At 58.5% G+C, this 57,181-nt stretch carries 54 protein-coding genes (2 of these 54 running past the window's edge); 15 read left to right on the top strand and 39 right to left on the bottom strand.

Annotated elements, in window-relative coordinates; genetic code table 11:
* From ppdK to mtaB, 16 genes are all read right to left on the bottom strand, one after another.
* Positions 1–890: the beginning of a pyruvate, phosphate dikinase gene (ppdK, locus tag ISF27_RS01535; RefSeq protein ID WP_194608467.1), read on the bottom strand. The gene continues 1,747 nt to the left of window position 1, outside the view; 890 of the gene's 2,637 nt are visible here — the first part of the coding sequence; it begins with the start codon at positions 888–890; the stop codon falls past the left edge of the window.
* 232 nt (positions 891–1,122) lie between these two features.
* Positions 1,123–1,521: a PaaI family thioesterase gene (locus ISF27_RS01530; RefSeq protein ID WP_194608465.1), complete on the bottom strand. Its 399-nt coding sequence runs from the start codon at positions 1,519–1,521 to the stop codon at positions 1,123–1,125.
* Positions 1,522–1,647: 126 nt separating this feature from the next.
* The gene (locus tag ISF27_RS01525; protein ID WP_194608464.1) at positions 1,648–3,036 is read right to left on the bottom strand and encodes a glycine--tRNA ligase; all 1,389 of its coding nucleotides are present in this window, start codon (positions 3,034–3,036) and stop codon (positions 1,648–1,650) included.
* A 134-nt stretch (positions 3,037–3,170) separates the two neighbouring features.
* The gene (locus ISF27_RS01520) at positions 3,171–4,205 is read right to left on the bottom strand and encodes an acyltransferase family protein (RefSeq protein WP_194608462.1); all 1,035 of its coding nucleotides are present in this window, start codon (positions 4,203–4,205) and stop codon (positions 3,171–3,173) included.
* Between the two features lie 11 nt (positions 4,206–4,216).
* Positions 4,217–4,879, bottom strand: coding sequence for a DNA repair protein RecO (gene recO / locus ISF27_RS01515; protein WP_194608460.1), 663 nt, complete (start codon positions 4,877–4,879; stop codon positions 4,217–4,219).
* Between the two features lie 7 nt (positions 4,880–4,886).
* Positions 4,887–5,795, bottom strand: a complete 909-nt coding sequence (era, locus tag ISF27_RS01510; protein ID WP_194608457.1) for a GTPase Era — start codon at positions 5,793–5,795, stop codon at positions 4,887–4,889.
* A gap of 20 nt (positions 5,796–5,815) precedes the next feature.
* Positions 5,816–8,734: an insulinase family protein gene (locus ISF27_RS01505; protein ID WP_194608454.1), complete on the bottom strand. Its 2,919-nt coding sequence runs from the start codon at positions 8,732–8,734 to the stop codon at positions 5,816–5,818.
* 37 nt (positions 8,735–8,771) lie between these two features.
* A complete protein-coding gene (locus ISF27_RS01500; protein WP_194608452.1) occupies positions 8,772–9,620 on the bottom strand; it encodes a YdcF family protein in 849 nt (282 codons plus the stop codon).
* A 1-nt stretch (position 9,621) separates the two neighbouring features.
* Positions 9,622–10,872 (bottom strand): peptidase U32 family protein, encoded by a 1,251-nt coding sequence (locus ISF27_RS01495; RefSeq protein ID WP_194608450.1) that lies wholly within the window; start codon positions 10,870–10,872, stop codon positions 9,622–9,624.
* Entirely contained in the window at positions 10,869–11,567 is a 699-nt protein-coding gene (locus tag ISF27_RS01490) for an O-methyltransferase (RefSeq protein WP_194608448.1), read from the bottom strand. The genes ISF27_RS01495 and ISF27_RS01490 overlap by 4 nt, the downstream gene beginning before the upstream one ends.
* Positions 11,564–11,956, bottom strand: coding sequence for an MltG/YceG/YrrL family protein (locus tag ISF27_RS01485; RefSeq protein ID WP_194608446.1), 393 nt, complete (start codon positions 11,954–11,956; stop codon positions 11,564–11,566). Before ISF27_RS01485 ends, ISF27_RS01490 begins: the two co-directional genes overlap by 4 nt.
* Before the next feature lie 25 nt (positions 11,957–11,981).
* Positions 11,982–13,589 carry a ribonuclease J gene (locus tag ISF27_RS01480; protein ID WP_407926049.1) on the bottom strand — a complete coding sequence of 536 codons (1,608 nt, stop codon included), beginning with the start codon at positions 13,587–13,589 and terminating at the stop codon, positions 11,982–11,984.
* Positions 13,590–13,681: 92 nt separating this feature from the next.
* Positions 13,682–13,972 carry a DUF1292 domain-containing protein gene (locus ISF27_RS01475; RefSeq protein ID WP_194608442.1) on the bottom strand — a complete coding sequence of 97 codons (291 nt, stop codon included), beginning with the start codon at positions 13,970–13,972 and terminating at the stop codon, positions 13,682–13,684.
* Complete coding sequence (gene ruvX, locus ISF27_RS01470; protein ID WP_194608440.1) at positions 13,965–14,417, bottom strand: Holliday junction resolvase RuvX; 453 nt, start codon at positions 14,415–14,417, stop codon at positions 13,965–13,967. The genes ISF27_RS01475 and ruvX overlap by 8 nt, the downstream gene beginning before the upstream one ends.
* An 80-nt stretch (positions 14,418–14,497) precedes the next feature.
* Positions 14,498–14,782: an IreB family regulatory phosphoprotein gene (locus tag ISF27_RS01465; RefSeq protein WP_194608438.1), complete on the bottom strand. Its 285-nt coding sequence runs from the start codon at positions 14,780–14,782 to the stop codon at positions 14,498–14,500.
* Between the two features lie 136 nt (positions 14,783–14,918).
* Positions 14,919–16,283, bottom strand: coding sequence for a tRNA (N(6)-L-threonylcarbamoyladenosine(37)-C(2))-methylthiotransferase MtaB (mtaB, locus tag ISF27_RS01460; RefSeq protein ID WP_194608436.1), 1,365 nt, complete (start codon positions 16,281–16,283; stop codon positions 14,919–14,921).
* A gap of 97 nt (positions 16,284–16,380) precedes the next feature.
* Between mtaB and ISF27_RS01455 the strand changes: the two genes are divergently transcribed.
* Positions 16,381–16,623, top strand: coding sequence for an HPr family phosphocarrier protein (locus ISF27_RS01455; protein WP_194608434.1), 243 nt, complete (start codon positions 16,381–16,383; stop codon positions 16,621–16,623).
* 131 nt (positions 16,624–16,754) lie between these two features.
* On the opposite strand, the gene thiI is transcribed toward ISF27_RS01455, so the two are convergent.
* Genes thiI through lepA form a run of 6 tightly spaced genes read right to left on the bottom strand, consistent with a single transcriptional unit; the run spans position 16,755 to position 24,018 of the window.
* The gene (thiI, locus tag ISF27_RS01450) at positions 16,755–17,933 is read right to left on the bottom strand and encodes a tRNA uracil 4-sulfurtransferase ThiI (protein ID WP_194608431.1); all 1,179 of its coding nucleotides are present in this window, start codon (positions 17,931–17,933) and stop codon (positions 16,755–16,757) included.
* Between the two features lie 17 nt (positions 17,934–17,950).
* Positions 17,951–19,105: a cysteine desulfurase family protein gene (locus ISF27_RS01445; protein ID WP_194608429.1), complete on the bottom strand. Its 1,155-nt coding sequence runs from the start codon at positions 19,103–19,105 to the stop codon at positions 17,951–17,953.
* Between the two features lie 9 nt (positions 19,106–19,114).
* On the bottom strand, positions 19,115–20,071 hold the full coding sequence (gene prmA, locus ISF27_RS01440; RefSeq protein WP_194608427.1) for a 50S ribosomal protein L11 methyltransferase: 957 nt from the start codon (positions 20,069–20,071) through the stop codon (positions 19,115–19,117).
* Positions 20,072–20,086: 15 nt separating this feature from the next.
* A complete protein-coding gene (locus ISF27_RS01435; RefSeq protein ID WP_194608425.1) occupies positions 20,087–20,848 on the bottom strand; it encodes a sulfite exporter TauE/SafE family protein in 762 nt (253 codons plus the stop codon).
* Between the two features lie 9 nt (positions 20,849–20,857).
* Positions 20,858–22,195 (bottom strand): radical SAM family heme chaperone HemW, encoded by a 1,338-nt coding sequence (gene hemW, locus ISF27_RS01430; RefSeq protein WP_194608423.1) that lies wholly within the window; start codon positions 22,193–22,195, stop codon positions 20,858–20,860.
* Positions 22,196–22,209: 14 nt separating this feature from the next.
* Positions 22,210–24,018 (bottom strand): translation elongation factor 4, encoded by a 1,809-nt coding sequence (gene lepA / locus ISF27_RS01425; protein ID WP_194608421.1) that lies wholly within the window; start codon positions 24,016–24,018, stop codon positions 22,210–22,212.
* 239 nt (positions 24,019–24,257) lie between these two features.
* On the opposite strand from lepA, the gene rpsT reads away from it, so the two are divergent.
* Complete coding sequence (gene rpsT / locus ISF27_RS01420) at positions 24,258–24,524, top strand: 30S ribosomal protein S20 (protein ID WP_194608419.1); 267 nt, start codon at positions 24,258–24,260, stop codon at positions 24,522–24,524.
* A gap of 204 nt (positions 24,525–24,728) precedes the next feature.
* Here rpsT and holA read toward each other — a convergent pair whose 3' ends face one another.
* The 5 genes from holA to ISF27_RS01395 all read right to left on the bottom strand — a co-directional run bounded on the left by holA (position 24,729) and on the right by ISF27_RS01395 (position 32,623).
* Positions 24,729–25,700, bottom strand: coding sequence for a DNA polymerase III subunit delta (gene holA, locus ISF27_RS01415; protein WP_194608417.1), 972 nt, complete (start codon positions 25,698–25,700; stop codon positions 24,729–24,731).
* A gap of 98 nt (positions 25,701–25,798) precedes the next feature.
* Positions 25,799–28,318, bottom strand: a complete 2,520-nt coding sequence (locus ISF27_RS01410) for a ComEC/Rec2 family competence protein (RefSeq protein WP_328701465.1) — start codon at positions 28,316–28,318, stop codon at positions 25,799–25,801.
* A gap of 812 nt (positions 28,319–29,130) precedes the next feature.
* Positions 29,131–30,231: a GerMN domain-containing protein gene (locus ISF27_RS01405; RefSeq protein ID WP_194608413.1), complete on the bottom strand. Its 1,101-nt coding sequence runs from the start codon at positions 30,229–30,231 to the stop codon at positions 29,131–29,133.
* Positions 30,231–31,709, bottom strand: coding sequence for a sensor histidine kinase (locus ISF27_RS01400; protein WP_194608411.1), 1,479 nt, complete (start codon positions 31,707–31,709; stop codon positions 30,231–30,233). Before ISF27_RS01400 ends, ISF27_RS01405 begins: the two co-directional genes overlap by 1 nt.
* A 47-nt stretch (positions 31,710–31,756) precedes the next feature.
* Positions 31,757–32,623: a DegV family protein gene (locus ISF27_RS01395; protein ID WP_194608410.1), complete on the bottom strand. Its 867-nt coding sequence runs from the start codon at positions 32,621–32,623 to the stop codon at positions 31,757–31,759.
* Positions 32,624–32,843: 220 nt separating this feature from the next.
* On the opposite strand from ISF27_RS01395, the gene ISF27_RS01390 reads away from it, so the two are divergent.
* Both ISF27_RS01390 and ISF27_RS01385 read left to right on the top strand, forming a co-directional pair.
* Positions 32,844–33,533, top strand: a complete 690-nt coding sequence (locus ISF27_RS01390) for a hypothetical protein (protein ID WP_194608409.1) — start codon at positions 32,844–32,846, stop codon at positions 33,531–33,533.
* Positions 33,534–33,542: 9 nt separating this feature from the next.
* A complete protein-coding gene (locus ISF27_RS01385; RefSeq protein ID WP_235985983.1) occupies positions 33,543–34,097 on the top strand; it encodes a CYTH domain-containing protein in 555 nt (184 codons plus the stop codon).
* A 124-nt stretch (positions 34,098–34,221) separates the two neighbouring features.
* Here ISF27_RS01385 and ISF27_RS01380 read toward each other — a convergent pair whose 3' ends face one another.
* Entirely contained in the window at positions 34,222–35,466 is a 1,245-nt protein-coding gene (locus ISF27_RS01380; protein ID WP_194608408.1) for a thioester domain-containing protein, read from the bottom strand.
* A 398-nt stretch (positions 35,467–35,864) separates the two neighbouring features.
* Between ISF27_RS01380 and ISF27_RS01375 the strand changes: the two genes are divergently transcribed.
* From ISF27_RS01375 to bsh, 3 genes are all read left to right on the top strand, one after another.
* Positions 35,865–36,875, top strand: coding sequence for an aldo/keto reductase (locus ISF27_RS01375; protein ID WP_194608407.1), 1,011 nt, complete (start codon positions 35,865–35,867; stop codon positions 36,873–36,875).
* 10 nt (positions 36,876–36,885) lie between these two features.
* A complete protein-coding gene (locus ISF27_RS01370) occupies positions 36,886–37,284 on the top strand; it encodes a PaaI family thioesterase (RefSeq protein WP_194608406.1) in 399 nt (132 codons plus the stop codon).
* Between the two features lie 113 nt (positions 37,285–37,397).
* A complete protein-coding gene (gene bsh / locus ISF27_RS01365) occupies positions 37,398–38,375 on the top strand; it encodes a choloylglycine hydrolase (RefSeq protein ID WP_194608405.1) in 978 nt (325 codons plus the stop codon).
* Between the two features lie 71 nt (positions 38,376–38,446).
* Here the strand turns inward: bsh and ISF27_RS01360 are convergent, their stop codons facing one another.
* Positions 38,447–39,019, bottom strand: coding sequence for a GNAT family N-acetyltransferase (locus ISF27_RS01360; RefSeq protein ID WP_194608404.1), 573 nt, complete (start codon positions 39,017–39,019; stop codon positions 38,447–38,449).
* Between the two features lie 502 nt (positions 39,020–39,521).
* Here ISF27_RS01360 and thiM point away from each other — a divergent pair.
* From thiM to ISF27_RS01335, 5 genes are all read left to right on the top strand, one after another.
* Positions 39,522–40,343: a hydroxyethylthiazole kinase gene (gene thiM / locus ISF27_RS01355; RefSeq protein ID WP_194608403.1), complete on the top strand. Its 822-nt coding sequence runs from the start codon at positions 39,522–39,524 to the stop codon at positions 40,341–40,343.
* Between the two features lie 108 nt (positions 40,344–40,451).
* Positions 40,452–41,102, top strand: a complete 651-nt coding sequence (gene thiE, locus ISF27_RS01350) for a thiamine phosphate synthase (RefSeq protein WP_194608402.1) — start codon at positions 40,452–40,454, stop codon at positions 41,100–41,102.
* 131 nt (positions 41,103–41,233) lie between these two features.
* On the top strand, positions 41,234–42,052 hold the full coding sequence (gene thiD, locus ISF27_RS01345) for a bifunctional hydroxymethylpyrimidine kinase/phosphomethylpyrimidine kinase (RefSeq protein WP_194608400.1): 819 nt from the start codon (positions 41,234–41,236) through the stop codon (positions 42,050–42,052).
* 1 nt (position 42,053) lies between these two features.
* On the top strand, positions 42,054–43,223 hold the full coding sequence (gene cytX / locus ISF27_RS01340; protein WP_194608398.1) for a putative hydroxymethylpyrimidine transporter CytX: 1,170 nt from the start codon (positions 42,054–42,056) through the stop codon (positions 43,221–43,223).
* Between the two features lie 248 nt (positions 43,224–43,471).
* Positions 43,472–44,404 carry a DUF1848 domain-containing protein gene (locus ISF27_RS01335; protein WP_194608396.1) on the top strand — a complete coding sequence of 311 codons (933 nt, stop codon included), beginning with the start codon at positions 43,472–43,474 and terminating at the stop codon, positions 44,402–44,404.
* 123 nt (positions 44,405–44,527) lie between these two features.
* Here the strand turns inward: ISF27_RS01335 and ISF27_RS01330 are convergent, their stop codons facing one another.
* The 4 genes from ISF27_RS01330 to ISF27_RS01315 form a co-directional block, all read right to left on the bottom strand.
* On the bottom strand, positions 44,528–45,610 hold the full coding sequence (locus ISF27_RS01330; RefSeq protein WP_194608394.1) for a LysR family transcriptional regulator: 1,083 nt from the start codon (positions 45,608–45,610) through the stop codon (positions 44,528–44,530).
* 524 nt (positions 45,611–46,134) lie between these two features.
* Positions 46,135–46,932, bottom strand: a complete 798-nt coding sequence (locus tag ISF27_RS01325) for an AIM24 family protein (protein WP_194608392.1) — start codon at positions 46,930–46,932, stop codon at positions 46,135–46,137.
* A 71-nt stretch (positions 46,933–47,003) separates the two neighbouring features.
* Positions 47,004–47,729 carry an Ltp family lipoprotein gene (locus ISF27_RS01320; protein ID WP_235985982.1) on the bottom strand — a complete coding sequence of 242 codons (726 nt, stop codon included), beginning with the start codon at positions 47,727–47,729 and terminating at the stop codon, positions 47,004–47,006.
* Positions 47,730–47,861: 132 nt separating this feature from the next.
* The gene (locus tag ISF27_RS01315; RefSeq protein ID WP_194608391.1) at positions 47,862–48,026 is read right to left on the bottom strand and encodes a hypothetical protein; all 165 of its coding nucleotides are present in this window, start codon (positions 48,024–48,026) and stop codon (positions 47,862–47,864) included.
* Positions 48,027–48,167: 141 nt separating this feature from the next.
* On the opposite strand from ISF27_RS01315, the gene ISF27_RS01310 reads away from it, so the two are divergent.
* Positions 48,168–48,887, top strand: a complete 720-nt coding sequence (locus ISF27_RS01310) for a Crp/Fnr family transcriptional regulator (RefSeq protein ID WP_235985981.1) — start codon at positions 48,168–48,170, stop codon at positions 48,885–48,887.
* Between the two features lie 71 nt (positions 48,888–48,958).
* On the opposite strand, the gene ISF27_RS01305 is transcribed toward ISF27_RS01310, so the two are convergent.
* Positions 48,959–49,699 (bottom strand): ATP-binding protein, encoded by a 741-nt coding sequence (locus ISF27_RS01305; protein ID WP_194608390.1) that lies wholly within the window; start codon positions 49,697–49,699, stop codon positions 48,959–48,961.
* 283 nt (positions 49,700–49,982) lie between these two features.
* Here ISF27_RS01305 and trxB point away from each other — a divergent pair, with 283 nt between their 5' ends.
* Positions 49,983–50,897, top strand: a complete 915-nt coding sequence (trxB, locus tag ISF27_RS01300) for a thioredoxin-disulfide reductase (RefSeq protein ID WP_194608389.1) — start codon at positions 49,983–49,985, stop codon at positions 50,895–50,897.
* A 129-nt stretch (positions 50,898–51,026) separates the two neighbouring features.
* On the opposite strand, the gene ISF27_RS01295 is transcribed toward trxB, so the two are convergent.
* The gene (locus ISF27_RS01295; protein ID WP_194608388.1) at positions 51,027–51,452 is read right to left on the bottom strand and encodes a hypothetical protein; all 426 of its coding nucleotides are present in this window, start codon (positions 51,450–51,452) and stop codon (positions 51,027–51,029) included.
* 310 nt (positions 51,453–51,762) lie between these two features.
* Here ISF27_RS01295 and ISF27_RS01290 point away from each other — a divergent pair, with 310 nt between their 5' ends.
* Positions 51,763–52,281, top strand: a complete 519-nt coding sequence (locus ISF27_RS01290; RefSeq protein ID WP_194608387.1) for a methylated-DNA--[protein]-cysteine S-methyltransferase — start codon at positions 51,763–51,765, stop codon at positions 52,279–52,281.
* A gap of 6 nt (positions 52,282–52,287) precedes the next feature.
* Here ISF27_RS01290 and ISF27_RS01285 read toward each other — a convergent pair whose 3' ends face one another.
* From ISF27_RS01285 to ISF27_RS01270, 4 genes are all read right to left on the bottom strand, one after another.
* Entirely contained in the window at positions 52,288–54,000 is a 1,713-nt protein-coding gene (locus ISF27_RS01285) for an alpha/beta hydrolase family esterase (RefSeq protein ID WP_194608386.1), read from the bottom strand.
* A 61-nt stretch (positions 54,001–54,061) separates the two neighbouring features.
* On the bottom strand, positions 54,062–55,294 hold the full coding sequence (locus tag ISF27_RS01280) for an MFS transporter (RefSeq protein WP_194608385.1): 1,233 nt from the start codon (positions 55,292–55,294) through the stop codon (positions 54,062–54,064).
* 64 nt (positions 55,295–55,358) lie between these two features.
* Positions 55,359–56,849 (bottom strand): carboxylesterase family protein, encoded by a 1,491-nt coding sequence (locus ISF27_RS01275; RefSeq protein ID WP_194608384.1) that lies wholly within the window; start codon positions 56,847–56,849, stop codon positions 55,359–55,361.
* 18 nt (positions 56,850–56,867) lie between these two features.
* On the bottom strand, positions 56,868–57,181 hold the 3' end of the coding sequence (locus tag ISF27_RS01270) for an SLC13 family permease (protein WP_194608382.1). It continues 988 nt past the right edge of the window; the window shows 314 of its 1,302 coding nt (coding positions 989–1,302); the start codon falls outside the window, past its right edge — the gene reads right to left on this strand; it ends in the stop codon at positions 56,868–56,870.

Here is a 57,181-nt window from a genome sequence, read left to right as displayed (position 1 = left end):
AGATCCTTCTCGAGCTGGCTGATCGGGCTCGGTGTGCGGACGCCGGCAACGACATCCTCGCCCTGGGCATCGATCAGGTACTCACCGAAGATTCCCTTCTCACCGGTCGCCGGGTTGCGGGTGAACGCAACGCCCGTGCCGGAGGTATTGCCCATGTTGCCGAATACCATGGTCTGTACATTGACCGCGGTGCCCCAGTCGCCCGGGATATCATTCATTCTTCTGTAGACGATGGCGCGCGGGTTGTCCCAGCTGCGGAATACGGCCCTCACGGCCTCGAACAGCTGTGTCTTCGCATCCTGCGGGAAATCCTCGTGCTGGTTGTCCTTGTAGATCTGCTTAAAGGTAGCGATCAGGGACTTCATGTCGTCGGTATCGAGGTCGATATCGTACTTCACGCCCTTCTTTGCCTTCAGGGCATCGATCTCCTTCTCGAAGAGGCTCTTCGGAACGCCCATGACAACGTCGGAGAACATCTGGATGAATCTTCTATAAGAATCGTAGGCAAATCTCGGGTTGTTCGTCTTCTTCGCAAAGCCCTCAACAGCGACATCGTTCAGCCCGAGGTTCAGGATCGTGTCCATCATGCCCGGCATGGAAACACGGGCGCCGGAACGGACCGATACAAGCAGCGGGTCGTTGACATCGCCGAACTTTTTGCCGTTAATGCCCTCAAGCCAGGTCAGATCCTCGAGAATCTGGTCTTCCATCTCCTGGGTGAGCGCGTTGTTGTTCTTGTGATATTCCGTGCAGGCCTCTGTCGTGATGGTGAAGCCCTGCGGGATCGGCAGGCCGAGATACGTCATCTCGGCAAGGTTGCAGCCCTTGCCGCCGAGAAGATTTCTCATGGAGGCTCTGCCTTCTTCGAACTTATAAACCCATTTTGCCATAAGTTTGTCTTTCCTCCTGTTTCCTGGCCGGTGCTTTCCAGCCGGCCTGTTAACTAGTTTCCCTGAACGCGCAGCCGGGAGATTCCTCCTATGACCGAACTTAAGCTGTCGTCCGGTAATTCCCGGGCGGCAGCTTAAGCGCGCTCCTGCGCAGAACTGAATCAATTATAACATAAAAAGCTTCTGAGTAAAGTAATTTTTCAGCAATATCCCGATAACCTGAGGTTCTGCATTAGTGATGATCGGAAATCTTGTACATAATATACGTTCCCTCGGTCAGAAGCTCCCGCTGGTCATCATAGATTTCCGCCTTCACCACGCAGGTGCGGTGCCTCCGGCTCACCGGCCACGCTTCCGCGTACACCCGGGTGCCGATCGGCGCCCCCTTGATAAAGGTGTAGCTTGCGTTGTAGGTCACATAGCTCCTGCCGTCCGAATCCGCCGCGATCCCCGCGGCAATATCGCTCATCATATAGAGGAAACCGCCGTGGGCGACGCCGTAAGGATTCGCCTGTTCCTCCGTGATCATCGCGGTAAAGCGGGTATAATCCCGGCGATCCTCCTCGAGATAGATCCCGTTCTTCCTGAGGAACGGATCCTCCCGGATATCATATTTCATGACCTTGTCCATCGCAAACCTCCAGAATATTGAACGCTGATTTGTATCCGTTAAACACATGCCAGGGATATCCCCTGCAGGCCGTCTGCGGCCTGTTTTGCGGGGAATCCCTGGCATGTGAATAGGCACAGCAGGTAATCAGAAGGAGAACTTATCCTCGAAATACGCCTTGAGCCCCTCGATCGGGATGCGCACCTGCTCCATGGTATCGCGGTCGCGGACAGTGACCGCGCCGTCATTTTCCGAATCAAAATCGTAGGTCACGCAGAACGGCGTGCCGATCTCATCCTGCCTGCGGTATCTCTTGCCGATCGCGCCGCGGTCATCGAAGTCACAGTGGTAGTACTTGCAGAGATCCGTATAAATTTTCTCCGCCTTCTCGTTCAGCTTCTTGGACAGCGGAAGGACGGCGATCTTCACCGGGGCAAGCGCCGGATGGAAATGCAGGACTGTTCTCTTGTCGCCGCCCTCGAGCTCCTCCTCGTCGTAAGCGGAGCAGAGGAAGGCGAGCGTCACGCGGTCTGCGCCCAGCGACGGCTCAATGACATACGGAATGTACTTTTTCTTCTTCTCATCATCAAAGTAAGTGAGATCCTGGCCGGAGACCTCCTGATGGCGGGAAAGGTCATAGTCGGTCCGGTCGGCAATCCCCCAGAGCTCGCCCCAGCCGAAGGGGAAGGTGAATTCGATATCGGTCGTCGCCTTGCTGTAGAAGGACAGCTCCTCCTTCGCGTGGTCGCGCAGGCGCAGCTGGTCATCCGGGATGCCCAGGCTGTTCAGCCAGTTGTGGCAGTAGCTTCTCCAGTAGTCGAACCACTCAAGGTCGGTATCCGGCTCACAGAAGAACTCCAGCTCCATCTGCTCAAACTCGCGGGTGCGGAAGGTGAAGTTCCCCGGGGTAATTTCATTGCGGAAGGATTTGCCGATCTGGGCAATGCCGAACGGGATCTTCTTGCGGGACGTTCTCTGCACGTTCTTGAAGTTGACAAAAATTCCCTGCGCGGTCTCCGGACGGAGGTAAACCACGTTCTTCGCGTCCTCGGTCACGCCCTGGAAGGTCTTGAACATCAGGTTGAACTGGCGGATATCTGTCCAGTCGCTCTTGCCGCAGCTCGGGCAGGGAACCTTATGCTCCTCGATGAAATCCATCATTTTCTCGTTGGACCAGCCGTCCACTGAACCGCCGATCTCGATCCCGTTCGCGGCGGCGTAGTCCTCGATCAGCTTATCCGCGCGGAAGCGCTCATGGCAGGCCTTGCAGTCCATCAGAGGATCGGAAAAGCTCTTGAGGTGGCCGGATGCTACCCAGGTCTGCGGATTCATCAGGATCGCGCAGTCAATGCCGACATTGTACGGGCTCTCCTGAACGAACTTCAGCCACCATGCCTTCTTGACATTGTTTTTCAGCTCCACCCCCAGCGGCCCGTAATCCCAGGTGTTGGCGAGCCCGCCGTAGATCTCGGATCCCGGGTACACAAAACCTCTCGACTTGGCAAGAGCCACGATTTTTTCCATTGTCTTTTCCATGTTTTTCCTCCGGATTTTCCTCGCGCCGCTGGCTGCGGCGCAGGACATGCTCAGCTGTATTGCCGCGCGGATGATCTCCGCGGCTAAAGATAAAGTATACCGGGTTTCCCGGAGGTTTGCAAGATAACGCAGGCTTATTTCCGGTTCCCATTAACCACGAGCCACACTCCCGGCAGATGCTTTTTCAGCCATCTCGCGGCAGCCCACACGATAGCGATAACCACCGCCGGCATGGCGAGATAGAACAGGAATCCCGCCACGGTGCTTCCGGGAAAGATCCGCCCTCCGACCTTATTGATCGCGCGGACAAGCACGAAATGGGTGGCGTAGATAAAAAAGGTGCACGCCATCCACGGGGATTTTCCGGCGATTTCGCCGGCATTAAGCGGAAGCAGAAGCCACACTGCCTGCGGCAGGAGCGCAAGATAAGCAACCAGGAACTGCACCCGCCCTGTCCTCAGGTTCAGCAGGCAGAGAATCAGGGAAAGGAACACCCCGAAAAGCCCGGCCAGGGCTCTCCTCGGGCTGTCCTCCCGCTCAACAGCCTCTTTTCCCCATACCGCCCAGAAGGCGCCGAGGGAATAGTAGATCAGCGCGTCCTGATTGACGATGGGGAGAGCCGGCCAGGCAAGGAAGACCCAGAGGAGGAACAGGCCATAGAGTACGGAGCTCCACCGCGAAAGAAGAAAGAACCGGATCACCGGCGCGAGAATCACCAGCAGGATCAGCTGGTACATGAACCAGAACACCGGATTATACGCGTAGCAGAATGCTGCCCGGATGAGCGTCCGCGCATCGGCGGGAACCGGCGCAAGACCCAGCAGGGAGGCCGCCGGGCCGAAGCCGGACGCGAGCAGGCGGGCGAAATACCAGAAAAGGTTCCAGAAAAGATAGGGGATGAGCAGGGAGCGGACGCGGCGGCGCCATTTGCCCGGAAGGCCCGCCCAGGTAAAATTCCGGAAAAAGAGGTACCCGGAGAGCATGAAGAATGCCGGGATATCCGCGCGGATGACCGCGAAGGTGAGCGTGTTCTCAAAGAAGTCCAGCGCCGGCGATACCCCGTGAGCGCCGGCGAACAGGTCCGCGTTACCGGAATGGTGCCAGATCACCAGGACGCAGCAGAGGAAATTCATCAGCGTGACCTTCCCCCGGAATTCTTTCTCCTCCATGCTTTCCCTCCCTAAGCCTCCCCGTCCATCATCCTGAGCACGTCCAGGGATTTGAAGCTCCTGTCCACAAAATGCCGGATCAGCCGGTCCACCGCCCCGGAGAATTCCTTCATCGTCGTCTCGGTGAGCAGAAAGGAAAACAATTTCGGCACCGGCGTGGAGAGGGTGAACTGCCAGGCGTAGACCGCCGACTCCCCGCATTTTTCCGGTGGCTCGGAGGTATATTCGCCGTTGATCCCCATGAGGCGGAGCTCATAAACCCGGCGGATGAGGGGTTTCGGCATTTTCCCCGCAAGAAGCGCCCGGAGGGCGGCGGCGATAAGATCCACCATCTCCCCCGAGTCCAGGTTCTCCCTCCCGTAATAATTGGCAAATTCAGCGAAATACGACGCGTAGCAGGCGTTCTCGATATCCCCGCCGATCCGGTCATAATATTCCCTGACCTCCGCGTCATAGAGCGTATAGGCGTCGCGCCCCTCCGCGAGGATGAACGTCCCGCAGACAAACGGGTTGCAGGCCGCCCGGAGGGCGCTGCGGCTCCGCTTGGCGCCCCGGGCGAAGGCGGTGATTTTCCCGCGCTCCTTCGTCAGGATCACGAGGCGCCGGTCATAGTCGCCCACATCCGCCGCGAGCAGGACAATGCCCGTGAGGCGGATCTCTTCCCTGAGTGTCATAACCTTCTCACTTCCGGTTCATTCCATAGCCGTAATCCCGGAGAAACAGCGGATTGTCGCGCCAGTCGGTGCGGACCTTGACGAACAGCTTGAGGTTTACCCGGCTGCCGCACATCTCCTCGATGTCCTTCCGCGCCTCGGTGCCGATTCTTTTCAGCATGGCGCCGCCCTTGCCGATGACAATCCCCTTGTGGGACGCCTTCTCGCAGACGATCGAGGCCTCGATGTCCCAGAGGCCGTTCTCGCGCTGCTTCATGGAATCGATCAGGACGGCAATCCCGTGGGGAACCTCCTGGCTGAGCAGCCGGAGAGCCTTCTCCCGGATGATCTCGGAGGCGATCTGCCGCATCGTCTCGTCGGTCACGGTCTCCTCGTCATAGTATGCCGGCCCTTCGGGCAGGTTCCGGAAAATGCTCTCGCGAAGCTTCTCCACCCCCGCTCCCTTGAGCGCTGACACCGCGCAGGCCTCCCGGAAATCCATGAGGCCGCGGAAGGCGTCAAAGACCGCCTCTTTCCGGTTCTTGTCCACCCGGTCGATCTTGTTGACGACGAGGATCACCGGCTTCTTCGACGCCCGGAGAAGCTCGGCGATGTGGCTGTCCCCGCCGCCGATATGCGGATCCGGCTCCACGAGCCAGAGGATGAGATCCACCTCGCCGAGGGCGCTCTCCGCCTCCTCGAGCATGAACTGGTCCAGCTTGTGGCGGGCTTTCAGGATGCCCGGCGTGTCGAGAAAGACGATCTGTCCCCGTTCATCCGTGTAGACCGTCTGGATCCGGTTTCTCGTCGTCTGCGGCTTTGCCGAGGTGATCGCGATCTTCTGGCCGATCAGATGGTTCATCAGCGTTGATTTTCCAACATTCGGCCGGCCGACCAGCGTCACGAAGCCGGAGCGGAACTCTTTTTTTTCTTCCAATGTTTTTCCTTTCTTGCCGGTCAGAACAGCGCCCGTACAGTGGTAAATGCGTCCCTGTTTTCCTCGACCGCCTTCGCCCCTCCGATGACGACAAAGTCACCGGTATCGAGGATCGCCTGGATATATGGGGCAAGCGCCCGGATATCTTCCGGCTCTGCCTTGAGGACCTCCGCCCTCTCCTTCCTGAGCATCGCGTCGGTAACCCCGCCGAAATACGCGCTGTCGCCTCTTGCGCCCTTGTACTGGGGAAGAAGCGGGGCGTCCATATCGCTGATCGTACCGATCACATATTTGGTCATGTCCCGCTCATCCGCGCTGAAGGATTCCAGGAAAGACACGACACCCTCGTAGACCCGGTTGGTCTCCATGAGCTTCGGATCCCGGTAGGAGACAAAGTATCCGCAGCCGCTCCGCGTGGTCCCGTGCATGACACCGTAGGCGCCGCCCTTCACCCGGACATTGATCCAGAGATAATCGTAGCCGAGGATCACCTTCAGGATTTTGAGCGCCCCGGTATAGGGGAGCCCCCTCCCCGCGAAGGAGCCGCAGCGGGCGACATAGTTGACCTTGGAGGAGGTGCGGAAGCCCTCCCGGATCGTCTTTTTCTCCCAGGCGAAGGGGTAGGTCTTCCCCCTCCCTTTCGGCAGTCCCGGAACCCAGGTTCTGAGCGCCTGGGTTACCGCGTCGAGCATCTCCCTGTCCGCGGTCGCACTGACGACCAGGTTGTCGGAGGTAAATACGGCCTCCGCCACGGCCTTGAGCTTCGCTGCCGCCTCATCCGCCCTCTCTTCAAAATGCGCGCAGAGATTCGCGAGGAAATCGCAGTAGGCGATCCCGTCGGTCATGTCCGTGAAGGCCTTATCCGGCGCGAACCCGGACGCCGCCCGGACATATGCCGCCGTGTGGGAGGAGCTGTTCAGGTAGAGCTTCTGCCGGGACAAGGTCTCCTCCGCGATCTCCCGAAGCCTTCCGGTGTCCGAGAGCTTTGAGCGGAGCAGGATCTCTGCGACGAGATCCATGCCGCGGCCAAGTTGCTCCGGAAGCACCCGGAGGGAGGTGATCATTTTCGCCTGGAACTTCAACGGATCCTTCACGTCCACATAGGGTGCGAGCAGCGTATTGATGCCGCCGGTAGTGAGGTCGGTTTCCTCTGAGAGCCCGCTCAGCGTGTAGTTCTCGGTCGCGATATAGCCGAGGACAGTCCGGAGAAGTGCTGCCCACGGAAGGTCCGCCGTCGGAATCCGGTTCAGGTCAAAGTAGAACCGGAGGTAAATGATCCCGTTGGTGTTAGTCTCATGCTCAAGGAGCGTTGTGCCCGCCGCCTTCCGCTCCGCGAGAAGCAGCGGCTCCGGGTTTTTCCGGATCTGCTCACGCCGAAGGAGCGGGATCTTCTCCAGATCCTCCTTCCGGTCCGGGGAATCCTGATATGCCTTGAGTTCCCTGCTCTTTCGGACGATCGCGTCCATCTCCTCCCGGGACAGGCTCTTTTGGAACTCGGCCATCTTCGCGGCCTGCTTCTCGTCCTCCCGGGCGGTCAGATTTTTCACCGGAACCGCCGTGACGACCGCGGCGAAGGGATTGTCCAGGAACTTTTCCCGCAGAATCCGCTCAAAATACCCGGTGTCCGCATTTTCCCGGAGGAACCGGAACGCGTCGTCAAAGCGCAGGTATTCGGACGGATCCCGGTCATAGAGCCAGGAATTAAAGCACTGGAGCCCGAGGAGGAGCCCTCTCGGGAACTGGCCGCTGTCCTGCTCGCGGAGGCGGAACTCAAAGGAATTGATCCCGGCGAGCAGCGTGCGCGCGCCGATGCCGTTGTCCGCGAGCTTTTCCAGGGTTTCCCGGATCACCCGGAGAAAATCCGCCTTCTGCTCCTTCTCCGCCCCCTTGGCGACGATGGAGAAATACGGCTGGAGAACCGAGGTCTCCACGCTGCCGGAGATGTCGCTGCCGATCCCCGCCGCCGTCAGGGCTTCCTTGAGCGGCGCCCCCGGCGATTCCAGGAGGACATACTCCAGGATGCTGGCGGCATAATACTCCTCCGGGCTGAGCGGCCCGCCGAACGACCAGCTCTCCGAGAGATAGGTCTTGTGATCCTCCTTCTCGTCGTCCGTGATGGAGTAGGCGGTTTCCACCTCGGCAGGGGCCGTGAACGGCTTCTGCGGCCGGATCGCCGAATCTACCTCCTCGCGGCTGTAATGGCAGAGGTATTCCCGATCGAGCCAGCTGAGCTGCTCCGCCATGTCCATTTTCCCGTAGAGATAGATGAAGCTGTTTGACGGATGATAGAACTTCCGGTGGAAATTCAGAAATTCCTCGTAGGTCAGGCTGGGGATCACCTTCGGATCCCCTCCGGATTCAAAGCCGTAGCAGGTGTCCGGGTAGAGGGCCTGCTGGATGCTCTGGTCAAGGACACTGTCCGGCGAGGAATAGACCCCCTTCATCTCATTGTAGACCACGCCGTTCACGGTAACCGGGCTGTCCGCCGATTCCGCCTCATAGTGCCAGCCCTCCTGGCGGAAAATCTTCTCGTTCTCGTAGATATTCGGGTGAAGCACGGCGTCCATGTAGACGTCCATCAGATTCCGGAAATCCGCGTCGTTGCAGCTGGCCACCGGGTAGACAGTCTTATCCGGGTAGGTCATCGCGTTGAGGAAGGTGTTGAGCGAGCCCTTGACCAGCTCGACAAAAGGATCCTTCACCGGGAATTTCTTCGAACCGCAGAGCGTGCTGTGCTCCAGGATATGGGGCACGCCGGTGGAATCCGACGGCGGCGTGCGGAAGCCGATCGTGAAGACCTTGTTGTCATCATCGTTCATGACGAGAAATGCCCTGGCTCCGCTCTTCCTGTGCTCCAGGATCACCCCCTCGGAGCCGATCTCCGGAAGCTCCTTCTTCTCCAAAATCTGCCAGGCGGTAAGTTCCTCCAGTTTCGTCATACGTTATCCTTTCTCTATGGATGCCGTGGGACGGCCCTCAGAGCCGCCCCATGAATTTGCCGTAAAGTACCGCTGCCGTCTCCCTGAGCCACAGGTGGACAGCCATCACCGGATCCGTGGACGCAGCGATCCCGGAAATCTCCGCAAATCCGGCTTTCCGCGCGATCGCCAGCGCCCGGAATAGATGGAAGCTGCTGGAGAGGACCGCCACCGACGGCTCCCGAGCCTTGAGATTCCCTGATTCCGGAAGCTCCCGCTGCATGTCCTCCGGCAGGTACATCCTGTCGAGGGCGGCCATCCGCATCGCCTGCCGGCTCCTGTCGAACTCACACTGCTCGATCACATTCCGGCTCATCGAAATATTTTCCTGCGTGTTCCCGGAATGATCCTCCAGGACCATCCTGGCCGCCGGGATGCCTGCAGCAAGAAGCGCGTCGTAGATGGCCCGCGCCTCGCTGATCTCCTCGCCCTCTCCCACACCGCCGGAGAGAACCATAACGGCTTCCGGGTGCTCATCCGCATACCGGATCGCACGGTCAATCCTGTGTTTCAGCGAGACGGACGGCTTCCTCCCCCGGACTCTCGCCCCTAGAACGATACAGTAATCCGCATCCCTGTCCGTGCTGAGCGCGGCAGTCCCCGCGATGACAAAGACTGCCGCCCCGATCACCGCGAACACGGTCATGACCGCGGTCACGCTCATCACCCGGATGCGCAGGGATGCGCGGCGGCGCCTGAGAAACCTGAGCCACAGGGAAAAGAGAAAGCAGGCTGCGGCGAACAGAAGCCAGGCGAACAGCATCGACGTCATCGGGCCGGAGTAGAAGAAAAGCACGATAAAGTAGAGCAGGCTAAACAGCGCCAGCGCCTCCATCAGAAAAATCATCTTATGCCCTTTCCGCGGGATTTTCCGGGATCATCCGCAGAATATCGCCGGCCTCGGCCGGCACCTCCGATGCCAGCGTCACCGTGAGCGGCTGTTTCGGATGCGGCGCGCTCTCCTGGTCGATTCCTTCCCCGCTTTGGATGCGGAGAACCTTTGCCTGGACATCCCGGCCATCCGGTTTCATGATCTCGACCGTGTCCCCGACCGAGAACTTGTTCTTCTGCGGGAAATACACCCGCCCGTCGGGATCCGCCGCCCCGACGGTGCCGATATAGACCGCGTTGGTCTCGTAGGTATTGTTCCCGTAAATCTGGTCCTCCGGCCCCGGTTTCCCGAAGTAGAATCCGGTCGTGAATTCCCGCGCTGTGCAGGCCGCGATCTCCTTCCGGTACCAGGGGAGATTCTCCCGGTATTTCTCCGGGCTCTCGAAATAGTCGTCAATCGCGCGGCGGTATGTCCTGGCGACGGCCACCACATAGAGCGCCGTCTTCATGCGCCCCTCGACCTTCATGCTGTCCACCCCGGCGTCCACAAGCTCCGGGATGTGCTCGATCATGCAGAGATCCTTTGAATTGAAAATGAACGTGCCGCGCTCATTTTCATAGACCGGGAGATATTCCCCCGGCCGGGTCTCCTCCATGACCGCGTACTTCCAGCGGCACGGGTGGGTGCAGGCGCCCCGGTTGGCGTCTCTGCCGGTAAAATAGTTGCTGAGGAGGCAGCGCCCCGAATAGGAAATGCACATGGCCCCGTGGACGAAGCACTCGATTTCCATATCCTCCGGAATCTTCTCCCGGATCTCCCGGATCTCCCTAAGGGAGAGCTCCCTGGCCGCGACAACCCGCTTCGCCCCGAGGCTGTGCCAGAACAGCCAGGTGCGGTAATTGGTGCTGTTCGCCTGCGTGCTCACGTGAAGCTCGATGCCCGGGCAGAGCTCGCGCGCCGCCATGAAAATCCCCGGATCGGAGATGATCAGCGCGTCAGGCTTCATGTCCGCAAGGAGGCGCAGGTAATCCTCAACCCCGGGGAAATCCCCGTTATGCGCCAGGATATTGCAGGTCACATGCACCTTGACGCCGTGCTCATGGGCATAGCGGATGCCTTCCCGCATATCTTCCTCGGAAAAATTGTGGGCCTTCGCCCGGAGGCTGAAAACCTCGCCCCCGAGGTAGACCGCGTCAGCGCCGTAGCGCACCGCGGTTCGAAGGACCTCCAGGCTTCCCGCCGGAATCAGAAGTTCCGGTTTTTTCATATCTCTTGATTCTCCTTCTTTTCCCTGGCGGCAATCCCGCCTCCGGCCGGTGCCGCCGTTCTCACACTGACGGCTATCCCGTCGCCGGCGGGAACCACCGCCGTGGTAAGGCTTGCCGAGTGGGTAATCTCCCACAGGTATTCCCGGATTCTCGTGTGGATGGTGCGGTCCCTGCGCTCCACCGCGTACCGGGAGAGCGCGGTCTCCCCGCCCTGGAGCACATTGTCCGTAAGGAGGACGCCTCCGGCGGGAAGAAGCCGGAGAATATCCGGCAGCCAGCGGATATACTGCCCCTTCGCCGCATCGAGAAAGATGAGGTCATACGGTCCGGAAAGTCCCGCAAGGATCTCCCCCGCGTCCCCCGGAAGCAGGGTGATCCGCTTCTCCTCCCCTGCCCGCCGGAAATTCTCCCGGGCCTCGGGAATCCGCTTTTCAAATTTTTCAATCGTCGTGATATGCCCGCCCTCAGGCATCGCTGACGCCATAACCAGCGCGGAGAACCCAATGGCGGTGCCGATCTCGAGGATCCTCTCCGGCTGCTTCATGGCAACCATGGTCCGGAGAAAGGCCTGCTCCTCCCGGCGGATGACCGGGACATGGTCTTCCCTCGCCTTCCTCTCGATCTCCTCGAGGAGAGGGCCGCTGCCCGGATCGAGCGCGCGAAGATAGGCGGAAATTCTCTCATCCAAAATCATGACCCGCCCTCCGCCGCCGTGGTGCTTTTGCCGCTGAGGACATCCAGGATCTCCGGGATCGTCATCGAGCTGTCCACCTTGTAGCTCCCGGGGACAAGCGTCTCCTGGTAGAACTTCTTCGTAAAAAGAAAGGCAAATTGATTCCAGATAATTCCCTTCTCTTCCAGCTCGCCGGCGAGTTTTGCGGCATCGGTGTCCTCCGCAACGGTCACGGTCTCCTCCGCCCGCACCGGATTGGGATCCGGGCAGAAGATCCGGTAGCCGAACCGGTAGCCCCGCGTGATGCCTTCATAGAGCAGAAAGAGGAACAGAAACAGCGCGAGGATCCTCAGAGAACTCCTGATTACCAGCGAGGTAAACCGGTTAATTTCGTGAACAATCCTGCTCAATTTCTGTCCCTCACTGCGGATCCCGTCAGGAATCCACTTCCATGATGATCGGGAGGATCATCGGACTTCTCTTCATCTTCTTCCAGAGGTAGTCGCTGAGGCTGTCCTTGATGACATGCTTGATCTTGCCCCAGTCGCTGACCTCCTGGTCCAGGCAGCCCTCGACTGCGTCATTGACCACCTGCTGCGCGTCGGACATGAGATCCTCGGACTCCCGCACATAGACGAAGCCGCGGGAGATGATATCCGGCCCGGCCAGCAGCTGGTTGGTGTATTTTTCCAGCGTCATCACGACAATAATAATCCCGTTCTGCGCGAGGTTCTGGCGGTCGCGGAGCACGATATTGCCCACATCGCCGATGCCGAGGCCGTCCACCAGGACGCCGCCCGCCTGCACATGATCCGTGATCGCCCAGCCGTCCTCGCCGATCTCCACGACATCGCCGGACTTCATCATGACGACATTTTCCTTCGGAATCCCGAGGGAAATGGCGATGTTCCGCTGCGCCATCAGGTGGCGGGTCTCGCCGTGCACCGGGATCGCGTACTTCGGGTGCACCAGGGAGTACATCAGCTTGATCTCCTCGGCGCAGGCGTGCCCGGATACATGGGTATCCTGGTTGATCACCTCGGCGCCCTTCTCCTCAAGCTCATTGATGACATTCGCGACGGCCTTCTCGTTGCCCGGAATCGGGGTGGAGCTCAGAACCACCACATCCCCCGGCCGGATGCTGACCTTGCGGTGCTGGTTTGCCGCCATCCGGGAGAGCGCCGCCATGGATTCGCCCTGGCTTCCGGTGGTCACGAGAACCGTGTCCTCCGGCTTATATTTTTTCAGGTCATCGATGTCGATCAGCGTATTGTCCGGTATCTTGATATAGCCGAGCTCCGTGGCGACGCCAATGACATTGACCATGCTCCGGCCTTCCACCACCACCTTGCGCTTATACTTGCAGGCGGAGTTGATCACCTGCTGCACGCGGTCCACGTTGGAAGCGAAGGTTGCCACGATGATCCGCTGATTCTGGTGCTCGGCAAAAATCGCGTCAAAGCGCTTGCCGACCGTCCTCTCCGACATGGTGAATCCCGGCCGGATGGCGTTCGTGGAATCGCACATGAGCGCCAGTACGCCCTTCTTGCCGAGCTCCGCGAAGCGGGCCAGATCCGCCGGCTCGCCGAACACCGGGGTGTAGTCGATCTTGAAGTCCCCGGTATGGATGATCGTGCCCGCCGGGGTGAAAATCGCGAGCGCCGAGGCATCCTGGATACTGTGGTTGGTCTTGATGAATTCCACGCGGAAGCAGCCGAGATTGACCGACTGCCCGTGGCGGATCACCTTGCGCTTCACCTTGTGGAGAAGCTCGTGTTCCTTCAGCTTATTCTCGATCAGACCGATCGTCAGCTTCGTCGCATAGACCGGCACCGGAATCTCGTTCAGCACATAGGGGAGGGCGCCGATGTGATCCTCATGCCCGTGGGTGATCACAAAGCCCTTCACCTTATCGAGATTCTCCTTCAGGTACGTCACGTCCGGAATCACCAGGTCGATGCCGAGCATATCGTCGCTCGGGAAGGCCATGCCGCAGTCAACCACGATGATGCTGTCCTCGTACTCGAAGGCAGTCATGTTCATGCCGATCTGCTCCAGGCCGCCCAGCGGGATGATCTTGACCTTTTTGTGGTTCCCGTCCTGTTTTTCTGTTGTTTTCAAATCTGCCTCCTGACTCAATGTTCTGTCTCTACTGTGAAGTCAATCTCCGAGTCACTCATCAGCTCCGCAAAAACCTTCGACATGCTCTCCAGCTCTGTGTCGTCATCGACGAACTGGTAGCAGCTTTCCGCCGCGTCCTCCTCCGCCGTATCCTTCAGAATCCAGCATTCTCCGTCCTCATCCTCCGGGTCTTCCACCAGAAGATAATCCACGCCGCTTTGCTTCGTCTTTTCGAGCACGCGAAAGGTGAGCTTCTCCCCCTTTTCGCCGATGAGCTCGATGATCTCTTCCTTTTCCTTATCCATTATCCTGTTCCTTCTTCGCGTTCTGAAGATCCAGGTAACCCTGGAGGATGATCTGCGCGGCAATCTTGTCGATGACCGCCTTGCGGTTCTCCCTGCGCACGCCGCTTTCGATCAGCACGCGCTCCGCCGCGACGGTACTCAGCCGTTCATCCCACATCTCCACGGCAAGCCCGGTTCTTCTCGCGAGCATATCCCGGAAAGCCAGCGTCTTCTCCACACGCTCCCCTTCCGTATTGTTCATGTTCTTCGGGCAGCCAAGCACAATCGTGCCCACGCCGTATTCCCGGATCAGCTGCTCAATCCTGGCACAGGTCTTCCGCAGCTTGTTTTCCTCCGGTCTCTCAATCGTCTCCACACCCTGGGCGGTAATCCCCAGCGGGTCGCTCACCGCAACACCGACCGTACGGGAACCGAAATCCAGCCCGAGTATCCGCTTATTCTCCATACATCTCCCTGCACAACAAAAAAGCCATGCCCCTCAAACACCCGACACAGCTTTCTTCCCCTTCTCCATTCTCAGATCTGTCAGTCTTTTTTCTGATCGTTCGATGTGAGTTTTGTCTCCACATAAGCCCGCATCAGCTCCTCAACGATCTCGTCGCGCTCCACTTTCATGATCAGGCTCCGCGCGCTCTTGTGGCTGGTGATGTACGTCGGGTCTCCGGACATAATATAGCCGACCATCTGATTGATAGGATTGTACCCCTTCTCCGTCAGCGCGACATAAACTTCCCTGAGCACCTCGCTGACTTCCATCTTCTTATCATCCTGAACGGCCTTAAAATACCGCGTATCCATAATATCGCCCATAACTGGTCACGTCCTTCTGAACATTTCATTTACCTTTATAACATACTCGCCGGGAATGCACAAGTTCGGAGAACCAAATTCCGGGGAAATTGTTTTCCTTCACCACCAGAGGGGCAGTTTCCAGCCGCAGGCTGTCTCAGTTCCCCACCGGGGCAAATTGGAGGACATCATCGGTGATTTTCCGGGAAAATGTCCCCGCGAGAATTTTCCCCTGCATCTTCTTCCCGTCCTCCCCGTCCGCAAGGGGAACCGCCCCGCGGACGTACTCCCGGCTGTAGCCGCAGAGGTACCGCCTTCCGCCGATGGTTTCCTCCTGCTCCATGAGAAGCTCCGCTGGCCGCCCCAGCCACTTTTCCCGGTAATGGAGGGACATCCGGTGCCCCAGGGCGATGAGATCCTGGCTCCGCTCCTCCTTCACCGGCTCCGGAACCTGGTTTTCCATCGCGTCCGCGCGGGTGCCGCGGCGCCGGGAATAGCGGAAGACGTGCATCTCATAAAACCCGGTCTTTTCCAGGAAGGCCCGGGACTCCTGAAATTCCCGGCTGGTCTCCCCAGGGAAGCCGACGATGACGTCCGTCGTGACCGCAGGATCATGGAATGCCTCCCGGAGCTCCAGGACGCCCCGCGCATAGTCCTCCGGCGTATAGTGCCGGTTCATGCGCCGGAGCGTTTCGGCGCATCCGCTCTGGAGGGACAGGTGGAAATGCGGGCAGATCCCCGGGAGTGCCGCGAGCGTCTGGGCGAACTCCCGCGTCACGATGCGCGGCTCAAGGGACCCCAGGCGGATGCGCTCGATCCCCGGAACCCGGTCGAGCTCGACAAGGAGGGCGAGGAGCTCCCTTCCGTCCAGCTCCGCACTCTTTTTCTCCCGGAAGTCCATGCCGTAGGAGGCAAGGTGGATGCCGGTCACGACGATCTCCCGGTATCCGGCGTCCGCGAGGGCGCGGGCCTCCCGGAGGACATCCTCCGGCTTCCGGCTCCGCACCCGCCCCCGGGTGTAGGGAATAATGCAGTAGCTGCAGAACTGGTTGCAGCCGTCCTGCACCTTGATGAACGCCCGGGAGTGCTCCTTCGTCCCGGTCACGCTCAGGTTCTCAAATTCCGGGGAACGGCCGATATCGATGACCGCCTCCTCCGCTGCCGGCTTCTTTCCCGTAAACCACTCCTCGAGAAGCTCCGGGAGCTCCCTGCGGCGGTCATTGCCGATCAGGAGATCCACCGCGGCATCCCTTTCCAGCGTCTCCGCCGCCGCCTGGACATAGCAGCCCACCGCGACGACCGCCCCCGCCGGGTTCATCTTCTTAGCCCGGTGGAGCATCTGCCGGGACTTCCGGTCCGCGATGTTCGTGACCGAGCAGGTATTGATGACCGTCACATCCGCCGGCTCCCCGAAGGGGACGATCTCGTATCCCGCGCTCTCCAGCATCTGTTCCATGGCCTCGGTCTCCCAGGCGTTGACCTTGCATCCCAGGTTGTGAAAGGCTGCTCTCCTCTTAGGCATTCCCTGCTCCTTACATGACTCTTACTTGACTTTTGACCGCCCCGTTTGTAGTATTAAACCAGAAAGAAAAAAATATGTTTTTCATGGAGGCGGAAATATGAAAACAGTTCAGATTTCTCTTAATTCGATCGATAAAGTTAAGTCCTTCGTCAATGACCTGATGAAATTTGACACCGACTTTGACCTGGTATCCGGCCGTTATGTGGTTGACGCAAAGTCCATCATGGGCATTTTCAGCCTGGATCTCTCCAAGCCGATCGAGCTCAATATTCAGGCAGATGAGGGTCCGGAGCTCGACAAGATTTTAGCTTCCCTGGCTCCCTACATCATCACCGGCTGATTGGGTCGTTCCCGCTCCGCAGAAAAAACGCGGAGCCGCACAAAAGACTCCATGATTTTTAAATACCGCTTAGACAGCGCCCCGGCAGGGATTCCTGCCGGGGTATTTTTCGCTTTCTGTCCGCGCCGGCATCAGCACCAGATCACTTCCTCGGTATCGACGGCCGTCTTAACCATCTCCCCGATCTTCTCCCGGAGATTTTCCTCCGACTTCTCAATCTTGTGCAGCAGCGGCTTCGTCACCGGATGCTTCGCAACAAAGATCGTGCAGCAGTCCTCATAGGGCTCGATCGACGTCTCGTAGGTGCCGATCTTCTCCGAGATCTCCACGATGTCCTGCTTGTCGAAGGCGATCAGCGGCCGGAAGACCGGCATCGTGCAGGCGGCATCCGTGCAGACCAGGGACTGCATGGTCTGGGAGGCAACCTGGCCGATGCTCTCCCCGGTAACCAGCGAGAGGCAGCCGTTCTTCTCCGCGAGCATCTCCGCGATGCGCATCATATACCGCCGCATGATGATCGTCAGCTCATCGTGCGGGCACTGCTGGTAAATATAGAGCTGGATGTCCGTAAAATTGACGACGTGCAGGCGGATCGGGCCGGAATAGCGGGCGACCAGCTTCGCGAGGTCGACAACCTTCTCCTTCGCCCGCTCACTGGTGTACGGCGGCGCGTGGAAATAGACCGCCTCGATGATCACGCCGCGCTTGGCCACCATCCAGCCGGCCACCGGGCTGTCGATGCCGCCGGAGAGCAGCAGCATGGATTTTCCGTTGGTTCCCACCGGAAGCCCGCCGGGGCCCGGAATCACCTTCGAATAGATATTCACTCCGGTCTTGCGGATTTCCACATTCACCTTCACATCCGGATGATGGACGTCCACCCGGAGATCCGGGAATGCCTCGAGAAGCGCCTCGCCGAGATCCGCGTTGATCGTCTCGCTGGTCCCGGGGTAGGCCTTATTGATGCGGCGGCTGTCCACCTTGAAGGTGAAATGGAAATCGTCGTAGGCCTCCCGCAGATATTCAATGACCTGCTCCCGGAGCTTCTCCGGCCCGAGATCCTCCACCCGCATCATCGGGCAGATATCCGCGACGCCGAACACCCGGGTCAGGACGTCGATCACTTCCTCATCGTCAAAATCGCCGTCCGCCTCCGCGTAGATTCTTCCGGCCTCCTTGGTCACGAGGAAATGCCCGTCGATCCGCTTGAGCGCCCGGTTGACCAGGGACACCAGCTTGTCCTCGAAGAGGTAGCGGTTCTTCCCCTTGATGCCGATCTCGGCATACTTGATCAGAAATGTGTGAAACATAAGTCTTTCCTTCCTTATCAGTGCCGCCGGAACTGCCTGAGCATCGGCAGAAGCTCCCGGAGCTGTTCCAGTGTGTAATCCACTTCATCCGCGGTATTGAACTCCCCGAAGCTGAAACGGATCGTCGAATCCAGGAGTTCCCCGCGGACACCGATCGCCTTCAGGGTTCCGCTGATCCCCGGATGGTTTGACGAGCAGGCTGACCCGGAGGAAACACAGATTCCCCGGTCCTCCAGCGCATGGAGGAGCACCTCAGCCCGGACGCCGTCAAAGCCCGCGCTCACGATGTGCGGGGCATTTCTCCGGTCCGGATAGCCGTTCACCGTGACACCCGGAAGATCCGCGAGCCCCTCGATCAGGCGGTTCCGGAGCGCGTACATCCTGTCGATCCGCCCGTCAAAACCGGTGTAGATCTCCTTCGCCGCGATGCCGAGACCATAGCAGCCGGGGACATTCTCGGTTCCTGACCGCATGTCCTTCTGCTGGCCGCCGCCGAGGATCAGCGGGTGCACCCGGACCCCGTTCCGGATATAGATAAAGCCCGAGCCCTTCGGCCCGTGAATCTTGTGGCCGCTGACGGTCAGGAGGTCGATCCCCTCCCGGCGCGGGCGGATCCGATATTTGCCGTAGGCCTGGATCGCGTCGGCGTGGAAAATGACCCCCGGATTCTTCGCCTTCGCCGCGCGGGAGAGCTCGGAAACCGGTTCCACCGCCCCCATCTCGTTGTTCACCATCATGACGGAGACGAGAATCGTATCCCTTCTGACCGCCGCCGCAAGCGCTTCCGGATCCACCAGCCCATGCCCGTCCACGGGGAGAAAGGTCACCTCAAACCCCATCTCCTCCAGGAAGAGCAGCGGGTTATAGACCGAGGCATGCTCGATCCCGCTGGTGATGATATGCTTTCCCCGGCGCTGCATCGCGAGCGCCGTCCCGATCAGGGCGAGGTTGTTGGACTCCGTGCCCCCGCTGGTAAAGATGATTTCCCGGTCGTCTACTTTCAGCGAATCCGCGATATTGCGGCGCGCCTCCTTGACCAGCCGCTCCGCCTCGACCCCTTTTTTATGCAGGGAGGACGGATTGCCGTAATCGACGAGCATCGCCCGCCGCACCGCGTCCGCCACATCGTCAAACGCCCTTGTTGTCGCGGAATTATCCAGATAACATTCCATGAAAACCCCTTACTTTCTTCTCGCGGTCACGCTGACCCACTCGCCCTGATGCTTCACCCCGATGAGGGTGAATTCCGGATTGGCCCGGATGGCATCCACAACATCCTTCTCCTTGGTGTCGATAATCCCCGAGGTGATGAGCACCGCGCCGTGCTTCATGTGGCGGGCCACCTCGCCCTGGAGGAGCAGGATCACCGGCGCCAGGATATTGGCTGTGACGAGGTCATACTTTTCCTCCCCCGCGGCATCCTGGACCGCCCTGTCATCGATGATATTTCCCTGGATCACAGCGAACCTGTCCTCCGGAATACCGTTGGATTTCAGGTTGTCGTGAACCGCGTCGATGGCATTCTCATCGAGGTCTGTCCCGAACACATGGGCAGCCCCGAGCTTGAGCGCCGCGATGCCGAGAATCCCGCTTCCGGTGCCGACATCGAGCACCTCCTCCCCGCCCTTCACATAGTCTTCCAGCGCGCGGATGCAGAGCTGCGTCGTCTCATGAAGGCCGGTGCCGAAGGCAGTGCCCGGATCGATCTGGATCAGGAGCTTATCCCTGTCCTCTTCCGGAACCTCCTCCCACGTCGGCTTGATCAGGATATCGTCCACGGTGAACGGCTTGAAATATTTCTTCCAGTTGTTGATCCAGTCCTTGTCCTCGGTCTCCGACTCGGCGACCGTGCAGGCGCCGAGATCCGCGAACTGGCGGAGATCCTCGAGGGCTGCCTTCGCCTTCTCGAGCATTTCCCCGAGGTTCTCATCCTCATCCAGATAGAAGGACACCTTCGCGGTGCCGTCGTCCGGCGGGAGCTCAGGCAGGATGTCGATAAACATGCCCTTGGTCTCCTCCGCCGTGAGCGGGACATTGTCCTCGATCTCCACACCCTGGATACCGATGTCGTCAAACGCCGCGGTGATGAGATCCACCGCGTCCGTCCGCGTGGTGAGCGTGTACTTCTTCCATTTCATATGGTGCCTCCAATCTCAGTTTCCCGTGAGGATCCTGATGAACATGATCACAATGACCACCAGCATCAGCGGCCGGACAATCTTCTGCCCCCGGTTTAACACCATCCCGGACCCGAGATAATTGCCGGCGATCGAGCAGAGCGCCGCCACGATACCGAGCGGCAGGAGAACCCGCCCGTGGATCAGGAATGTGATGAGGGCAAATGCGTTGGAACACCCGTTGATCGCCTTGGTGATGCCGGAAGCCTCCTTCATCGTATACCGTGCGGCCTCGGTGAGCAGCAGGATCAGGAAAGTCCCCGTTCCCGGGCCGTAAAAGCCGTCGTACATGCCGATCACGAGGGCGATCAGCAGCGTGAGGCGGAACTGGCGTCTCTCCGGAATGGTTCCCGCCCGGGAATCATCGCCCATCTTCCGGTCGAAGATGACAATCGCCGCCACCACGGGCAGCGAGACCAGGATAATTTTCCCGACGATGGCCTCCGGGAGTAGCAGCGTCAGGTTGGCGCCGATACCGGATCCCAGCATGGCTGCCGCCGCGAAGAAAACCGCCTTTTTCCAGTTGATAAATCCGTTTTTCGTGAAGCGCCAGGCGGACAGGGCCGTTCCCCAGAACGATCCCATCTTGTTCGTCCCCAGCGCATACTGCGGCGGAACGCCGATCAGGAGATACGTGGGCAGGGAGATCAGCCCGCCGCCCCCGGCGATAGCATCCACAAAGCCGGCGAGAAAGATCATCACCGCAACGATTGCGTACTGTGTAATCGTAACTTCCATAAGAATACCTTATTCCCCCATCCCCCGTCCGCCCCCTGCGGACGCTACGGTGCCTGTTTCCTCGAGGATAAACTCTTCCTCCACCTGATTGCTGAGGTCAAGCCCTCGGGAGGTCAGCACATGGCGGGCATCGCCGTCCGGGGTGATCACCGTCCGGAGGAGCCCCTCGCGCTCCGTCTTCCGGAGTGCGGCGCCATAAACCTCCTGCATCTCCCTCCCGAAACGCTTCAGGAAATCCGCCTCGCTGACCCCTGCCATGAGCCTTACCCCGAGAAACATGAATTCTTCCATCCTGTCCTTTTGAGACTCCGGATACCGCGTGCCTCTCTGCCGTCCGAAAAGGAAATCCTCCGGGGCAAGCGCGAGATACTTTCCCGTATCCGTCAGATTTTCCATCCGTTCCCCGCCGAGACAGGATGCCGCCGCGGTGCCGAAGCCGAGATATTCCCTTCCGGTCCAGTAGCCGAGATTGTGGCGGCAGGCATACCCGGGCTTCGCGTAGTTGGAGATCTCATAGCGCTGATAGCCGTACGCCGCGAGGATTTCCGCCGTTTTCCGGTACATCTCCCGCTCCTCGTCCTCCCCGGGAAGAAGCGGTGCTTTTTCCCGGAGCTTCCGGTATTTCTCCCGGAGCTTTTCCGGCATCAGCCGGTACTCCCCGTAGACGGCGAGATCGCGCGAATTCTCCCCGTAGGCACGGGAAAATGGCGTATTTTCCTCGATGATCAGGCTGTAGGCGGAAATGTGCTCGGGCGCAAGCTCCGCGGCTGCCCGCAGCGTCCGCGCAAAGCTTTCCGGCGTCTGCCCCGGCAGTGCCGAGATCAGGTCAAGGCTGATGTTCCGGAATCCCGCCTCCCGGGCGTCCCGGTAAGCGCGGACAGCGCGGGAGAAATCGTGAATCCGGCCGAGCAGCCGGAGTTCCCGGTCATCCGCCGACTGGACACCCATGCTCAGCCGGTTGATCCCGGCATTTTTCCAGGCCCGGAGCTTCTCCGGCGTCACCGTGTCCGGATTCGCCTCCAGCGTGACCTCCGCGTCCGGGCGGATCGAAAAGTTCTTTCTGGCTTCCGAGAGAATCTCCCCGGCCGCCTCCGCGGGCAGAATCGACGGCGTTCCGCCGCCGAAAAACAGACTGGTCACTTCATAAGAATCCCCAAGCGGCCGCATGCCCCCCGGGAAAAGCGCCTGCCGCATCTGCCTTCCGGCCGCGGCAATCTCCTCACGGAGCTTCCGCACATACGCGCCCATCTCGCCGTCCGCCGAAGGCGGGGCCGAGACAAAGTCGCAGTAAGCGCATTTGCGGATGCAGTAGGGGATATGCAGATAGAGTTCCAGTTCCCTTGTCATCTTCTCCCCGCCGCTTATTCTGTGTCCAGCTTGAGGACACTCATGAACGCGGACTGCGGGATCTCGACATTGCCGACCTCGCGCATCCGCTTCTTGCCCTCTTTCTGCTTCTCGAGGAGCTTCTTCTTCCGGGAAATATCCCCGCCGTAGCACTTGGCGAGCACGTCCTTCCGCATCGCCCGGACCGTGGTTCTCGCGATGATTTTCCCGCCGACCGCCGCCTGGATCGGAACCTCGAACAGATGGCGCGGAATCTCCTTCTCGAGCTTTTCGCACATCTTTTTGCCGCGCTCATAGGCCGAATCGGCAAAAACGATGAAGGACAAGGCATCTACCTGCTCATGGTTGACCAGGATATCCAGCTTGACCATCTTTGAGGTCTGATAGCCCTTGAGCTCATAATCCAGGGAGGCATAGCCCCTGGTGCGCGACTTTAGCACATCGAAAAAGTCGTAGATAATCTCGTTGAGCGGCAGGTCGTACTTGAGGATCGCCCTCGTCGCCTCGACATACTCGGTGTCCAGGTAGATGCCCCGCCTCTCCTGGCAGAGCTTCATGATCGCGCCGATATACTCTGTGGTGGTCATGATCTCCGCCGAGACCACCGGTTCCTCGATATGGTCGATCTCCGAGGGATCCGGGAGGTTCGAGGGGTTGGTCAGGTCCATCACCGTGCCGTCCGTCTTATAGATATGGTACACAACGCCCGGGGCAGTCGTCACCAGGTCGAGATTGTACTCCCGCTCAAGCCGCTCCTGCACCACATCGAGGTGGAGGAGGCCGAGGAAGCCGCAGCGGAAGCCGAAGCCCAGGGCTGCCGAGGTCTCCGGCTCGAAGGAGAGGGCGGCGTCATTTAACTGAAGCTTCTCCAGTGCGTCCCTGAGATCCGGATAGCGGTTGGTGTCCGCCGGGTAAATGCCGCAGTAGACCATCGGCGTCACCTTCTTATACCCCGGAAGCGGGGCGTCGCAGGGATGTTCCGCGTCCGTCACCGTGTCACCGACTCTCGCCTCCCGGAGATCCTTGATGCTTCCGGTAAAATACCCGACCATGCCGCAGTCCAGCCCGTCGTCCGGGATAAACCGGCCGGCGCCGAAATGGCCGACCTCCACGACATCGACCACCGCTCCGGTGGCCATCATCCTGACCTTCTGCCCTTTCCGGATCGTTCCGTCCTTGACGCGGCAGAACACGATGACGCCCTTGTAGGAATCATAGAGCGAATCGAAGATCAGGGCCTTCAGCGGCGCCTCGGGGTCGCCTTTGGGCGCCGGGAGCTTCTTTACGATATCCTCCAGCACCTCATCCACATTTTCCCCGGTCTTCGCCGAGATTCTCGGCGCGTCCGAGGCGTCGATGCCGACGATGTCCTCGATCTCCGCCGCGACCTCATCCGGGTGCGCGCTGGGAAGATCGATCTTATTGAGTACCGGGAAGACCTCGAGATCATGATCCAGCGCCAGGTAGACATTGGCGAGCGTCTGCGCCTCAACCCCCTGTGTGGAGTCCACGACGAGGACCGCGCCGTCGCAGGCTGCGAGGCTTCGGGAAACCTCGTAGGTGAAATCCACATGTCCCGGGGTGTCAATCAGATTGAAAATGTATTCCCTGCCGTCCTTCGCCGTGTACACCGTGCGGACCGCCTGGGACTTGATGGTGATCCCCCGCTCGCGCTCGAGATCCATATTGTCCAGCACCTGGTCCTGCATCTCGCGGCTGGTCAGAAGGCCGGTCTTCTCGATGATGCGGTCGGCGAGTGTCGATTTTCCGTGATCGATGTGCGCAATGATACAGAAATTCCGGATTCTGCTCTGGTCAATCACTCCTGATTCCTCCCCTGTATAGTCGAACTGCCGGATCCGGCAGCATAATGCAGCGAAAACAGAATACCATTTTTCCTGTGGTTATGCAAGAAAACCCGCAATTTCCGGTTGACACCGGCGGACAGATTCGCTAGAATATCAGAGTATGTTTAGTTTACATTGATCTGTCCGTGTCCAGGCCTTAATGCAAACTTAACCCATACCAATAATCCTGAGTATATTTTATGGAGGTGTCTACATTGGCTAACATTAAATCTGCCAAGAAGAGAATTAAGGTTGCCGAGAAGAAGGCGGAGAGAAACAAGGCGATTCGTTCCGAAGTCAAGACCGAGATCAAGAAGGTTGAGGCTGCCGCAGCTGCCGGCGACAAGGCTGCTGCCGAGGCTGCACTGCGCGAAGCGACTTCCGTAATCGAGAAGGCCGGTTCCAAGGGCGTCCTGAAGAAGAACACCGTTGCCCGCCGTGTTTCCCGTATTGCAAAAGCGGCAAACAAAGCCCAGGCCTGAGACAGCGATACGAATATTGAACTTTAAGCAATTGGCATAGCGCGCTCGTTAAGTGCCATGCTGAACCCAGAAAAACCGGATTGCGTCGGGTGTGGACGCAGTCCGGTTTTTTCTATATCCGGCGGTCAAATTGTTCCTGTCAAACCCCCACCTTTCGCGAAGCTTTGCTTCGCCCGGTGCGTGTCTTCCGCCCGATCCCGGCAGTCATTTCCCCGCGAGCAGAAGCTCCGCCGCCAGCCTCGCGTCCAGCCGCCCGGTCTTCACCGCCTCCTCGAGGTCAACACAGCCCTGCACCTTTTTGAGGAGCTGCTCCCGGCTGTACGCCCCTGCCTGGCCAGCCAGCTTCCGGATGGCGAACGGCGGGATCCGGAGCGCGGCAATGATGCTGCTCCGGTCCTTCCCTGCCGCTGTCATGTCCTTGTACCCGAGAAGCTGGTTGAACTGCCGGGACACCGCCGCCAGGATGTACATCGGCTCGATCTTCATCGAGAGCATGTCGTGATAGAGGCGCATCGCGTCGTCTGTCCGGCTGGCGGCAATCTTGTCCACCAGGTCGTAGATCTTCGTTTCCGTCGTCACCGTGGTGACCGCGAGCACATCCTCCATATTCACGGCCTTCTGCCCCGCACAGTAGCTCACCAGCTTGTCGATCTCCGAGCGGATGTTCGACATATCGCCGCCGGTCCTCGCGAGAAATTCCTCGGCCGTCGCCCGCGTGATCCCGAAGCCGGCCCGTTTGAAACAGGCAGCGGCCCAGACGAGAAGATCTCCTTCCTTCTGGCGGGTCATCTCCTCCACCCGGCCGATCTCCCGGACTTTCTTATAGAACCGGGTCTTCCGGTCCACCTGGCTCTCCACAAAAACGAGCACCGTGGTCTCCGGCATTTTCGGAAGGTACTCCGTGAGCAGCGCGGGCGGCTTTTTGAAAAATCCGGAATCTTCCACCAGGATCATGCGGTGCGCCGCGAAGAAAGGCATGGTATCCGCAAGGCTGATGATCTCCTTCTCCTCCGCCCCTTTCCCGGAAAACCGGTTAAAATTCATGGTGTCCTTCCCGACAACCGCCTCCCGGAGGCGCCGCTTCATGCTCTGCTTGAGGAATTCCTCCTCCCCGCAGATCAGATACACCGGTTTAAACGTGCCGCTCTTGATATCCTGGTCGATCGTATTTCCCATTTCGAACCTCTTTCTCCATCCCTGAATACCACGATTCTAGCATATTTTTCCCCCGAGGGCGAATTTCCCTCCCTCCTCCGGAAAAATGTCCCCCCTCCTCACTTCGCTGCCCTCTTCCGGGAAAATGTCTGCACACGCACGCGTTTCCCATCTGTCCTCACGATAACCGCCCCGTCCATGTCCGTGCGGAAAATTCCCGCCCCCGCATTCTCCAGGCGCTCCAGAGCTTCCTTTGCCGGATGTCCGTAGCGGTTCCCTCTCCCGACGGAGATCACCGCGTATTCCGGGGAAATGCGGGAGAGAAACTCCGCCGAGGAAGATCCCGCCGAGCCGTGATGCCCCGTCTTGAGAAAGGTCACCTTCTCCGGGAGAGCAGGACCCGCGGAGGCTTCGAGGAGTTCCTCCTCCCGCGCGGTTTCCAGATCCCCCGTGAGGAGCAGGGAGAAGCTCCCGTAACGCACCGTGAACACGAGGGAATCCTCGTTCCGCCCGCCTTCCGCGCTGTTCTCCCCCGCAAACGGGTGGAGGCACTCAAGCGTGAGAGCCCCTGCCCGGAGCGTGCTCCCGCGGGAAGCCCAGAGCACCTCCGCCCCCTTTTTCCGGGCAAGATCTGCCATCACCTCATATTTCTCCTCCCCCCTGCCCGCGGCGGGCATGACCAGGCGCCCCACCGTGATCTTGTCGTCCTCCGCAAGGAGCCAGCGGAGGCCGTTCACGTGATCCTCGTCGGCATGGCTCATAAACACCGTATCCAACCGGGTGATCCCCTGCGAGCGGAGAAGCGGGTCCAGGCGCATTTTCCCGGCGGTATCCGTCGTGGAGCTCCCGCAGTCCGAGAGAATGACCGTCTCCGGAGTTCTCAGGAGGACGCAGTCCCCCTGCCCCACATCAGCGAAGGTCACGGTGAGCCCGGAAACCGGCCGGACAAAGAGAAGAAGCAGTGCGGGCACGGCCAGCGCGGCCGCCCTCCCCAGGGGAAAATGCCCTCCCGGATCCCGGACTGCCCTCCGGTGCAGCAGCGTCACAAGGAGCGCCAGGAAAATCGCGTACAGCGCAAGCCTGTCCGCGGACGGCCGCCCCGGCTTGAGCAGGGAAAACGGCAGCGCCGCGGTCAGGCGGCAGAGCCCGCGATAGAGGCAGAAAACATAGTGCCCGGGACCGGCGAAGGCATTGGCCAGAGAGATCAGTCCCCGCCGTCCAAGAGAAACTAGGCCCTGGCGTCCTAGAGAAACCAAGCCCCGACTTCCCGGAGAAACCGGATCCCCGAAGCCAGGAAGCCGCATTCCCGGGAAGGCGGGCAGGAAAACCGCCGCGGCATAGAGAGCAGCCGCGGTGAAGCCTGAGCCGAGCGCCAGGGAGAGCAGGGGGATGACGGCCAGGTTGAGCAGGATCCCGTAGGGCGGGTAAGAATAAAACCAGTAGAGCGTCACCGGGAGAAGGAAGAACTGCAGAAATGCACTGAACCGGAGCGCTTCGCCGAGGCGCCCCCGCAGGGGGCGGCGCTTCGGCGGCATTTTCCCGGTTCTCCGGATCCGGGCGGTCCTCTCCTCCTGGCGAAGCTCCTGGTAAATGCCGATCGCCGCCACCGCCGTGAACGAGAGCTGGAAACCGGACTGCGTGATGATGAGCGGGGATCCGGCCGAAATCAGCAGCATCGACAGGGCAAGCGCCGAGAGCAGGTCATAGGTTCTCCCGAGATAAGCGGCGAGAAAACGGCAGAGCGCCATGACCACCGCGCGGAACACGGACGGCCCGAAGCCGGTCAGCACGCCGTAAAGGAGCAGGAAGACCGCGGTGATGAGCCCCGCGCCCCCGTAGCCAAGGCCAAGCCGCCGGAGGAGGCCGTAAAATGTCGAAAAAATGACTGAGATGTGCGTCGCCGATACCGCCATCAGGTGGAAAATCCCGCCGTCCCGGAACAGCTCCGCGGTGTCCTCATCGAGGGCGCTCCTGTCCCCGAGAAGGACAGCGCGGAAGAGGCCTGCGTCCTCCGGGAGAAAAACGCGGTCGATGGCTGTCCCTGCCGCTTCCCGGAGGGCGAAAGCCAGGCGGAACGCCGGAGGGATGTCCTTTCTCCCGTTTCCGAATTCTACCCAGCCCGCGCTCATCCGGTACCGGATTCCCATCGCGCGGTAATACAGGCGGAAATCAAACTGCCCGGGATTGGACGCCGCCTCAAAGAGCGCGAGCTTCCCCTCCGCCGTGACCGGGCAGCCAGCATAAAGCCGTGTGCCCGCAGGGGGCGGGGCGCAGGACACCCGGATCCGGCCGAGAGCCGCCGTCTCCGCATCCCCGTTTCCCGGCTCCCCCTGAGCGTCTGCACACCCGGAACCCGGCGGAAGCTCTGCACACTCGGAACCCGGCGCATCCGGAAAAAGTCCGGTCCGCGCGATGCCCGGAAGCTCTGCCCGCGCATCCCGGAGAATGAGGGCAGCCCGGAAATCCCGGATGGAGATACTTTCGAGCGTTCCGGTGAGGACTATCCCGCTCTGGGGGCCGCCGCAAAGAAGCAGCTCCTCGACGGGCGAAAGGACGAGGGAGGCTCGCATCCTGCTCCCGCCGCCGAAAAATGCCGCAAGAAGGAGCAGGAAAAACCAATTCCGGCGCGCATTTTCCAAGGATAGGAAGCCCCCTCGGCGGCGCGGCTCCCCGGACAGCAGGCTCCCGCGGCGGCCCTGAACCATCCCGGACAGCAGGCTCCCGCGACGACAGCTTTCCTGCGCCATCCCGCCAAGGAAAACCGCTGCCGCCACAAGAACAATCACCGGGAGAAAGCAAAAACACAGCAGGGAAAAAAGCTCATCCGGAAAAAACGCAGAGGACGCAGACAAGACGGGCATCCCCTGCCCGCCTGTCCGCGTCCTCTCCCACTGGTAACACAAGGCCTCTCCAAGTACCCACGCGCCAGCGATCCGAATAACCGGTCTTTTTATTCGATTTTCCTCCGCGGGAAATCCCGCCTTTCCTTCATAAATTAAATCCTCTCGTTTGTCATAGGCGGAAACCCACTACCTTCAGGTAGTGGGAGGAGCCTGGATGTGGTATAATTGACGCCGAGCCACCTTTACAAGAGAAAACCGTTAGTTCCGGCTCAGAACGAGGCACTCTTTGTCCATTGAAAAGTATATATGAGGTTTTAATGTGAAATCCTAGCATTATGTAAAATATACTAAGGTTTAACATGTTTGTACTGCATGGGAAGCTTTAGTACCTGGTACAGACAGTAACTACGAAATCGTAGTTACGGCAGAGCAAGCTTTGCCGTAAGGGGTGCTGTCAACCACCCCATGATATAACGCCACTTTAGATAGCAATATCTATTGGGGTTAAAGGTCGGAGACGTAAGTCGTTAGTACGACTGGGCAGTTACAAGCCCATGACCTTTAGGTCGTGGGTAGTTGACGATCCCGCTTAGCTGCGTGCGCTCATGCTATTCTGACGGCGCAATCCAGCTTGTGTCCCGCTCGAACGGTTTTTCCAAGGAAATGGAATGGAAGGAGACATCCGCCGATCCCCCGGCCATCAGCTGTACCCGGCTGACGGATTTCAGCTCCGTCAGCGAGTCAACGATCGCGTATACCGCGAGCGTATCCGTCGCCGGCAGCTCGGCCGTCAGGAACCCGGTATCCAGATTCACATAGCAGATCCCGTCCGCGGAAGACACATTCAGGATCCGCGTATCCTTCGGGAGGACAGCGCCGAGATTGTCCTGCGGGCCGGCAATCAGCTGCTCCAGCACCAGGCGCTCCGTCGACGTACTGGTGTTGTGCCCCGCCTCACGGGTCTCCGCCCTGAGCTTCTGCCCGCTCCCGTCCGCGAAATACAGGGTGAGTTCCATGCGCTCATAGCTGTTGATGTTGGCGATGCTGTCCACGAAATCCGACCCGGAAAATGTTCCCACCGGGTTCCCCGCGCTGTCCATCAGCGGCTGCCCGCCGCAGGTAACCCGGATGTAGTCGATTCCGTCAACCTGGGTCAGCGTCTTCGCCAGCCCCGCACGGAGAATCACCTCCCGGTCCCTGTTCAGGGTGAGATACTCCGAGGAGAAATCCGCCGTGTATACATTATCCTGAAGATTTGTCCCGAGCAGGGTGACTTCCGCGGGAAACAGGCTCTGGCTGTCGCTGTCCGCAGGGGCTTTCATCAGCTCCTCGAGCAGGGCATCCGCTGTCCCCTTCGGATCCTCCCCCGTCACGGAAGCCGTATTCTTCAGCAGCGCATCCCCGTTGGGATCCAGCCGGTAAATCCAGTAAATCCCCTGACCGGGATCGGCAGCCGGCTCCTGCGCCCGCGCCGAACAGCCGCCGAGCATAAGGAGGAGCAGAAGGATAGGCAGAAGGAGCAGCGCCGAAAGAATCCGCGAGGACGGGAGCCCTGTACTGCCTGCGGGAAACCTCATCCGGCATTTTCCCATAATCTCCTCCTTTTCTCCCGCGGGAATGAAGCGCTTCCGGGAACCCCTGCCCGGCGGGATTTCAGGGTATCCGCCGGACAGCAGGAACCCCGTGCTTCCGGCCTTCCGGACGCCCATCACGGCACATAGCGGAGCGGAATCCTGACAGTGAATGTTGATCCCTCGCCTTCCGCGCTCTGCAGGCGGATCGCGCCGTGGTGCAGGACGATGATGTTCTTCGTGATGGCAAGCCCGAGCCCGGTGCCTCCGGTCTCCCGGGATCTCGCCTTATCCACGCGGTAAAATTTTTCAAAGACGTGCTTTTGCTCTTCCTCCGGAATGCCGATGCCATTGTCCTCGATTTTTACATAGAACATCCGGTGATCCGCATCCAGGGTGACATGGACCTTGCCCTCCTCCCGGTTATACTTGATGGCATTTTCCACCAGGTTCATCAGGGCGAGCGACAGCTTCATCTCGTCCACATCCGCGCGGACTTCCCGCACACTCTCATAGATCAGCTCGATATTCTTCTGCCGGGCGATCGGTTTCAGTTTTTTCAGGATATCCGCAATCAGCAGGTTGATCGAGGCATTCGCCGTGATGTTCATATCCGGCGACTTCCGGTCCATGCGGACCAGGGTCAGAAGGTCATCAATGATCTTCGCCTCCCGGTCAACCTCGTTGGAAATATCTTCCATGAACTCCCGGTACATTTCCGCCGGCGGATGATCCATCCCCATCAGGGAATCCGCAAGGACACGGATGGAGGTGATCGGCGTCTTCAGCTCGTGGGACACATTGGAGACAAATTCCTGGCGGGATTCATCAATCGCCCGGAGCTGGCGCACCGTGCTGTTGACCGCGTTGGAGATGTCCCTCGTCTCCCGGTAGGAAGCGACGTCGATCTTCTCGTCCAGATTACCCTCTGACGACTGCCGGAGCTGCCGCACCAGCTTCCTGACCGGACGGAGAATCAGCGCCGCAGCCGCGGCGTCCGCGACAAACATGCCCAGCATCAGGATCAGCTCGAGCACCTGCATTTCCCCCGAAATGTCCTTCTGGGTCTGGGAGATTTTCTCCGTCGATACCGTGAGAAGGAGCACGCCCTTCACCGCCGGCTGGGTCTGCGCGCCGGCAGCCGCTGCCGCATTCTGCGCCTGCTTCGGCTGAATCGGGTAAGCGACATAATAATAATCTTTTTTCTCATTGAGGTGTGTCTGCGGCTGGCCGCCGAAAGCCCTGAGAACCTCCCCGACCACGATGGTCTTGCCCTGGGAGAGCTGAAATGTGTCACGGACGATCCGGAAATCCGAATTCACGACCACGATCCGGCCGCCGAAAAAATCCGCGATCGTATTGATCTCCGCGTTGACAGCGGAAGTCTGCGATGTGTCATTGATATTGTCAAGATAACCGGACCCGGACATCTCATTGGCGAGGATCAGGCAGCGGTTCTGCGCCTCCATCATATCCTCGCGGATGAGGTTCTGCCGGTAATAGCCGGACAGCGCCCGCTCCTGGAGCACGAGGGGGATGAGTGTGGCAAAGATCAGGCAGAGAAGGATCGGGATCCGGATGCTCATCACCGGAAAAACGCGCTTTCTCCCGTTCATTCCATCCTCCCTTCATCCCCGCGCCGCCCCCATGGCCGCCGGAATATTCAGTCCAGCGCAAGCCTCCGCGACGCGGCGAGCGCGAGCGAGCCCGGCCCGGTGTGCACGGCAATGCTGAGCGGCAGCTGGTCGACAAAAATCTCCTGTCCCGGGAACAGCTCCTGAAATTCCTGCTGGAAAGCCCGGACAGCCTCAAAATTCCGGGTGTGCGCCATCGCCAGGTGCATTTTCGAGCCGTCCGTGTCGTCCCACCGGGTTTTGAGATCGTGTTGGATCGCCGTGAGCATCAGCGCCTTGCCCTGCTTCACCGTCCTTGCCTTCGCGAACGCGTCCAGCTTGCCGCCCTGAATCGTCAGCACCGGCTTGATATGGAAAATGGTTCCGAGCGCCGCGGCGGCCGGCGTGATCCTTCCGCCCCTCCGGAGGTAATGCAGCGTATCCAGCATAATATAAATGGTGGATTCCTTCCCGGTCTTCTCGAGAACCCGGCAGATCTTCTCCGCGGGATAGCCCCGCTTGACCAGCTCCAGGGCATCGAGGACCGCCTGGCGCTGGGTCACCGAGATCCGGTGATTGTCCGCCACAAACACCCGCCCCTCATAGTCCTGGGCCAGCATCTTCGCCGTCTGCACGGCTCCGGTCAGGGCACTGGACATCGGGATATGCACGAGCTCGTCGTAATCCTTGAGAACAGTATCCCACAGATTCATCACCGATTCCGGCGTCGGCTGGGAAGTTGTAATGTCCGCACCCGCGTCGAGCTCACGGTAGAACTCATCCTGAGTGAGGTTAAGCCCCTCGAAATAATCCTTTCCCCCGATCACCACCGGCATCGGCAGGACAAAAACCCCTATCTCCTTTCCCTGCTGGACGGAAAGGCCGCTGTTGGTATCGGTCACGATCGCTGTTCTCATCAAATAAACCTCCGCTTTTCTTCACATGCAATCCATATTTTATAATATTTTCCCCATCCCTGCAACAGGGAGCTTGGCGCGCCTTGCCACCCCGCACAATAGGCTCTATAATGACAACTGTCCGGCACCCGGCGAAGCAAGTCTTCGCGGGATGCGGAGCCTTGAACAGATCCTGATCAGGAAAGTGAGGAAACTTATGCCCTATTGTCCGAAATGTGACATGGAATACGTGGATGGGATCACCACCTGCGCCGACTGCGGCGGGCCGCTGGTGCCGTCGAAGGAAGAATGGCTGAAGGAAAAGGCTGCGAGGGATGCGGAAAAAAAGGGCGAGGAGGATGCCGCCCTCGCCGAGGAGATCGCCGCCCTCGAAGAATCCGGGGAAACTCCCGCGGAGGCTTGCGGGGAAGCCGGCAGAAACTGTCTCCCGGAGCACACCTATGTCTATGAGACCGCCCGCGCCCGCGCGGATGATGTGAAATCCTCAAGAAATGCCTTTGCCTTAATCGGCATCCTCGCGGCTGCCGCTGCCGTGCTCTCCGGCGCCGGCGTTATCCCGCTTCCGATGGCCGGAAATTCCCGCATTTTCTTTCTCCTCGTCCTCGCCGCGATCGGCGCCGCGATGCTTGCTGTCGCGGTGAAGTCACAGCTCGCGTTAAAACAGCTGAACGCGAAGGCGGATGCTGAGGAAAAAGAGACCGCGGAGGTTCTCGACTGGTTCCGGAGCACTTATCCGGCGGAAGACCTCGACAACCGGCTTTTCCAGGAAGATCCGGACCTCGAGGAGGGCGAACTGTTTCTCCGCAGGAACCAGCTGATCGCCGACCTCCTGGCGACGGGCCGGGATCTCCCCGACCAGCGCTACGTGGACTACCTCGCCGACCTGATCATGAACGAATACTATGCCTGAGGTGATATGATGAAAGAATCTGTACCGATGAAGCCGGCAGGTAAGGCAGGGCTTGAGATTGAGCGGAAATGGATGGTCCGCGGCTGGCCGGAGGAAAGCCTCCCGCTCCTTGCCGAGCAGGAAATGCGCCAGGGCTATGTCACCGTGGAGCCGACGGTCCGCATCCGTGAGGAGAAAAACCTCCGGAACGGGGAAGACCTGTTCATCCTCTGCTTCAAATCCGGCCGCGGCCTCACCCGAAAGGAAATCGAATTTCCCATCGAGGAGGCGCGTTTTCACGACCTGGAAAATCTGATCGGCCTCCCGCTCATCCCGAAGCTCCGGCGGACGTACGCCCTTCCCGGCGGCCTTCACCTGGAGGTCAGCAGGGTGGATGAGGGCGCGCCGACAGAGTTCTGGTATGCGGAGATCGAATTCCCCTCCGAGGAGGCGGCGCGCGCCTACCAGCCGGAGAGCGACGGTCTCGGGGACTATCTCGCTGATGACGTTACCGGCACCCCCGGAAGCAGCATGGGCGCCTACTGGTGCGAGACACGGCTCGGGACGCCGTCAGGCCTCTCGTAACGGCCGCCTGCAAAAAACTTTCCACGGTTCCCGTGGCTTGTGAATTTTACGGCATCATGATCGGAGCCCGTCCTCCCGCGAAATTTTCTCCGCGGAAGGACGGGCTTCGATGATATCCTATCCCTTATCGTGTTCTTCTTCTGCGCTGCCACAGGCACCAGCCGGCCAGGCAAAGCCCGCTCGCCGCGAAGGCGCCCTGCCAGAATCTTCCGGGAAAATCCTCCCCGGTCCGCACAGGCCGGGCAGCGGGATTTTCCGCTGTCTCCTCCTTCCGGGAAAGCTCCGGCGCTGTGGAAACCGGCGCTTCCATCGCCGCAGGTTTCACTTCCCGGCTTACAGGAACCGTATTTCCCGCGTTTGCGGGCACATCCACCCGAAAGATCGGGCGCGGATGGCTGCTGCGGCCGGAGGACGGCCTCCCCGGACGGTCATTTCTGAGCGGGAGATCCCCGCCGGTACCAGGAAGCTCGGGCGCAGACGCCCGCGGCAGCTCCGGCTCCGAAGCGCGCGAAGAATCCTCCAGCGGAACTTTCTCCGGCTCCCGGAAAGCAAGGCGGACAAAGTTCTGCGCCGTCTCCCCGCCGATCTTCCCGGGATTCCGGTAAATCACCAGCATCCCTTCCGGCGGCGCCGGAAGACGCTCTGTATCGGTGAGCTTACGATAAAGCGCCTGGACATCCTTCCGGACATTTCCCTCCTCGTCAAGATAGCGCGCCGCCCCGCCCTCAAGATTCATCCGAATCAGCGCGGGAAGGTCGATTTCCCGGAATGTACCGTCACTCTGCGGGACAGCGCCGTCGGTCACATGCCAGAGCGCCGCCTGGGTAATCCCCTGGAAAATCTCCATGCGCTCCTCTTCATCCCCGGCGAGAAGCCGGGAAAATCCGCTGCCGTCACAGGGGAAACCGCTGAACAGCACCCGCATGAGCTGCCTGCGGAGAACCGCCGGGCTTTTGCCGCGGACGTTGTCAGCGAAACGGGCAGCCTCCCCGTCGTCGGCATTCGGAATCTTCACCAGGCCTTCCGCCGTGTCTTCGCCCTGTTCCGCATAGGGGCGCCCCATATTGCAGCAGTAGACAGGAGTTTCCGGCTCTTCACTGACCAGAAACCTCAGGCCGGCAGAAGACGGATCTCCCGGGGCTCCCGGTTCCGCCGTCACCGTATAGGTCCCTGTGCCAATGCCGGAAATTCCGCCGGCAGGAATAACCTCCCCACCGCCCGCACCGCGGATTTCTCCGGAGCTCTCCACCCCATCCGGCACAGCGCCCAGGACGTCCCCGGGCATGTCCGGCGCTTTGGGGAAAAACGCCCCGCAGAGAACCAGCAGCAGACAGACGGCAAGGCCGCGCTTCTTCCTCATTTTTTCCATCCCCCCTTCAAAGAAAGCATGAAAAATGAACGCCCGCAGCATATTCTGCCGGCATGAATCCGCTCCCGCTAGTGTTCGATATTCGTAACTGGCCACCCCCGCATACCGGGGAAATCCTGATCCGTTACCTGTATTGTTTATAATTCTGGGATAATTTTAACTATAAGACATAATATATCATTTTTCTGCAATATTCAAGGCAAATCGCGAAGTATTCAGCACATGCCGGGCGCCTCGTAACTGTTCAGCCCCCTGCATCTCGCGAAGCTTTGCTTCGCTCGATGTGGGGGTGGCCGAGCGCCTACGGCGACTCTGATTTTCCATATTGATCCGGCACTTAACCTGCGCTATTCTTGGATTATGGGTTTTGTACAAAAATTATCCTCTGGAGGTATGTTATGTCTGACGTCTATTCCGCAAGCGGCAGCCGCTACGACCGGATGCCATACCGCCGGTCGGGGAGAAGCGGCCTTCTGCTTCCCGCCCTCTCTCTCGGATTCTGGCACAATTTCGGTGACAACGGCAATCCGGAAAATATGCGCGCCATGATGCGCACGGCGTTCGACCTGGGCATAACCCAGTTCGACCTCGCCAACAATTACGGCCCTGTCTACGGGCGCGCCGAGGAGAATGCCGGCCGGATCCTCGCCATGGATTTCGCCCCGTACCGCGACGAGCTGGTCATCACCTCCAAGGCGGGCTATGACATGTGGCCGGGTCCTTACGGCGACCACGGCAGCCGCAAATATCTCCTCGCAAGCTGTGATGCCTCCCTCCGCCGCCTCGGCCTTGATTACGTGGATATCTTCTACCACCACCGCCCGGATCCGGACACCCCGCTGGAGGAAACCATAGAAGCCCTGCTCCAGATCGTGAGGAGCGGCAAGGCCATCTACGCGGGAATTTCCAATTATCCCGCGGATCGGGCCAGGGAGGCCGTCCGCATCGCCGGGGAGATCCGTCTCCCCCTCGTCGTGAACCAGCTCCGCTATAACATGATCGACCGGAAGATCGAGGAGGACGGTACGATCCGCGCCTGCGCGGAAGGTGGGCTTGGCATCGCCGTCTTCTCCCCGCTTGCCCAGGGCCTTCTCACCGGGAAATACCTGGACGGCATCCCGGCCGGCAGCCGGATGGCGCGTGATGGCCGCTACCTGCACCGGGATGCCCTGACGGACAAAAAGGCCGCGGCAATCCGGCGCCTTGACCACATTGCGCAAGAACGCGGCCAGAAGCTAACCGACATGGCTCTCGCCTGGCTTCTCGGGAAGCCGGAAGTCACGACGGTCATCATCGGCGCAAGCCGTCCGGAGCAGATCACGGAAAATGCCCGCTGCCTGGAAAATCTCCGGTTTTCTGATGAGGAGCTCAAGGAAATCGATGCCGCGGCAGCCTTCCTCAAGGACTGAAAGGAGCACCATGGGAGAATTTGCATCCTTAAAAGAAGCCCAGGAATACTTCGTACATGACCGCTTCGCCGCCGTGAACGGCATGCGGGTCACCGCCATCGGTGACGGGACAGCCTCCGCGACCGTGGACATCACGGCGGATCACCGGAACGCCTACGGCGGTGTGATGGGCGGCGCCATCACGACCCTGGCCGACCTCGCTTTCGCCGCCTGTGCCAACAACATCCACCGGACCACGGTCGCGCAGCAGATGAGCGTTAATTTTCTGAGCGGCTCGAAAGGAAACCGGCTGACCGCGGATGCCCGCTGCATCAAAAACGGCAGGACCAGTGTCGTCATCGACATCACCGTCACGGATGACACCGGCCGGGCGATCGCCCAGATTGTCGGAACCGGCTTCAAGCTCTGAATCCGCGCGGCGGTCCGGGCGGCTTGAAACTATGACATCCCATCCGGCGGGCGCACTCAGCCGGATGCGGACTTGCTAAAAAACACGAGGAACCTGCGAATGGAGGTGTAACAATGTGTACCTGTGCGACATACCAGACGAAAAACCACTATTTCGGCCGAAATCTTGACCTCGAATATTCCTACCAGGAATCTGTGACCGTGGCCCCGCGGAATTTCCCGATTCCCCTGCGCCGCGGAAAAACCCTCACTACCCACTATGCCATGATCGGCATGGCCTTCGTCTGCGGCGGATTTCCGCTCTACTACGATGCGGTCAATGAATACGGCCTTGGCATGGCCGGCCTGAACTTCCCCAAGAACGGCTTCTTCGGCGAACCCCTGGACGACGGCAGGGAGAATATCTCCCCGTTTGAATTCATCCCCTGGCTCCTCGGCCGGTGCAGGACACTCCGCGAGGCGCGCAGCCTGCTGGCAAATGTCCGTCTCGTGAACATCCCGTTCAGCAGCGAGCTTCCGATCACGCCGCTGCACTGGATGATCTCTGATATGACCGGTTCCATCGTGGTTGAGCCCCTGCGGGACGGACTGCACATCTATGATAACCCGGTGGGCGTCATGACCAACAACCCGACGTTCGACATCCAGCTCTTCCGCCTGAACGACTACCGGAACGTGTCCGCCAGAACAACGGCAAGCGCATTTGCCCCCGGGCTCTCCCTCGACGAATACAGCCGCGGGATGGGAGGAATCGGCATCCCCGGCGACCTGTCCTCCGGATCGCGCTTCGTCAAAGCGGCATTCACCCGGATGAACTCCGTCTCCGACGACTCGGAGGACGCCTCCGTGAGCCAGTTCTTCCACATCCTCGCCTCGGTTGAACAGCAGCGCGGCTGCTGCGACCTCGGCGGCGGAAACTACGAAATCACGATCTACTCCTCCTGCTGCAATCTGGAACAGGGCATCTACTATTACCGGACCTACGACAACAGCCAGATTTCCGCGGTCGATATGCACCACGAGGATCTGGACGGGAAGGCGCTCATCTCCTACCCGCTGATCCGTGAGCAGCAGATCCGTCGGGTGAACTGACATCCCGGCAGATGCCGGACATTGACAAAAAGAGCGGGGCAGCACCCCGCTCTTCTTCACCTCCGTTTTTCTTAACTTCCCCACGCAATCTCCCGGTAAATGCTGTCCGGAAAGATCTGCCGGTAGAAGGCATCCAGCACGCGCCGCACTTCCCGGTCACTGTGCCGGCTTCCCGAAACAACCTCCATCACCCGGTAATCGACCCCGCAGACCTTTGAGGTTACCCCGGTGGGATGGATGCCATTTCTTCCGTAAAACCGGATCCTCCGCTCCCTTTTCCGGCGCTCACCCTCATCCTCCGCCTTGTCCGGATCTTCGCATTCCCCGACAATCAGATGAGCCCCGCGGAAGGCCTCCGCGAGCTCCCCGAGAAAGCGGGTACCGATCCCGGTTCCCCGCTGATTTTTATCGATCGCGAGATAGTCAAAAAGATAATTCTCACCGCCATCCATCTCCATGCGGACAAACAGCGCATAACCGTCCGTGTGGCCCTTGCTCCCTGCCATGCCATAGCCGAGATACCTGCCCTGCCGGAAAAGCTCGGCAATCCGGGAAAAGGGCTTCATTTCATCCTGCGGGAAATCCTCCTGCATCCGGGTTTCATAAAGCCTCTGCATCTCCTCCAGGGTCAACTGCTGCAGCATCGTTCTTACCTCCTCATCTCCCATGATCCATGCATCTGTTCAGCACAGGCGTTGTTCTGAACAGCTGTTCATATTTTCATTATAGCATAGAATGCTTCCCATGTCCAAAATCCGGCGTCTGGCATGGTTCCCCTGCGGGCGATAGCGGATCACCTTCCAGACACGCCCCACAGGAGGCGCGAAACGGCGCGCCGCCAGGCATGACCATCTCCCGACCCGTGCCGACCTTGACAGGTTCCCGGCGGCGGCGTATAATAATGAGCGAAAAAAAGGGAGCCACGGAAGTGCGCTGAGAGGAAACTGATCCCGTTTCGACCTTAGACCTGATTTGGATAATGCCAACGTAGGGATATAGCGTGAACATCCACGGATATGCCGCCCTGGCGTGTCCGTTTTTTTTTGCGCAGAGCACTTAAAGATCGCGGGCAAAGCTCGGGTTTCGTGCGGGCTATGCGGATTTGCTTGTGCCGCGCCACCCCGTAACAGAGAAAAGGAGTCTTCCATGTTCAGAGAATGCTTTGAAAACGTTCAGAAAAACGCGCCTCTCATCCACAACATCACCAACTATGTCACCGTCAATGACGTCGCAAACGCTATCCTCGCCTGTGGCGCCAGCCCGATCATGGCTGATGAGCCGGAGGAAGCCGAGGATATTACCTCCATCTGCGGAGGGCTCAACATCAATCTGGGCACGCTGAACAAGCGCACCGTCGAGGCGATGTTCCTCGCCGGAAAAAAGGCCAATGCGCTCGGCCACACCGTGCTGCTGGATCCTGTGGGCGCCGGCGCAAGCCGTTACCGCTCGGAGACCGCATCCCGCCTCGTCCAGGAGGTTTCCTTCGACGTCATCCGGGGAAATGTCTCCGAACTCAAAGCCCTCGCGATGGGCAGCAGCACCACCAGGGGCGTCGACGCCGACGCGGCGGACGCTGTCCGTGAGGAGAACCTGGACGACATGGCAGCCTTCACGAAAAACTACGCGAAAATCACCGGGAGCATCATCGCCATCACCGGTGCCATCGACCTCATCGCCGACAGCAGCCGCTGCTTCGTGATCCGCAACGGGCGCCCGGAAATGAGCCGGATCACCGGCACCGGCTGCCAGCTCTCGGGAATCATGACCGCCTATGTAACCGCCAACCGGGAGAATCCCCTCGAGGCGGCTGCCGCCGCCGTCGCCCTCATGGGGCTTGCCGGGGAAATCGGCTGGTCGCGGATGCAGCCTGGGGATGGCAATTCCACCTACCGGAACCGCATCATCGACGCCATTGACAACATGACCGGAGACCAGCTCGAGCAGGACGCCCGGATGGAAATTCGATAACCTGGAGTAACGGTTCAGCACACGGGGGATAGCGCTCGGACCTCCGCATCGAGCGAAGCCATGCTTCGCATGTGCAGAACAGTGATCAATTGGAAAGGAAAGGCAAAAATGAACTGCACGAAGGAATCTCTCCTTCTCTATCTCGTGACCGACCGCCACTGGCTCGCGGGAAGGAAACTTTATGATGAAGTAAAAAAAGCCCTGGACGGGGGCGTCACCTTCGTCCAGGTGCGGGAGAAGGAGGACATGTCGCTCTCCCACGAGGATTATCTCCGGGAGGCGCTCGCGCTCAGGGAGCTCTGCGCGAAGTACCACGTTCCCTTCGTCGTCGACGATGACGTCGACCTCGCGCTGGAATGCGGCTGTGACGGCGTCCATGTCGGGCAGACGGACATGCAGGCTGGCCGCGTCCGGGAGAAAATCGGCTCGGACAAGATTCTCGGCGTCTCCGCCCAGACCGTGGAGGAAGCTCTCCTCGCCGAGCGGCAGGGCGCGGACTACCTCGGCGTCGGGGCGGTCTTCCCGACCGGCTCGAAGTCGGATGCCAGCGAGGTCAGCCATGAGACACTCCGCGCGATCTGCGAGGCGGTCTCCATCCCGGTCATCGCGATCGGCGGCATCACCGGGGAAAATGTCCATGAACTTGCCGGCACCGGCATCTGCGGCATCGCCGTGATCTCGGCCATCATGGCGCAAAAAGACGTCCAGGCGGCAGCCAGGGATCTCAAAACGAGGACGCGGGAGGCGCTCGGCCTCTGACCCCGCCCGGGAATCATCCGCAAACTCTACGCATCACCGCGGTGTGTCGGGGACACCACTTCACATCGCGTTAAAAAAATAATGCGGCGCGGCAAACCCGCGCAGAATGTTCTTTCAAAGGAGGAATAACCATGAGAACAGCATTAACAATCGCCGGAAGTGATTCCAGCGGAGGCGCCGGCATCCAGGCAGACATCAAAACCATGACCATGAACGGCGTATTTGCCATGAGCGCGGTGACCGCGCTGACGGCGCAGAATACGACGGGCGTCATCGGGATCATGAATGCCACCGCCGGATTTCTCGCCCAGGAAATCGACGAGATCTTCACAGACATCCGGCCGGACGCGGTCAAAATCGGTATGGTCAGCGCCGCTGACCTGATTGAGACGATCGCCGGGCGGCTCACCTTCTACCATGCGGAAAATATTGTCCTGGACCCCGTGATGGTCGCCACATCCGGGGCGAAGCTGATCAGCGATGACGCCGTCAGCACGCTGGAACAGAAGCTGATTCCGCTGGCGGACGTGATCACACCGAACATCCCCGAAGGGGAAGTCCTCTCCGGCATGTCCATCCACTCCGCGGACGACATGGTAAAAGCGGCGGAAAAGATCAGCCGGGATTTCGGCTGCGCTGTCCTGCTCAAGGGCGGGCACAAGCTGAACGATGCGAACGACCTCCTCTACCGGGACGGCAGCTTCCGCTGGTTCAACGGGAAACGCATCGACAACCCGAACACCCACGGCACCGGCTGCACACTTTCCAGCGCGATCGCGGCAAATCTCGCCAAGGGATTTGACCTGGACACCTCGGTAGAGCGCGCAAAAAAATACATTTCCGGCGCCCTCGCCGCCATGCTGGATCTCGGCAAGGGCAGCGGCCCGATGAACCACGCCTTCGACCTGACCGGAGAATTTGCCCTTGGCCCGAAAGGAGAGCGCTTCTGAGATGGAAAAGAAAACTTCCCTTTTTGAAAATGGCCTGATCTGGTTCGGCGCCGGCGTCTCCATCGCGGAAATTCTGACCGGCACCTATTTCTCCGGCCTCGGCTTAAAAACCGGCATGGCCGCCATCCTTGCCGGCCACCTCATCGGCTGCCTGATGTTCTTCCTCGCCGGGATCATCTCCGGCAATACCGGAAAAAGCTCCATGGAAGCCGTGAAAATGAGCTTCGGCAGCCAGGGCGGCATCCTTTTCGCCATCCTCAATGTCCTGCAGCTCGTGGGCTGGACCGCCATCATGATCTACGACGGCGCCATCTCCGCAGGTACGATCTTCGGGGCAGGGCATGCGCTCTTCGCCGTCATCATCGGCGGCCTGATCATCGTCTGGATCCTGATCGGCATCACCAACCTCGGCAAGGTCAACACGGTCGCCATGGCCGCCCTCTTCCTCCTGACCATCATCCTCTGCGTGATCATTTTCCGGGGCGGCACTCCGGAAACTACCGGTGATGCGATGAGCTTCGGCGCCGCGGTTGAGCTCTCCGCCTCCATGCCGCTCAGCTGGCTCCCCGTCATCGGCGACTACACCCGCGACGCGAAGGAGCCGGTCAAGGCCTCCCTCGTCAGCACCATCGTCTACGGCCTCGTCAGCATGTGGATGTTCACCATCGGGATGGGAGCTTCCCTCTTTGCCGGCACCTCGGACATCGCGGAAATCTGCGTCCGGGCCGGCCTCGGGATCGCCGGGCTTTTGATCATCGTGTTCTCCACCGTGACCACCACCTTCCTCGACGCGCTCTCCGCCGGGATTTCCTCAGAATCCATCGTGAGCCGCCTGAACGGGAAATGGGTTGCGGTTGCCGCCTCGGTGATCGGCATCATCGGCGCGATTCTTTTCAATATGGACGACATCACCAATTTCCTCTACCTGATTGGCTCGGTCTTTGCCCCGATGGTCGCCGTCATGATCGGCACCTACTTTGTGCTGGGAACCAATTCGGAACACCGGAAATTTGACTGGGTCAACCTGGTGATCTGGCTCGCCGGCTTCATCCTCTACCGATTCCTGATGCGCACCGATTTCGCGATCGGCTACACGCTGCCGGACATGGTCATCACCATGCTGCTGACCGTTCTCGCCGGGAAGATTTTCCCGAAATCCTCCCGCGCCTGACAGCAGATCCCTCCATTGACCCTGACGGCAAATGCGGCTGCCACACCCGGCAGCAGGTCCTTCCATTGACCCTGACGACAAATGCGGCTGCCACGCCCGGCAGCCGATCCTTCCATTGATCCCTACGGCAAATGCGGCTGCCACGCCCGGCAGCCGATCCTTCCCTTGACACTAACGGCAAATGCGGCTGCCACGCCCGGCAGCCGCATTCCGCGTACTCATCGGCAAAACCCGCCGGAGGAGGTTCCATGATTTTAAATACCGGACAGCGCACAGACATTCCCGCGTTCTACAGCCAATGGTTTTACCACCGGATCCGCGCGGGCTTTGTCCTCGTCCGCAATCCCTACTACGAACAGCAGGTTACCCGCTACCGGCTGTCTCCAGATTTGATCGACGTCATCTGTTTCTGCACGAAGAACCCGGCTCCCATGCTGCCGGGTCTTCGTGCTCTTTCGTCATTCCGGCAGTACTGGCAGGTCACAATCACGCCCTACGGGTCGGAGATCGAACCCTTCGTCCCGCCGGTGCCCGAAGTTATCGAGAGCTTTCAGCGCCTCGCCGGGATGGTCACGCCGGCCTGTACCGCCTGGCGGTACGACCCGGTCATCATCACCGAAAAGTACTCTGTCGATTTCCACATCGCGGCCTTCCGGAAAATGTGCAAGTCCCTCAGCGGCTTCACCCGCCAGGCGATCATCAGTTTTCTCGACCTCTATGAGAAGACAAAGGCCAATTTTCCCGAGGGACAGCCGGTCAGCATCGAAGACCAGAAGACGATCGGGGAGGCATTTGCCCGGATCGCCCGGGAAAATGGGATGCGGCTCTACACCTGCCACGAGGGCACCCATCTCGGCCGTTTCGGCATCGACTGCTCCGGCTGTATGACCAGGTCCGTGCTCGAACGCGCGCTCGGCGAGGAGCTGCCCATCCCCGCCGCGGTCACCCATCCCCGCGAGGGCTGTGCCTGTCTTCTCGGCTGCGACATCGGCGCCTACAATTCCTGCGGCCACGGCTGCCGATACTGCTACGCAAACGCGAGCCGGGAGCTTGTCCGGAAGCGGATGGCCATGCACGACCCGGAATCGCCATTTCTCATCGGCCACGCGCTTCCTGACGACATCATCCACGACGCGGAACAGCGGAAATGGGGCAGCGGGCAGATGCTTCTGCCCCTCTGAGCCGGCCTACGCTTCTGCGCTGCCGGCCCGGGAATAGCGACGTCTTCTGCGGCGCTAGGGCCGGATGCCGCTGCCTGCGCGGCTTCACCGGTTCCAACCCGGCCAGTCTGCTCAGGCCTGCCATCACAAGAGACGCGCGCCCTCCGGGAGCTCAAAATCTGCATTCCATAGGCCGTTTCCCCCGGCCGCCTGTCCGCTCCCCATGTCCGCCAGGCCGCCCGCGGCTGCCGCCTGTCCGCTCCCTGCATCCTCGGTGCCGCCCGCGGAGGCATCCGGGAGACCCCCCGCGGCTGCCTGTCCGCCATCTGCAGCTGTTTGCCCAACACACGCCGCCGCTGCCTGCCCACTCCCCTGCTGAATCTCCCGGACATAGTCGGTAAAAAGCAGCGGAAGCCCGCGCAGGGACTGATTTCTGTACCAGACAAGATAATATTCGGCAAACTTCGCCGGATGGACAATCACCCGCGCACGGATCAGCGGGTTCGGCGTATCTGTCGTCTTCGGAAAAATCCCGATGCCGGTTCCCCGCTCGACGAGCGCCACCGCATCAAGGTAGCTCGACATTTCGCAGAGGACATTCGGCCTCATGCCGACCTCTCCGAACCAGCGCCAGATCGCCTCAATCCTGGATTTCCGCTGGGGAATGATCAGCGGCTCGCTGCCCAAGTCGGCCAGGCTGACCTGCTCCTTCTCCGACAGCGGATTTCCCGCCGGAAGGATCGCCACCCAGGGCTCCCGGGCAGCCAGAATCCCTTCCAGGTGCTCCCTGTCATAGGGCGCGGCGATGATCGCCAGATCGGAGAGCCCCTTGTTCATCTGCAGCAGCACGTCATCACTGCTCCCATTCCAGAGCCGGAATTTCACCCCAGGATACCGTTCGTGAAAGCCGGCAATCCAGCCGGCGACAATGAACGGCGCCCGCCCCTCAACAATCGCGATCCGGAGTGTCCCGGAGACTTCCCCGTGGAGCGCCCGAAGCTCCGTCCTTGTCGTGTCGGCAAGATTGAGAATCGCCCGCGCCCGCGGAAGCAGGAGATTCCCCGCGGGGGTCAGCTGCAGGTGCCGCTTTCCCCGGAGAAAAAGCTCCGCGCCAAGATCCTCCTCCAGCTGGCGGATCTGGCTGCTGAGCGGCGGCTGGCTCATATGAAGCCGCTCCGCCGCCCTGGTAAAATTCAGCTCCTCCGCCACCGTGACAAAATATTCCATCGATCGAAAGTCCATAGGCGATTTCCTCCGTTCTTCCTGTCCCGGTATTTCTTCCCCGTATTCCCCCGACGGCTTGAACGTATTATACGCCTTTTATATAATAAAATAAATATTATTTGTATTTCATATTTGTAAACATCCGGTGTATGATACAGATGTAAGGTGATCCGAGAGGATTACAGAATTCCCGGGAAGAACGAACTTTCAAAAACCGCATGCGAATTGCCGAGCGCCAGGCTGGAAAACCACAATCCGCAGCATCCATTTTGAAGAAAGAGAGGGATTGCCATGATGAAGCTCATCGAAATGATCGTTGCATTTCTCACCGATTCTTACCGGATTTATGCCAGATAACCTGATGGCAACCGAAAAGGCAGCGAAAAAATGAAACAGAACAGCAAGATGCGGGTTTCCGCAGATATCCACGGACAATAAGGGCCTGAGTTCTTCAGAAAAACAGAACTCAGGCCCTTATTCTCTTTATGAAAGGATCATTAAATCAAAAATTATCCTTCAAAGTCTTGTTATTTTGTCGGCTTAGGTGTTGCGATTGATCTATTATTTGCTACCGGTGCAATTAAGACACGCCCAGTACCTCTGTACACATTCACAAGACCCTCACCGCTTGCTGCTGAACCTACTAACGTTCTCGTCGTCCTCTCGACCGTAAATTCAAGGGATTTCGACCACGCAATAGCCATATTTCCATCAATTCGAATAACATCTTTGTCCAAATCAACAACGATTAATTCTTCTGCAGGAACAGGGCTTTCCAGAACAGCAATGCCTGTGCCAGTCAAAGCAGTGTTAAATAAGCCTTCACCACCTAATACAGCAGATGAAATTGTAGTCCTAGCAGTAACCTTCATGGAAATAGAATCATCACAGGCCAAAAACATTCCATCCTCAATGACCATATTGCCATTCCAGTTAGATAGATCTTCAAAAAGAATATACCGATATGTCGGCTCCAGCACAAGCAATCCTGTTCCTTCATATCTCGGCTTAATTGTTGTCTCGCCTGTCACTTTGCTCCCAACAAACTTCTTCATCAGGTCTCCAGCACCCTTGATATTCGTTGCTGCATGCAATGTTCCAAGCATTAACTGCATGGCTCCAGCCTGGAGGATAACCCCGCCATCATTGTTTAGCTCAGCGATCACCTGTCTTTTCTTTACATTCATCTGTGAAGCAAAAAAGGCTGTGCTTGCAGATTCGGGAGTAACTGACAGGTCTTTATCATATTCCAATAATGAATAACGACCTTTTTTTGCAACGATTTTATGAGCTTCCGTAGGTTGAAACAAATTGGTTCTTATCATAAAAACTCCTTAATGCGTATAAGTGAACATGTAGTATTTATGAGCGTTTGATATATCAAAGATACGGTTGGTCAGTTCAGATGATCAACCGCATACTGAGCCTCATCCGCCGTGAATTGCTCACCATATTCCGAAGTCAGCTGGTCATATATTGCTGCTTTCGACATATTCATCGAACTTTGATACGTTTTCGCCTTTTCTAAAGCATTCGCATTCCAATCTACCTGCACATGGTCTACAGCATATTGCGCCGCATCCGCGGGGAATTTCTCGCCGTATTCCGAAGTTAGCTGATCATAAATGCCTTTCTTAGACATATACATCATAGAAGAATACATTTCCGCTTTCGCCAACGCATTTTTATATTCTGTCGGTACATTATCTTCAGCTTTACTACTTTCCGCGACTTCTGTCGTTTCTTCAACCTGAGCAGTCTCAGTCTGGGATTCCTGCGCCACTGCTGTTGTACCTTCCCCACTTGCATTATCAGATGACTGCAATGAAGTCGCAACAGTTTCCGTTGAAGTATTGTTTGTAGATTTTGATCCTCCACTGCCGCCAAATACGGATATCAGTAAAATGACGATGATTACCCAGAACCACCATCTCTTGTAAATCGGTTTCTTGTTCTTGCCCCCGCAATAAGGACAGACTTTTGCACTTGCGGCAATTTCCCGGCCACAATGCTTACATTGAATCAGCTTACTTTTTGCCATAATCCCCTTTTTCTCCCCCTGTTTTCGTTTTTTCAATGCACAATTAAGAATTATTTTGTACATTTTCTTTAATTTTACCATCGTTTTCAGGCATATTCAATTCTTTACAGACATTGCTCTGCATGATAACTCAGTACGGAACAACAAGATAACATACAGAGATCCCCCCGCTATTCCACAAACAGCAGGGGGATCCAATCTTCCGTTATTTTTTTAATTTCCCTTTCCCTTCTTCAGCTGATTATGCTGGTTCAGCAGTTCCTGCATGCAGGCAACCAGCGGCCAGCCCTTGCTGCGGTGGAACGCAATGCAGGCGACACAGTCGCCATGACGGACACAGTTTACTGTGCAGGGACAATCCTCAACAATCGTATTCATTTTTCTCTCCTCCTCCGGACATCTGATCTGGCTTACCATATTCAGTTTACGGAAAATATGTTAAACTGTATGTTGTACAGACAACCGACATAACGCCATCGACACAAAAATCACACGAAACAGCAGGGAGGAAAGCTCTTTATGGAAAATATATCAGGCAGCCCGACGAAAATCATGCTGGATCCTACAGACCTCGACAGGATCGCGTCCTCCCCGCTCTTTGCCGGAAACAGCCAGGAGGAACTTTCTTCCCTCCTGCCCTGCCTCAAGAGCCGCAAGAAAACATTTGCCAAGGGAGACTGGATTTTCCGCGCAGGCAGCAGGATCAGCGAGGCGGGGCTCTTGTTATCCGGAGGCGCGCATATCGAGCGCTATGACTACTGGGGCAACCGCCATATCGTGAGCGCTATCCGCCCCGGGGAGGTTTTCGGGGAGAGCTACGCCGCCTCCCCGAAAAGCGTCATGAACGTCAGCGTACAGGCGGATGAAAAACTCTCGGTTCTCTTTCTGGATATGGCGAAGGCGATGCACATGTGCACCTCCGCGTGTCCTTTCCACGCCCGCCTGATCGACAATCTCGTGTCCCTCCTCGCGCAGCGGAACCTGATGCTCAATGAAAAGCTGACCTATGTGACCCAGCACACGCTGCGCGATAAAATTTTGTCCTATCTTTCGGCAGAATCCCTGCGCCAGCACTCCTCCTATTTCGATATCCCGTTCGACCGGCAGCAGCTTGCCGACTACCTGAATGCGGAGCGCAGCGCCCTCTCCGGCGAACTTGCCCGGCTGAAAAAAGAAGGCGTCCTCGATTACCAGAAAAACCATTTTCGCCTGCTGGTTCCGGTGAGCGGCACGGAATAAGCTTTTCCTGTACCCGATCTCCGCCTCGGTACCCGGCAGGCCGATGTGGCTCTGCTCACTTTCTCTCACGATCAGCGATCCAGAATCTCCCCGTCTACAGAGATCGTCACCACCTGCCACGGAATGAACTTGCCGCTGTTTCTGAGCGCCTGCTCTGCGGCATACTGGAGCCCGCCGCAGCAGGGCACCTCCATCCGCACGACCGTGACGCCGCGGATGTCGTTGTTGGTGAGGATCGCCGTGAGTTTCTCCGAATAATCCACGTCGTCCAGCTTCGGGCAGCCGATCACCGTGACCCTGTCGCGCATAAAATCCTCATGCATGCTCGCATAGGCATACGCCGTGCAGTCCGCGGCGATCAGGAGTTTTGCCCCGTCGAAGAACGGCGCCCTCTCGGGAAGAAGCTTGATCTGAACCGGCCACTGGCCGAGCCTGGATACCGGCCTGCCATATCCTGCCGCTGCGCGCTCCGCCGTCTCGGCGCCCTCCGCGCGGTCACCGCCGTTGTTTTCCCTGTTAAACTGCATCAATCTCGATCCCGGGCATCCCATCGCTCTCTGTTCCTTTCTCCGTCCACTATTCTTCGCCTGTTTTACCGCCTCGGCATCATACGCCGGAGCTTCCCTCTCCTCGAAGGTGATCGCCCCTGTCGGGCATTCCGGCAGGCAGTCCCCGAAACCGTCACAGAAATTCTCCCTGACCAGCTTCGCCTTTCCATTGACCAGGTCAATGGCGCCCTCATGGCAGGCATTCGCGCAAAGCCCGCATCCGTTGCATTTTTCCTCATCAATATGGATAATCTTTCGAATCACAGCGGTATCTCCTTCCTCGCTCACTTCGTTATGAGCAAATCTTATCCGAAACTGCGGGCGAAGTATGTTGTCCCGGCAACATTTTTGATGCAGCCCGCCAGAAATTCGCACAACTCCCCAGCAAAATTCCTACTTAGTTAGTATGAATTTCCTCTTTACGAAATTCTCCTTTCGTCATAGAATAGGGCTACCCACTCATCACCGGCCTGCCGGAAAATGCCGCGGCCGGCTTCATTGTCCGGGTCTTCCCCGACAATGATAGAGACAAGGAAAGGAGACTCCTATGACAGATATTCTCATCATCGGCGCAGGAACTGCCGGCCTCACCGCCGGAATCTATGCCGCGCGCGCGGGCAAATCGGTAAAAATCCTCGAATCTACCACCTACGGCGGGCAGATCATCAACACGCCGGATATTGAAAATTATCCCGGCTTCGCGCACATTTCCGGATATGAATTTGCCCAGAATCTCTATGAGCAGGCAGCCGGCCTCGGCGTGGAAGTAGAATTTGCGGAAGTCACCTCTGTCACAGACGGGCAGGAAAAGCACGTTGAGACCGCTGACGGCAAGACTTACGCCGCCAAAGCCATCATCCTTGCAACAGGCGCTAAAAACCGTCCGCTGGGGATCGCGCGGGAAAAAGAACTTATCGGCAGGGGCATTTCCTACTGCGCGACCTGCGACGGCATGTTCTTCCGCGGCAAAGATACCGCGGTCAATGGCGGCGGCAACACCGCGATCGGGGACGCCCTCTATCTCGCCGGAATCTGCAGCAAGGTTTACCTGATCCACCGAAGAGACCAGTTCCGCGGCGCGGAAATCGATGTGGAAAAATTAAAAGAGAAGGGAAATGTTGAATTTGTCCTGAACAGCACCGTTACCGCGCTGAACGGCGACCAGCAGCTTACCAGCATCGATGTGACCAACAAAATCACCGGGGAAGTCCGCAACATCCCGGTATCCGCTCTCTTCGTCGCCATCGGCCAGGTTCCGGACAGCCGTGCGTTCTCCGGGCTGGTCAATGTGGATGACAAGGGCTACATCATCGCCGGCGAGGACTGCCATACCAGCCACGAGGGCGTCTTCGCTGCCGGCGACTGCAGGACAAAGTCTCTCCGCCAGCTCACCACAGCTGCTGCTGATGGCGCCATCGCCGCGACTGCCGCGTGCGAGTACATCGATAAGAACGGGAAATAATCCCGGCCGCCGCCCATGGGGGACATTCGCACGGAAATATCTGATCCCGAGGAAGCCATAGAAATCTTTCCCGCGATCTCTCCAAAAGCCCGGAAGCCCCGGGCTTTTTCTTTTGACTCTCCACCGAGATTAGTTTTCGTGCGCTTCCTCCCACATATCATAGGCATCCTCCATGGCCTCTTCCTCATCCTCATAATCGTCCCCATAAGCATCTGCCCAATCTGCCGCAAAGTCGTCCGGGTCATCATATCCGTCAAACTCCATGTCCGGATACGGATAGGAATAATTGGACGTAGAAGAATGCGGCGAATACGACGGCTTTGCCTTTGAAGAAGACGTCGTCTCGCGAGCCGCCGAGATGCCGGAATTGCTTGGCTTGATTGTCGATAGATCAGTCTGCCCCAGCGGTTCCGGCTGGGTTGACACGGAAGACACCCCGCCGCTGTCCTCCGAAGGAGCGAAACGCAGATAAAAGCCGAATAATGCAATATAGAACAGTACGGCCGCGAGGATATACTTTCCAAATCGCGGTTTGTCTTCTCCATGATCGGACATCCAATCCACCTCCCGAAACGTCATTCACCCCAAAGCGGATCTCTCACTTTCTGCTTTTTGGATCCTACTGCCAGCCTTTTTTTGCTTGCTTTAATGATACCACACCATCTGGGGGATGAGCCAAAAAGATGGCTTACTCCTCATTATGGAAACCTGCCGCGGGAAATCAAGCAGCCCACAGGACAATCGCGCCGATGAGCAGAAAATCCAGAGGTTTGCGAACGCCAGTTTGTGCTCCCCGGCTTGCATTTTGCGCCGCAGGGATTATCCTTATCATAGGGAAAGAAAAACCGCGAATCTGGAGGAAAAAATGATCTATACCAACCGTTATGAATCCCCGTTGGGGAACATCCTTCTCGCCTGCGACAGTGAAGGCCTGACCGGCCTGTGGTTTATAGAAGGCAGCAGATATGCGATGCGGGGGCTCAGCAAAGATGCTGTCCCCCGCGAAACAGAATTTTTTGACCAGGCCAGGGAATGGCTGGACATCTATTTTTCCGGCCGTGATCCGGGCTTTCTCCCGAAAATCCATCTGACCGGTTCCCCCTTCCGGATCCGTGTCGGAGAGCTCCTGTGTGAGATCCCCTTTGGCCAAACCGTCACCTATGGATGGATCGCTGACCGGATCGCAAAGGAACGCGGCAAGGAGCACATGTCCGCGCGCGCGGTCGGCGGCGCGGTCGGGCACAATCCCATCAGCATCCTTGTTCCCTGCCACCGCGTGGTCGGGGCAGACGGGAGCCTGACCGGATACGCGGGAGGGCTTAAGCGGAAGATTGCGCTTCTCACGCTGGAAGGCATTGATCTCCGTAAGTTTTCCCCCGCGTGACTGTCCTTAATCCATCCGGTGAATCGGCCTGCCTTCATAGTAAATCTCGCCGTCGACACGGCTGAACCTGCTCATCCACTCATCATAGTAGAACCAGGCGTCCTGGCCCATCTGGGAATGCGGTTTTTCTAAGGTAGTCGTGTAGCGTACCATGGGAACGCCGGACGCATTCGCCCACTCCCGGTTCAGGTAGCGCCCGTCCCGCCAGGAACCGAATTCCCCGGGCTTCACATGATTGCGTCCGCACCAGTACTCAACGGTGAATTTTGCCTTGGGATTATTCTCCATGGTGCCACCGCCGACATCATTTTCCCCCATCTGGATCCATACCGGAAGCTCAAAATCCTCCCGCACACCGGGCACCTGAAGGCCTCCCATGAAGCCGCCCGCGATGACCCCGGAATTGGAGCAGACGGCGGCGAACAGCTCCGGCATACAGAGGGCAAGGCGCTGGGTCATCGCCGCCCCCATGGAATGCCCGTTGACATAGATCCTTGTTTGATCTACAGGATAGCGCGAGCTGATATCGCTGATGATCTCCCGGATAAATTTCTCATCATCCATGATCTCGGGATCGCGGGACGCATTCCAGGCCGGGTGGGGCATATTATCGCCCATATGGCGCATCGCACCGGTGGGCATAGCAACAATGAAGCCTCTCTCCTTGGCAACCTGGACCCACTCACTTGAGTTAAGGCCGGTGATTCCGGTCGAGGACCCGCCGTGAAGGTAAATCACCAGCGGATATTTCCCATCTGTCAGGATCTGCGCGCGGCCGGGCACATACTCGTACCAGTGGCGCATCCACCCGTCAATCTCCCGCTCTTGCCTGGTCAGATGCCACTGCTCGGGAGACCGGTACGGATGAAGGTCATTATTGACCGCGCCATTCTGTCTCTGGGTGAGCGCGAGGAATCGATACCAGATGTTTGCTGTCACAGGTGCCGTGCAGGGGTCTTCTGTCCGGATATATTCCACTCTCGCTACAGGCTGGTGGTCGATGACAGACTCCAGCTGTGCCATATCCGGCATCCAGATTTTCGCGCCTGCCTGTTCATACGCTTCCTCCTCGCTCTTATTGGCATATTTCCAGTAAGCGATCACCGGGTCAAGCTCTTCTTCCTTCTGAGGCGTCAAAAATGCCACCGGCTGCGGCACTTCCTTCAGGGGAATATCCGAAGCCCTCGATGGAGACTCCCCGACAGTTTTAAGCTCATCCTCATCCACCGCAATCCTGCCGGCAAATGCCGCCGCACAGTACCGGTTCGGGATCCTCAAAATATACCGGTGCGCCACATCCGCGGCGCTTCCATAGCCGATCAGGCAGCTGAATCCATACTGATTGTCCATATAGGTTCTTGCGCAGCGCGCCTTATTCAGCGCCTCCAGCAATTCTTCCGTCTGCTGGCTGTAGACTCCCAGCGGGTCGTCCTTCCCTCCGAAGAGCAGCAGGAGAAGATGCTCTTTCTCGGCGAGATTTGCCCATCCTGTCCGCTCAAGGAAATCATCCACATCCATCTCATCGGAGAGCAGGATCGTGATATTCCTGCCGCTGTACTCGATCTCCTGGGGGAAATATGCATAATAGGGATGCTGTACACCGCCGAAATCGACATTTCCCCTGTACCTGCCTTTATTCAAGGTCAGATAAGGCCGGTCGTGCGGGACACGCCGAAACGCCGCGTCAAAATCCGTCTCAAAATTTTTCCATTCCATCATCCATAACCTCACTCTCAAAAAATGCCCCACCCGAAAATTTCGGAGAGGGGCAGGGATTCCGTTACCAGTTCATCTCATTCGAAGGATGTCTCTTGACGTAAACCGCGCCGTAGATAAATGCGTACACGACTGTCGCTACTGCGAGCCCGGCGAAGAAAGCATACCCGGTCCGGTAAGTTCCGTAGGCGGCAGCAAGCGCGGGGATCGCCATATTGGCCAGCGTCATGCCGATATCATTGCCGATGCCAACCGTGGACGAGGCGACGGCCTGCTTTTCATAGGGCATAGATTTCATTGCCATCGTGCGCCCCGCCATGGCATTTCCTCCGGTAAAGACGCCGAGGATAACCGCGGAAATATAGAACGTTGTCAGGCTCTGGGCATTGGCCATCACCAGGCAGGCTGCCGCATAACCGAGGCCGGAGCAGAGGACACACCATCTCGCGCCCCACTGATCCATCACCTTTCCGAAGAACGGCTTCGTGAAGTACATGATCACATTGGAAATGGTGGCATAGAGGCCGGCATTCGCGATATTCATCTCCGCTTTCCCGAATTTTACCACCCAGGATGCCCCGAGCGCGATGCTGATAAACTGGAACGTGAAGGTGATGACCAGGATGGGCGCGCACTGGATCGAGAACAGGTTGCCAAAACGGATTTTTTTCAGTCCTTCAAGCAGGGTCTCATCCTTGTTGATCTTAGAGGTGTAGGGAATCGTCATCGCCAGCACCGCGGAAATCAGCCCGAAGACAGCCGTCATCACGAAGCCTGCACGATACCCCATGGCATTCGCGACAGCGAGAATAAGGACAGCGGAGAAGCTGGAGGCGATGACCTGGGCAAGAGAATAGACGGACATCGCCGTACCCAGATCATCCTTATCCACGACTTCGCCGACCATGATGAATCCGGCGCTGTTGTTGATTGCCCACGCGACGCCGCGGATGATCTGCGCACAGTTCAGTCCCGGAACAGATTTCGCGAATACCAGGACGATGTACGAGACGGTGAGCAGCAGATAGGCGAGGATCAGCATATACTTTCTGTTGAATTTATCCACCAGCACTGCCGTGATGGGGCGCATAATCAGGCCGATCATGGAGACCATGCCCGCGATGCCGCCGACAACCACCGGATCGAGGGCCAGCTCCTCTGTGCCATAGCGGACGAATACCGAGCCGGCGCAGCTGAAGGACAGGCAGGCAAAAATGTAGCAGACAAACAGGGTCAGGAAGCTTCGGGACAACAGCACCTGAAGCACATTTTTCTTTTTCGCAGTTTCAGTAGCCATAGTTTTTTCTCCTTGTCAATATTGGTTTTCTTGTATTCCTCAAGAGTTCTGCCTCTCTCGATGCTCAATCGTGCAGGATCCGGTTTGCCGCGAAGCGGCCTCTCCAGAAAGCAAAATCCTTTTTCCAGAAGCCATCCGTCGCCTTCCAGGTGGTATCCATCACCATGACTTCCCCATCCGGCATATAGCGGTGCCAGGTGGGAATGCTCCGGTTGTTCGGATTCCCGGTGCTGATGAAAGCCGCCCAGGTGTCCATCATCCTGGGTTCCATTTCTTCTGGCGCATCCCCCGGAATAATCGTTCCGAAGACATAATTGCTGGGAGCGCCGTGGGCAGCCCGGTATTTTCCGCCGTCTTCCCTGAGCTGGAATTGATACTCATAAACCGGAATCTTCCGGCAAATTGCGCGTCCGATCCATTCGCCGCCAAGGCTGAGGCCCAGTTCATTATGAATGGACATTACTGCTTCCCTGGGATCCATCTCCGGATGCAGCGCGAGGAAAGCTGCGACATCCTCCCGGGTGACATGCTTATCCTGATTGCGCGCGATGACAAACTGGATACATTCTTCCAGGGTTTTTCCGCGGAACATCTGGTCGTACTCCCCGGCACTCCCGCCGATCATCGCCTCGCTGCCGTTAAACTCTCCGCTGGCAAATGCCCGGAAGGGATCTTTTTTCACCACCAGGCCATCTTCAACCGGAGAAAATAATTTGCTCGCGTGGCTTCCGCCAAAATGGAGGGAAAAGAGCTGCTTCTGTACCGCCAGCACCTGCTCTGCGGATAACGCAAGCGCCTCCTCCAGTGTGTGGACTCCGGCGAGTTCTAAGACCTTTTGTCCAATCTCCTCACTGGTGTCATAGGCCACTGTGCCCAGGTCAGTCATAAAGGAACTCTGGCAGATCGTCCGGCGGAAGAGTCCTCTCGCCATCGGCATCGCCATCAAATGGCTGATGGCATTAGATCCGGCGGAGTGCCCGTACATCGTCACATTCTCGGGATCCCCGCCAAAAGCCTCGATATTTTTCCGCGTCCACCGAAGCGCGCAAAGAATATCCAACAGCGCCAGATTGTTGCTGAATTGATATTTCTCCTCCCTGGTCACATGGGAGAGGTTCATGCTTCCCATGAGGCCAACCCGGTAATTTGGAGCGATCACGAGGATCTCCGGATGCGCTTTGATAAAATTCTGCGGCAGATAACCCTTCTTGTAGTTGTACCCCTGAATGTAGGAACCGCCGTATACCCAGAAAAGCACTGCTTTCTTCGGCCTTTCCGGATCCGCTGTCCAGATGTTCAGGTTCAGGCAGTCTTCCGACTGCGGAAAGGTCAACGGTTCTCCGCTCCGTGCCGCCCAGAATGGCGCCGGCGGCGGCTGGATCGGCGCAAAGCCATACTCCTCGCTGCCGGCTTCCCTATCCAGCTGCTCCACCATAACCGGTGCTTCCCACCGTTTCACCGAAGCAAAAGGAATATTCTTGTAAATATAGACGCCATCTTCTTTTCCTCCGCGGATACTTCCGCAGGGGGCATGGATCGTTGAAGCAAAATTCATGATAATCTCCTCTTTTCTTCAAATTTTCATCATTCCGGTGACCACCATGAAGAGAAGTGTCAGCCAGCAGAAAATCTGCACCGGAATCAGGGAATATTTTAGATGATCCTTCATCTCCACCCCGGCCAGGCCAAGAGCCAGGTAAGGGGTGGCATTAAACAGGCTCAGGTTAGCGCTGACAATCCCGCAGGCGAATACACAACCAAAAAGCTGCTGCGGGGTAAAGCCAAATGCCGCAACCATAGGAAGAATAGCCGGCAGCACAACCGAATTTTTCGCTCCACCGAGTGTGATGCTGAGCAGCAGGCTGAAGATGCAGAGGATAAAAGGAA

The sequence above is a fragment of the Clostridium vitabionis genome (genome assembly GCF_015351765.1).
Lineage (GTDB): Bacteria > Bacillota > Clostridia > Lachnospirales > Lachnospiraceae > Clostridium_R > Clostridium_R vitabionis.
This window is presented reverse-complemented; position numbering and strand designations above follow the sequence as displayed.

Bases quoted from the DNA above. Each gene is read 5' to 3' on its own strand.
- ISF27_RS01285 (WP_194608386.1), bottom strand. From the start codon at position 54,000: ATGATGGAATGGAAAAATTTTGAGACGGATTTTGACGCGGCGTTTCGG.
- ISF27_RS01335 (WP_194608396.1), top strand. From the start codon at position 43,472: ATGATTTTAAATACCGGACAGCGCACAGACATTCCCGCGTTCTACAGC.
- ISF27_RS01465 (WP_194608438.1), bottom strand. From the start codon at position 14,782: ATGGGCGATATTATGGATACGCGGTATTTTAAGGCCGTTCAGGATGAT.
- cytX (WP_194608398.1), top strand. From the start codon at position 42,054: ATGGAAAAGAAAACTTCCCTTTTTGAAAATGGCCTGATCTGGTTCGGC.
- thiI (WP_194608431.1), bottom strand. From the start codon at position 17,933: ATGTTTCACACATTTCTGATCAAGTATGCCGAGATCGGCATCAAGGGG.
- ISF27_RS01385 (WP_235985983.1), top strand. From the start codon at position 33,543: ATGAAAGAATCTGTACCGATGAAGCCGGCAGGTAAGGCAGGGCTTGAG.
- ISF27_RS01325 (WP_194608392.1), bottom strand. From the start codon at position 46,932: ATGATAAGAACCAATTTGTTTCAACCTACGGAAGCTCATAAAATCGTT.
- ISF27_RS01280 (WP_194608385.1), bottom strand. From the start codon at position 55,294: ATGGCTACTGAAACTGCGAAAAAGAAAAATGTGCTTCAGGTGCTGTTG.
- ISF27_RS01275 (WP_194608384.1), bottom strand. From the start codon at position 56,849: ATGAATTTTGCTTCAACGATCCATGCCCCCTGCGGAAGTATCCGCGGA.
- ISF27_RS01395 (WP_194608410.1), bottom strand. From the start codon at position 32,623: ATGAGAACAGCGATCGTGACCGATACCAACAGCGGCCTTTCCGTCCAG.
- ISF27_RS01455 (WP_194608434.1), top strand. From the start codon at position 16,381: ATGAAAACAGTTCAGATTTCTCTTAATTCGATCGATAAAGTTAAGTCC.
- thiE (WP_194608402.1), top strand. From the start codon at position 40,452: ATGAACTGCACGAAGGAATCTCTCCTTCTCTATCTCGTGACCGACCGC.
- ISF27_RS01520 (WP_194608462.1), bottom strand. From the start codon at position 4,205: ATGGAGGAGAAAGAATTCCGGGGGAAGGTCACGCTGATGAATTTCCTC.
- ISF27_RS01315 (WP_194608391.1), bottom strand. From the start codon at position 48,026: ATGAATACGATTGTTGAGGATTGTCCCTGCACAGTAAACTGTGTCCGT.
- ISF27_RS01490 (WP_194608448.1), bottom strand. From the start codon at position 11,567: ATGATTTTGGATGAGAGAATTTCCGCCTATCTTCGCGCGCTCGATCCG.
- ISF27_RS01330 (WP_194608394.1), bottom strand. From the start codon at position 45,610: ATGGAATATTTTGTCACGGTGGCGGAGGAGCTGAATTTTACCAGGGCG.
- ISF27_RS01435 (WP_194608425.1), bottom strand. From the start codon at position 20,848: ATGGAAGTTACGATTACACAGTACGCAATCGTTGCGGTGATGATCTTT.
- thiM (WP_194608403.1), top strand. From the start codon at position 39,522: ATGTTCAGAGAATGCTTTGAAAACGTTCAGAAAAACGCGCCTCTCATC.
- ISF27_RS01400 (WP_194608411.1), bottom strand. From the start codon at position 31,709: ATGAACGGGAGAAAGCGCGTTTTTCCGGTGATGAGCATCCGGATCCCG.
- ISF27_RS01375 (WP_194608407.1), top strand. From the start codon at position 35,865: ATGTCTGACGTCTATTCCGCAAGCGGCAGCCGCTACGACCGGATGCCA.
- thiD (WP_194608400.1), top strand. From the start codon at position 41,234: ATGAGAACAGCATTAACAATCGCCGGAAGTGATTCCAGCGGAGGCGCC.
- ISF27_RS01390 (WP_194608409.1), top strand. From the start codon at position 32,844: ATGGAATACGTGGATGGGATCACCACCTGCGCCGACTGCGGCGGGCCG.
- ISF27_RS01405 (WP_194608413.1), bottom strand. From the start codon at position 30,231: ATGGGCGTCCGGAAGGCCGGAAGCACGGGGTTCCTGCTGTCCGGCGGA.
- ISF27_RS01445 (WP_194608429.1), bottom strand. From the start codon at position 19,105: ATGGAATGTTATCTGGATAATTCCGCGACAACAAGGGCGTTTGACGAT.
- ISF27_RS01500 (WP_194608452.1), bottom strand. From the start codon at position 9,620: ATGATTTTTCTGATGGAGGCGCTGGCGCTGTTTAGCCTGCTCTACTTT.
- ISF27_RS01475 (WP_194608442.1), bottom strand. From the start codon at position 13,972: ATGGATAAGGAAAAGGAAGAGATCATCGAGCTCATCGGCGAAAAGGGG.
- ISF27_RS01380 (WP_194608408.1), bottom strand. From the start codon at position 35,466: ATGGAAAAAATGAGGAAGAAGCGCGGCCTTGCCGTCTGTCTGCTGCTG.
- ISF27_RS01480 (WP_407926049.1), bottom strand. From the start codon at position 13,589: ATGAACATGACTGCCTTCGAGTACGAGGACAGCATCATCGTGGTTGAC.
- ISF27_RS01505 (WP_194608454.1), bottom strand. From the start codon at position 8,734: ATGACGAAACTGGAGGAACTTACCGCCTGGCAGATTTTGGAGAAGAAG.
- bsh (WP_194608405.1), top strand. From the start codon at position 37,398: ATGTGTACCTGTGCGACATACCAGACGAAAAACCACTATTTCGGCCGA.
- ISF27_RS01525 (WP_194608464.1), bottom strand. From the start codon at position 3,036: ATGGAAAAGACAATGGAAAAAATCGTGGCTCTTGCCAAGTCGAGAGGT.
- trxB (WP_194608389.1), top strand. From the start codon at position 49,983: ATGACAGATATTCTCATCATCGGCGCAGGAACTGCCGGCCTCACCGCC.
- ISF27_RS01310 (WP_235985981.1), top strand. From the start codon at position 48,168: ATGGAAAATATATCAGGCAGCCCGACGAAAATCATGCTGGATCCTACA.
- holA (WP_194608417.1), bottom strand. From the start codon at position 25,700: ATGGGAAATACGATCGACCAGGATATCAAGAGCGGCACGTTTAAACCG.
- ISF27_RS01320 (WP_235985982.1), bottom strand. From the start codon at position 47,729: ATGGTAAAATTAAAGAAAATGTACAAAATAATTCTTAATTGTGCATTG.
- ISF27_RS01495 (WP_194608450.1), bottom strand. From the start codon at position 10,872: ATGAAAAAACCGGAACTTCTGATTCCGGCGGGAAGCCTGGAGGTCCTT.
- ISF27_RS01290 (WP_194608387.1), top strand. From the start codon at position 51,763: ATGATCTATACCAACCGTTATGAATCCCCGTTGGGGAACATCCTTCTC.
- ISF27_RS01370 (WP_194608406.1), top strand. From the start codon at position 36,886: ATGGGAGAATTTGCATCCTTAAAAGAAGCCCAGGAATACTTCGTACAT.
- prmA (WP_194608427.1), bottom strand. From the start codon at position 20,071: ATGAAATGGAAGAAGTACACGCTCACCACGCGGACGGACGCGGTGGAT.
- ruvX (WP_194608440.1), bottom strand. From the start codon at position 14,417: ATGGAGAATAAGCGGATACTCGGGCTGGATTTCGGTTCCCGTACGGTC.
- ISF27_RS01360 (WP_194608404.1), bottom strand. From the start codon at position 39,019: ATGCTGCAGCAGTTGACCCTGGAGGAGATGCAGAGGCTTTATGAAACC.
- mtaB (WP_194608436.1), bottom strand. From the start codon at position 16,283: ATGCCTAAGAGGAGAGCAGCCTTTCACAACCTGGGATGCAAGGTCAAC.
- recO (WP_194608460.1), bottom strand. From the start codon at position 4,879: ATGACACTCAGGGAAGAGATCCGCCTCACGGGCATTGTCCTGCTCGCG.
- hemW (WP_194608423.1), bottom strand. From the start codon at position 22,195: ATGACAAGGGAACTGGAACTCTATCTGCATATCCCCTACTGCATCCGC.
- ISF27_RS01295 (WP_194608388.1), bottom strand. From the start codon at position 51,452: ATGTCCGATCATGGAGAAGACAAACCGCGATTTGGAAAGTATATCCTC.
- ISF27_RS01530 (WP_194608465.1), bottom strand. From the start codon at position 1,521: ATGGACAAGGTCATGAAATATGATATCCGGGAGGATCCGTTCCTCAGG.